General features: G+C 70.6%; 50 protein-coding genes, 2 tRNA genes and 1 pseudogene (2 of these 53 cut by a window edge). 45 read left to right on the top strand and 8 right to left on the bottom strand.

All coding sequences use genetic code 11. From position 1 onward, the window contains the following. Both ACFYO9_RS15865 and ACFYO9_RS15860 read left to right on the top strand, forming a co-directional pair. Positions 1-218: the 3' portion of a hypothetical protein gene (locus ACFYO9_RS15865; protein ID WP_358776008.1), read on the top strand. 1 nt of this gene lie to the left of the window's left edge; 218 of the gene's 219 nt are visible here — the last part of the coding sequence; its start codon straddles the left edge of the window (only 2 of its three bases are visible, at positions 1-2); the stop codon is at positions 216-218. Between the two features lie 91 nt (positions 219-309). After that, positions 310-2,961 (top strand): valine--tRNA ligase, encoded by a 2,652-nt coding sequence (locus tag ACFYO9_RS15860; RefSeq protein ID WP_358776006.1) that lies wholly within the window; start codon positions 310-312, stop codon positions 2,959-2,961. 85 nt (positions 2,962-3,046) lie between these two features. Here ACFYO9_RS15860 and ACFYO9_RS15855 read toward each other — a convergent pair whose 3' ends face one another. Beyond that, positions 3,047-3,673 (bottom strand): hypothetical protein, encoded by a 627-nt coding sequence (locus ACFYO9_RS15855; RefSeq protein WP_355808275.1) that lies wholly within the window; start codon positions 3,671-3,673, stop codon positions 3,047-3,049. Positions 3,674-3,844: 171 nt separating this feature from the next. On the opposite strand from ACFYO9_RS15855, the gene ACFYO9_RS15850 reads away from it, so the two are divergent. Next, positions 3,845-5,011, top strand: a complete 1,167-nt coding sequence (locus ACFYO9_RS15850; RefSeq protein ID WP_358776004.1) for a histidine kinase — start codon at positions 3,845-3,847, stop codon at positions 5,009-5,011. Positions 5,012-5,382: 371 nt separating this feature from the next. Here the strand turns inward: ACFYO9_RS15850 and ACFYO9_RS15845 are convergent, their stop codons facing one another. Continuing rightward, positions 5,383-6,399 carry a rod shape-determining protein gene (locus tag ACFYO9_RS15845; RefSeq protein WP_358776002.1) on the bottom strand — a complete coding sequence of 339 codons (1,017 nt, stop codon included), beginning with the start codon at positions 6,397-6,399 and terminating at the stop codon, positions 5,383-5,385. 144 nt (positions 6,400-6,543) lie between these two features. Between ACFYO9_RS15845 and ACFYO9_RS15840 the strand changes: the two genes are divergently transcribed. The 18 genes from ACFYO9_RS15840 (at position 6,544) to obgE (ending at position 30,284) form a co-directional block, all read left to right on the top strand. Further along, positions 6,544-8,067, top strand: coding sequence for a folylpolyglutamate synthase/dihydrofolate synthase family protein (locus tag ACFYO9_RS15840; RefSeq protein WP_355808283.1), 1,524 nt, complete (start codon positions 6,544-6,546; stop codon positions 8,065-8,067). A gap of 5 nt (positions 8,068-8,072) precedes the next feature. After that, positions 8,073-8,423 carry a DUF4233 domain-containing protein gene (locus tag ACFYO9_RS15835; RefSeq protein ID WP_355808285.1) on the top strand — a complete coding sequence of 117 codons (351 nt, stop codon included), beginning with the start codon at positions 8,073-8,075 and terminating at the stop codon, positions 8,421-8,423. Positions 8,424-8,531: 108 nt separating this feature from the next. After that, positions 8,532-8,945: a nucleoside-diphosphate kinase gene (gene ndk, locus ACFYO9_RS15830; protein ID WP_355808288.1), complete on the top strand. Its 414-nt coding sequence runs from the start codon at positions 8,532-8,534 to the stop codon at positions 8,943-8,945. Positions 8,946-9,293: 348 nt separating this feature from the next. Further along, positions 9,294-10,313 (top strand): rod shape-determining protein, encoded by a 1,020-nt coding sequence (locus ACFYO9_RS15825; protein WP_030362602.1) that lies wholly within the window; start codon positions 9,294-9,296, stop codon positions 10,311-10,313. Positions 10,314-10,457: 144 nt separating this feature from the next. Beyond that, positions 10,458-11,411 (top strand): rod shape-determining protein MreC, encoded by a 954-nt coding sequence (gene mreC / locus ACFYO9_RS15820; RefSeq protein ID WP_355808291.1) that lies wholly within the window; start codon positions 10,458-10,460, stop codon positions 11,409-11,411. Between the two features lie 12 nt (positions 11,412-11,423). Then, on the top strand, positions 11,424-12,098 hold the full coding sequence (mreD, locus tag ACFYO9_RS15815) for a rod shape-determining protein MreD (RefSeq protein ID WP_355808294.1): 675 nt from the start codon (positions 11,424-11,426) through the stop codon (positions 12,096-12,098). A 40-nt stretch (positions 12,099-12,138) separates the two neighbouring features. Next, positions 12,139-14,319, top strand: coding sequence for a penicillin-binding protein 2 (mrdA, locus tag ACFYO9_RS15810; protein WP_355808297.1), 2,181 nt, complete (start codon positions 12,139-12,141; stop codon positions 14,317-14,319). Then, positions 14,319-15,515 carry a rod shape-determining protein RodA gene (rodA, locus tag ACFYO9_RS15805; RefSeq protein WP_358776000.1) on the top strand — a complete coding sequence of 399 codons (1,197 nt, stop codon included), beginning with the start codon at positions 14,319-14,321 and terminating at the stop codon, positions 15,513-15,515. The genes mrdA and rodA overlap by 1 nt, the downstream gene beginning before the upstream one ends. Before the next feature lie 60 nt (positions 15,516-15,575). After that, on the top strand, positions 15,576-17,192 hold the full coding sequence (locus tag ACFYO9_RS15800; protein WP_358775998.1) for a CYTH and CHAD domain-containing protein: 1,617 nt from the start codon (positions 15,576-15,578) through the stop codon (positions 17,190-17,192). Positions 17,193-17,242: 50 nt separating this feature from the next. Further along, positions 17,243-19,168 carry a TIGR03960 family B12-binding radical SAM protein gene (locus ACFYO9_RS15795; RefSeq protein ID WP_358775996.1) on the top strand — a complete coding sequence of 642 codons (1,926 nt, stop codon included), beginning with the start codon at positions 17,243-17,245 and terminating at the stop codon, positions 19,166-19,168. A 17-nt stretch (positions 19,169-19,185) separates the two neighbouring features. Then, positions 19,186-19,746, top strand: a complete 561-nt coding sequence (locus ACFYO9_RS15790) for a GNAT family N-acetyltransferase (RefSeq protein ID WP_355808307.1) — start codon at positions 19,186-19,188, stop codon at positions 19,744-19,746. A gap of 6 nt (positions 19,747-19,752) precedes the next feature. After that, complete coding sequence (locus ACFYO9_RS15785) at positions 19,753-21,129, top strand: hypothetical protein (protein ID WP_358775994.1); 1,377 nt, start codon at positions 19,753-19,755, stop codon at positions 21,127-21,129. Between the two features lie 48 nt (positions 21,130-21,177). Next, the gene (locus ACFYO9_RS15780; RefSeq protein ID WP_355808312.1) at positions 21,178-21,978 is read left to right on the top strand and encodes a TIGR03936 family radical SAM-associated protein; all 801 of its coding nucleotides are present in this window, start codon (positions 21,178-21,180) and stop codon (positions 21,976-21,978) included. Positions 21,979-22,212: 234 nt separating this feature from the next. After that, positions 22,213-26,262 carry an Rne/Rng family ribonuclease gene (locus ACFYO9_RS15775; RefSeq protein ID WP_358775993.1) on the top strand — a complete coding sequence of 1,350 codons (4,050 nt, stop codon included), beginning with the start codon at positions 22,213-22,215 and terminating at the stop codon, positions 26,260-26,262. A 237-nt stretch (positions 26,263-26,499) separates the two neighbouring features. Continuing rightward, positions 26,500-27,852: a phospholipase D-like domain-containing protein gene (locus ACFYO9_RS15770; RefSeq protein WP_355808318.1), complete on the top strand. Its 1,353-nt coding sequence runs from the start codon at positions 26,500-26,502 to the stop codon at positions 27,850-27,852. Positions 27,853-28,075: 223 nt separating this feature from the next. Next, complete coding sequence (gene rplU, locus ACFYO9_RS15765; RefSeq protein WP_055566950.1) at positions 28,076-28,396, top strand: 50S ribosomal protein L21; 321 nt, start codon at positions 28,076-28,078, stop codon at positions 28,394-28,396. 14 nt (positions 28,397-28,410) lie between these two features. After that, positions 28,411-28,665 carry a 50S ribosomal protein L27 gene (gene rpmA, locus ACFYO9_RS15760; RefSeq protein ID WP_030564037.1) on the top strand — a complete coding sequence of 85 codons (255 nt, stop codon included), beginning with the start codon at positions 28,411-28,413 and terminating at the stop codon, positions 28,663-28,665. Between the two features lie 170 nt (positions 28,666-28,835). Then, entirely contained in the window at positions 28,836-30,284 is a 1,449-nt protein-coding gene (gene obgE / locus ACFYO9_RS15755; RefSeq protein WP_355808322.1) for a GTPase ObgE, read from the top strand. Between the two features lie 62 nt (positions 30,285-30,346). Here the strand turns inward: obgE and ACFYO9_RS15750 are convergent, their stop codons facing one another. Further along, on the bottom strand, positions 30,347-32,446 hold the full coding sequence (locus ACFYO9_RS15750) for a hypothetical protein (protein ID WP_358775991.1): 2,100 nt from the start codon (positions 32,444-32,446) through the stop codon (positions 30,347-30,349). Between the two features lie 316 nt (positions 32,447-32,762). On the opposite strand from ACFYO9_RS15750, the gene proB reads away from it, so the two are divergent. From proB to ACFYO9_RS15725, 5 genes are all read left to right on the top strand, one after another. Further along, positions 32,763-33,869, top strand: a complete 1,107-nt coding sequence (proB, locus tag ACFYO9_RS15745; protein ID WP_358775989.1) for a glutamate 5-kinase — start codon at positions 32,763-32,765, stop codon at positions 33,867-33,869. Between the two features lie 222 nt (positions 33,870-34,091). Then, positions 34,092-34,571 (top strand): hypothetical protein, encoded by a 480-nt coding sequence (locus tag ACFYO9_RS15740; RefSeq protein WP_388666354.1) that lies wholly within the window; start codon positions 34,092-34,094, stop codon positions 34,569-34,571. Positions 34,572-34,665: 94 nt separating this feature from the next. Then, on the top strand, positions 34,666-35,958 hold the full coding sequence (locus ACFYO9_RS15735; RefSeq protein WP_358705211.1) for a glutamate-5-semialdehyde dehydrogenase: 1,293 nt from the start codon (positions 34,666-34,668) through the stop codon (positions 35,956-35,958). An 82-nt stretch (positions 35,959-36,040) separates the two neighbouring features. Beyond that, on the top strand, positions 36,041-36,649 hold the full coding sequence (locus ACFYO9_RS15730; RefSeq protein ID WP_355808329.1) for a hypothetical protein: 609 nt from the start codon (positions 36,041-36,043) through the stop codon (positions 36,647-36,649). A 124-nt stretch (positions 36,650-36,773) separates the two neighbouring features. Next, on the top strand, positions 36,774-37,883 hold the full coding sequence (locus ACFYO9_RS15725) for a hypothetical protein (RefSeq protein WP_358705207.1): 1,110 nt from the start codon (positions 36,774-36,776) through the stop codon (positions 37,881-37,883). A gap of 9 nt (positions 37,884-37,892) precedes the next feature. Here the strand turns inward: ACFYO9_RS15725 and ACFYO9_RS15720 are convergent, their stop codons facing one another. Then, a complete protein-coding gene (locus ACFYO9_RS15720) occupies positions 37,893-39,029 on the bottom strand; it encodes a M48 family metallopeptidase (protein ID WP_358775988.1) in 1,137 nt (378 codons plus the stop codon). A 99-nt stretch (positions 39,030-39,128) separates the two neighbouring features. Here ACFYO9_RS15720 and ACFYO9_RS15715 point away from each other — a divergent pair, with 99 nt between their 5' ends. The 7 genes from ACFYO9_RS15715 to ACFYO9_RS15685 all read left to right on the top strand — a co-directional run bounded on the left by ACFYO9_RS15715 (position 39,129) and on the right by ACFYO9_RS15685 (position 43,582). Continuing rightward, on the top strand, positions 39,129-39,482 hold the full coding sequence (locus ACFYO9_RS15715; RefSeq protein WP_358776122.1) for a hypothetical protein: 354 nt from the start codon (positions 39,129-39,131) through the stop codon (positions 39,480-39,482). A gap of 86 nt (positions 39,483-39,568) precedes the next feature. Next, on the top strand, positions 39,569-39,733 hold the full coding sequence (locus tag ACFYO9_RS15710; RefSeq protein ID WP_150184080.1) for a hypothetical protein: 165 nt from the start codon (positions 39,569-39,571) through the stop codon (positions 39,731-39,733). Positions 39,734-39,774: 41 nt separating this feature from the next. Further along, the gene (gene nadD / locus ACFYO9_RS15705) at positions 39,775-40,425 is read left to right on the top strand and encodes a nicotinate-nucleotide adenylyltransferase (RefSeq protein ID WP_355808335.1); all 651 of its coding nucleotides are present in this window, start codon (positions 39,775-39,777) and stop codon (positions 40,423-40,425) included. A 16-nt stretch (positions 40,426-40,441) separates the two neighbouring features. After that, the gene (locus ACFYO9_RS15700; RefSeq protein ID WP_358775986.1) at positions 40,442-42,247 is read left to right on the top strand and encodes an LCP family protein; all 1,806 of its coding nucleotides are present in this window, start codon (positions 40,442-40,444) and stop codon (positions 42,245-42,247) included. A gap of 76 nt (positions 42,248-42,323) precedes the next feature. Further along, the gene (gene rsfS, locus ACFYO9_RS15695) at positions 42,324-42,767 is read left to right on the top strand and encodes a ribosome silencing factor (RefSeq protein ID WP_150167662.1); all 444 of its coding nucleotides are present in this window, start codon (positions 42,324-42,326) and stop codon (positions 42,765-42,767) included. After that, the gene (locus ACFYO9_RS15690; RefSeq protein ID WP_355808341.1) at positions 42,764-43,405 is read left to right on the top strand and encodes a histidine phosphatase family protein; all 642 of its coding nucleotides are present in this window, start codon (positions 42,764-42,766) and stop codon (positions 43,403-43,405) included. The genes rsfS and ACFYO9_RS15690 overlap by 4 nt, the downstream gene beginning before the upstream one ends. Positions 43,406-43,509: 104 nt before the next feature. Beyond that, positions 43,510-43,582: transfer RNA gene (locus ACFYO9_RS15685), tRNA-Ala, on the top strand. A gap of 116 nt (positions 43,583-43,698) precedes the next feature. Here the strand turns inward: ACFYO9_RS15685 and ACFYO9_RS15680 are convergent. Next, a complete protein-coding gene (locus tag ACFYO9_RS15680) occupies positions 43,699-44,388 on the bottom strand; it encodes a transcriptional regulator (protein ID WP_358775984.1) in 690 nt (229 codons plus the stop codon). A gap of 69 nt (positions 44,389-44,457) precedes the next feature. Here ACFYO9_RS15680 and ACFYO9_RS15675 point away from each other — a divergent pair, with 69 nt between their 5' ends. The 8 genes from ACFYO9_RS15675 to ACFYO9_RS15640 all read left to right on the top strand — a co-directional run bounded on the left by ACFYO9_RS15675 (position 44,458) and on the right by ACFYO9_RS15640 (position 52,124). Beyond that, entirely contained in the window at positions 44,458-46,044 is a 1,587-nt protein-coding gene (locus tag ACFYO9_RS15675; RefSeq protein ID WP_358775982.1) for a recombinase family protein, read from the top strand. A gap of 655 nt (positions 46,045-46,699) precedes the next feature. After that, positions 46,700-47,110 (top strand): hypothetical protein, encoded by a 411-nt coding sequence (locus ACFYO9_RS15670; protein ID WP_358775980.1) that lies wholly within the window; start codon positions 46,700-46,702, stop codon positions 47,108-47,110. Positions 47,111-47,207: 97 nt separating this feature from the next. Further along, a complete protein-coding gene (locus ACFYO9_RS15665) occupies positions 47,208-47,699 on the top strand; it encodes a hypothetical protein (RefSeq protein WP_358775978.1) in 492 nt (163 codons plus the stop codon). A 109-nt stretch (positions 47,700-47,808) separates the two neighbouring features. Continuing rightward, positions 47,809-48,978: a phage major capsid protein gene (locus tag ACFYO9_RS15660; protein WP_358775976.1), complete on the top strand. Its 1,170-nt coding sequence runs from the start codon at positions 47,809-47,811 to the stop codon at positions 48,976-48,978. A 15-nt stretch (positions 48,979-48,993) separates the two neighbouring features. Continuing rightward, on the top strand, positions 48,994-49,170 hold the full coding sequence (locus ACFYO9_RS15655; protein WP_358775974.1) for a hypothetical protein: 177 nt from the start codon (positions 48,994-48,996) through the stop codon (positions 49,168-49,170). A 599-nt stretch (positions 49,171-49,769) separates the two neighbouring features. Beyond that, complete coding sequence (locus tag ACFYO9_RS15650) at positions 49,770-50,201, top strand: hypothetical protein (RefSeq protein ID WP_358775972.1); 432 nt, start codon at positions 49,770-49,772, stop codon at positions 50,199-50,201. Between the two features lie 534 nt (positions 50,202-50,735). Then, entirely contained in the window at positions 50,736-51,260 is a 525-nt protein-coding gene (locus ACFYO9_RS15645; protein WP_358776114.1) for a DUF6879 family protein, read from the top strand. Positions 51,261-51,275: 15 nt separating this feature from the next. After that, positions 51,276-52,124: a helix-turn-helix transcriptional regulator gene (locus ACFYO9_RS15640; RefSeq protein WP_358775970.1), complete on the top strand. Its 849-nt coding sequence runs from the start codon at positions 51,276-51,278 to the stop codon at positions 52,122-52,124. A gap of 843 nt (positions 52,125-52,967) precedes the next feature. On the opposite strand, the pseudogene ACFYO9_RS15635 reads toward ACFYO9_RS15640, so the two are convergent. Further along, positions 52,968-53,270, bottom strand: a pseudogene (locus ACFYO9_RS15635) (hypothetical protein); the annotation flags it as partial. A gap of 93 nt (positions 53,271-53,363) precedes the next feature. Between ACFYO9_RS15635 and ACFYO9_RS15630 the strand changes: the two are divergent. The 3 genes from ACFYO9_RS15630 (at position 53,364) to ACFYO9_RS15620 (ending at position 55,323) form a co-directional block, all read left to right on the top strand. Further along, positions 53,364-54,833, top strand: a complete 1,470-nt coding sequence (locus ACFYO9_RS15630) for an MFS transporter (protein WP_358775966.1) — start codon at positions 53,364-53,366, stop codon at positions 54,831-54,833. A gap of 70 nt (positions 54,834-54,903) precedes the next feature. Beyond that, positions 54,904-55,086, top strand: a complete 183-nt coding sequence (locus ACFYO9_RS15625) for a hypothetical protein (protein WP_355808348.1) — start codon at positions 54,904-54,906, stop codon at positions 55,084-55,086. A 3-nt stretch (positions 55,087-55,089) separates the two neighbouring features. Further along, positions 55,090-55,323: a hypothetical protein gene (locus ACFYO9_RS15620; protein WP_355808351.1), complete on the top strand. Its 234-nt coding sequence runs from the start codon at positions 55,090-55,092 to the stop codon at positions 55,321-55,323. Here the strand turns inward: ACFYO9_RS15620 and ACFYO9_RS15615 are convergent. After that, positions 55,292-56,617 carry a glycosyltransferase 87 family protein gene (locus tag ACFYO9_RS15615; protein WP_358775964.1) on the bottom strand — a complete coding sequence of 442 codons (1,326 nt, stop codon included), beginning with the start codon at positions 56,615-56,617 and terminating at the stop codon, positions 55,292-55,294. The genes ACFYO9_RS15620 and ACFYO9_RS15615 overlap by 32 nt on opposite strands. A 111-nt stretch (positions 56,618-56,728) precedes the next feature. Between ACFYO9_RS15615 and ACFYO9_RS15610 the strand changes: the two genes are divergently transcribed. Continuing rightward, a tRNA-Ala gene (locus tag ACFYO9_RS15610) sits at positions 56,729-56,801 on the top strand. A gap of 127 nt (positions 56,802-56,928) precedes the next feature. On the opposite strand, the gene ACFYO9_RS15605 is transcribed toward ACFYO9_RS15610, so the two are convergent. After that, positions 56,929-57,671, bottom strand: partial view of an NADH-ubiquinone oxidoreductase-F iron-sulfur binding region domain-containing protein gene (locus ACFYO9_RS15605; RefSeq protein WP_358775962.1) — the 3' portion only. It continues 850 nt past the right edge of the window; 743 of the gene's 1,593 nt are visible here — the last part of the coding sequence; its start codon lies off the right edge, out of view — the gene reads right to left on this strand; the stop codon is at positions 56,929-56,931.

Raw genomic sequence — 57,671 nt, 5'->3', positions numbered from 1 at the left:
TGGCCGTAGGGCTGCTGCCCGTAGGGGCTCTGCGGGGGCTGCCCGTACGGGCCGGGCTGCCCACTCCCGTAAGGTCCCGGCTGCTGCGGCTGCTGCTGCCCGTAGGGGCCCGGCTGTCCGCCCCCGTACGGGCCCGGCTGCTGTCCGTCGTACGGGCCTGGCTGGTGGCTCATGGCGTGGGTCCCCCTCGGAATGCTGACGTGTCCCGGACATCCTGAACGAAGCCGTGACCCCGTGGGGAGCCCGCCGGCAACCGTTATCGAAGATTCCGGTTTCGGCACCGCTCCCCGGCCCCCCTAAACTGACCGCGTGACCGAGAACGCTCAGCAGCAGCCCCCAGCGACCACTCCCGAACTGCCGACCCAGTACGCGCCGGCCGAGGTAGAGGGGCCGCTGTACGAGCGCTGGGTAGAACGCGGTTACTTCTCCGCAGACGAGAAGAGCGAGAAGCCGCCGTACACCGTCGTCATCCCGCCGCCCAACGTCACCGGCGCGCTCCACCTGGGCCACGCCTTCGAGCACACGCTGATCGACGCCCTCACCCGCCGCAAGCGCATGCAGGGCCACGAGACGCTCTGGCAGCCGGGCATGGACCACGCCGGCATCGCCACGCAGAACGTCGTGGAGCGCGAGCTCGCCAAGGAGGGCAAGTCCCGCCACGACCTCGGGCGCGAGGAGTTCATCGAGCGCGTCTGGAAGTGGAAGGGCGAGTCCGGCGGCCAGATCTCCGGGCAGATGCGCCGCCTCGGCGACGGCGTCGACTGGGAGCGCGAGCGCTTCACCATGGACGAGGGCCTCTCGCAGGCCGTCCAGACCATCTTCAAGAAGCTCTACGACGACGAGCTGATCTACCGCGCCGAGCGCATCATCAACTGGTGCCCGCGCTGTCTGACGGCGATCTCGGACATCGAGGTCGAGTACCAGGACGACGACGGCGAGCTCGTCTCGATGAAGTACGGCGAGGGGGACGACACCATCGTCGTCGCCACCACCCGCGCCGAGACGATGCTCGGTGACACCGCCGTCGCCGTCCACCCCGAGGACGAGCGGTACAAGCACCTGGTCGGCAAGCAGATCAAGCTGCCGCTGACCGACCGCACCATCCCGGTCGTCGCCGACGAGCACGTCGACCCCGAGTTCGGCACCGGCGCCGTCAAGGTGACCCCCGCGCACGACCCGAACGACTTCGAGATCGGCCAGCGCCACAGCCTGCCGAACATCGCCGTCATGGACGAGCACGCGGTCATCACCGTGCCCGGCCCCTTCCAGGGCCTGGACCGCCTCGAAGCCCGCTCCGCCATCGTCGGCGCGCTGCGCGCCGAGGGCCGCATCGTCGCCGAGAAGCGCCCGTACACCCACTCCGTCGGCCACTGCTCGCGCTGCAAGACCACCATCGAGCCGCGCCTGTCCATGCAGTGGTGGGTCAAGGTCGGCCCGCTCGCGCAGGCCGCCGGTGACGCGGTCCGCGACGGCAAGGTCAAGATCCACCCGCAGGAGATGGAGAAGCGGTACTTCGACTGGGTCGACAACCTCCACGACTGGTGCATCTCGCGCCAGCTCTGGTGGGGCCACCGCATCCCCGTCTGGTACGGGCCGAACGGCGAGGTCGTCTGCGTCGGACCGGACGACAAGGCCCCCACCGGCGAGGGCTGGACGCAGGACAACGACGTGCTCGACACGTGGTTCTCGTCGGGCCTGTGGCCCTTCTCCACGCTCGGCTGGCCCGAGGAGACCGAGAGCCTCGCGAAGTTCTACCCGAACTCCGTCCTGGTCACCGGCTACGACATCCTCTTCTTCTGGGTCGCCCGGATGATGATGTTCGGCCTGTACGCGATGGACGGCACCCCGCCGTTCCACACGATCGTGCTGCACGGCATGGTCCGCGACCAGTTCGGCAAGAAGATGTCGAAGTCCTTCGGCAACGCGGTCAACCCGCTGGACTGGATGGACAAGTACGGCTCGGACGCCCTGCGCTTCACCCTCGCCCGCGGCGCCAACCCCGGCACCGACGTGCCGATCGGCGAGGACTGGGTCCAGGGCTCGCGCAACTTCGCCAACAAGATCTGGAACGCCACGCGCTTCGCGATGATGAACGGCGCCACGATCGAGGGCGAGCTGCCCCCGGCCGAGCAGCTGTCCGCCACCGACCGCTGGGTGCTCTCGCGCCTGAACGCGACGGTCGCCGAAGTCGACGCGCTCTACGACGACTTCCAGTTCGCCAAGCTCTCCGACGCCCTCTTCCACTTCGCGTGGGACGAGGTCTTCGACTGGTACGTGGAGCTCTCCAAGACGACGTTCATGGCGGGCGGCGAGGGCGCGAAGGTCTCGGCCCGCGTCCTCGGCGAGGTCCTCGACGTCACGCTGCGCCTGCTCCACCCGATCGTCCCGTTCGTGACGGAGACGCTGTGGACGGCGCTGACCGGCGGCGAGTCGCTCGTCATCGCCGACTGGCCCGCCACTGTGCTGGTTCCAGGGGCTGACGCCCCGGGCGGCTTCCGCGATGCCGGTGCCGAGCGGGAGATCGAGACCCTCCAGCAGGTCATCACCGAGGTCCGCCGCTTCCGCGCCGACCAGGGTCTGCAGCCGGGCCAGAAGGTGCCGGCCCGCCTGACCCTGGACGGTACGGCGCTCGCCCCGCACGAGGCGGCCATCCGCCAGCTCCTGCGCCTCCAGCCGGAGGGTGACGCCTTCACGGCGACGGCGACGCTGCCGGTCTCCGGCGCCACGGTCGCGCTCGACCTGTCCGGCACGATCGACGTCGCGGCCGAGCGCAAGCGCCTCGCCAAGGACCTCGCCGCCGCCGAGAAGGAGAAGGCGCAGGCCGAGGCGAAGCTGGGCAACGAGGCGTTCCTGGCGAAGGCCCCGGACAACGTGGTCGACAAGATCCGCGGCCGCCTCACCAAGGCCGAGGCCGACATCACGCGGCTGCAGGCGCAGTTGGAGGCCCTGCCGGCCGCGTAGCACCGCGTACGCACACGAAGGCCCCGGGACCGGCAGCGGTCCCGGGGCCTTCGCGCGTCGTCTCGGCCTCAGGCCATGAACAAGCTCAGGTGATGGACTCGGCCATCGGTCCCGTCGCCTGCCGGCCGATGGGGCCGAGCTCCTCCGGGGGCTGCGGCACCAGATCGAGGCCGAGCCGTTCGAGCTCCGCCTCGGCCAGCGCGTCCAGGGTCTGCGGATCGCCGTTGCGCCAGCCCTCGGCGAGGCTGCCCGGGGTCGCGCCCGCGATGTTGGCCGCGGTCGCGGCCACCTCGTGGAGCGGTCTGAGCAGGGTGCGCAGGGCGAGCAGCTCACGGCCGTCGTCGGAGGCGGCCAGGTCACGGGCGGCGCCCGCCTGCCGGATCCAGCGCAGCCTGCGCGGCAGCCAGACGGCGAGGACGAGGCCGACGGGCAGGACGAAGAGGGCGACCGCGCCAACGGCCACGGCGGTCCGCACGGCCAGGGGATCCATCGCGTCGACGGCGTCGGCGACGCGCCGCAGGGCGAGGTCCACCCGGCCGCCGACCAGCGGCAACGGCGCACGGTGCTGCTGCAGGGCGCGGGGCAGGGCGAGCAGACAGGCCAGCCGGTACGTGAGCACGGCGGCGGCGGCCCACAGCGCGGTCCACAGGAGGACCCCGGCATCGCCGGCGAGCTGATGGGTGCGCCTGGCGGGATTCTGGGCATACCACATGGTCCGATTTGACCCCTTTGTGGTGCCGGGGTGTGGCAGCCGCGCCGAAAGGACACCCGTTGTGTGCAGGGACCGGCACTATCACCCGTAAACGGCCGGGGTGCGCCAAATCACCAAATCAAGGACCTAAGTCCGGTGGAACGGGCCGAAAGACCTTGGATGATGGAAGGCATGCGCATCCTGCCCGCCGCCCAGGCGATACGCCAGGCGGCGGCCCCGGTCGGCCGTCTCGTCGACCGCTGGTCCCGGGCACCGCGCGCGCTGGACGTGCTCACGGCGCTCAGCGCCTTCGCCCTGATGAGCCTGGACGTCCCCGGTCTCGCCGAGGCGGACAACTCCCTCAACGGCCCGCTCGCCGTCCTGGCCCTGGCGGCCGGCGCCGCCACCCTGCTGGTGCGGCGCAGGCTGCCCTGGCTGACGTACGGGATCGCGCTGCTCTTCCTGGGCTGGCTGCACGAGCTGACGCTGGCCCAGTTCGTGCTGTACTCCCTGGGCCGCTACCGGGGGCGTCTCGCGGGCACGCTCGGAGTGATCGGGTACGTCGGGTTCGCCTTCGTGATGTTCAACCTGCCGGGCTGGCCGGTGCACCGGGGGGCCACGATCGGCTCTTTCCTGAGTCTGGTCGTCCCGATCGGTGTGCTCGCGGCGGGCGTCGGTGTCGCGGCGAACCGCCAGGATCTGGTCCAGGCCCTGGCCGCGCAGCGCGCGGAGACGGACGCGCTGCACGCCGTCCAGCAGGAGCGGGTGCGCATCGCGCGGGACGTGCACGACTTCGTGGGCCGTGAGCTGACCCTGTTGAGCGTGCGGTCCCAGGTGCTGGCGCGGCGGGCCACGGGCGGCGCCTTCGAGAACGAGTTCGAGGAACTCTCGGAGACGGCGCGCAGTGCGCACCAGATGCTGAACGAGATCATCGTGCAGCGCGGCACGGACGGGGCCCCGACGCCCGGGCTCGACGCGCTGCCCGGCCTCGCCGAGCGCAGTGGCCGCGCGGGCAGCCCCGTCGACCTGGTGATCGACGACGCGGCGCACCGCCTCTCGCCGCTGCGACAGGCGGCGGTGCACCGGGTGGTCCAGGAGTGCCTGACGAACGCGGCGAAGCACGCGCCGGGGGAGAAGGTCACGGTGCGGGTGGCGCTGCGGGGCGACCGCTTGCGGATCACGGTCAGCAACCCGCTCCCCACGACGGCCCCCGCCGCCGCGCCGGTCTCCGCGGGCACGGGAACGACGGGGATGGCGGAACGGATCCGCGCGGTGGGCGGCACGTTCGCGGCGGGGCCGCGGGGGGACGTGTACGAGGTCCTGGCCACCCTCTCGCCGGGCGAACTGACGACCACGTGACGGCGCGGCGTTTGCTGCGGGTGGGCGGGGGCTGGCCGCGCAGTTCCCCGCGCCCCTTAAGGGTGCGTTCTTCGTCTGCGGGTTGGTGGGGGTTGCTCGCGCCGTTCCCCGCGCCCCTTAGGTAGGCCTCGCGTCCGTCGTCCTCAGGGGGCTGCCTCAGGGGGCGATGCGGTGGACCACCCAGGGGCGCGGGGAACTGCGCGACCAGCCCCCGCCGGGCCGCAGACAAAAACACCCCCAGGGGCGCGGGGAACGGCGCGACCAGCCCCCACCCACCCGCAGGTGAAGAACCCACCCTTAAGGGGCGCGGGGAACTGCGCGAGCAACCCCCACCCACCCGCAGACAAGTACCGTCACCCCGGCCGGGAGGCCTACGCCGCTGACATCACCCGCTCCAGCCCATCGAAGTCCTCCACGCACTTCCCGCACCCCATGGCCACGCTGTCCAGCGGATCCTCCGCCACGAAGACGGGAATCCCCGTGCCGGAGGCGATCCTCAGGTCGAGTCCGGGGAGCAGCGCGCCGCCACCCGTGAGCACGATCCCGTGCTCCATGATGTCGCCGGACAGCTCCGGCGGGCACTCCTCCAGCGTCGTCTTGACCGCGGCGATGATCTGCTCGACCGGCTCGTCCAGAGCCGCCCGTACCTCACGCGCCGTCAGGTCGACGGTCTTCGGCAGGCCGCCCACCTTCTCCCGCCCCCGCACGGTGAACGTCCGCATCTCCAGGGCGTCCTCGCCCGGCACCGGCCACGCCGAGCCGACGCCGACCTTGATGTCCTCGGCGGTGCGCTCCCCGATGAGCAGGGAGTGCTCCTTGCGCACGTAGTCGGTGATGGCCATGTCGAGCCGGTCGCCGCCCACCCGCAGCGACTGGGCCGTGACGATGCCGCCCAGGGAGATCACCGCGACCTCCGTCGTGCCGCCGCCGATGTCGACCACCATCGAGCCGCGCGGCTCGGCGACCGGCAGGCCCGCCCCGATGGCCGCCGCCATCGGCTCCTCCACGATGTGCACGGCCCGCGCCCCGGCCCGCTGCGACGCGTGCACGATCGCGCGCCGCTCGACGGGTGTGACCCCGCTCGGCACGCACACGACCATCCGGGTACGGGGCCTGCGCCCCGGCACGGCCTTGCGCACGAAGTGCCGGATCATCTCCTCGGCGGCCTCGTAGTCGCTGATCACACCGTCCCGCAGCGGACGGATGGCGGTGATGGACCCGGGCGTGCGCCCGATCGTCTCCTTGGCCTCCGTGCCCACGGCGAGCACGCCGCTCTTGCCGCCCCGGTCCGCCCGGACGGCGACCACGGACGGCTCGTTGAGCACGATCCCCTTGCCGCGCACGTAGAGGAGGGTGTTCGCAGTGCCGAGGTCGATACCTATGTCCATGATCGCCAAGTTTGCCCGGCGGCCCGCGAAAGCGGAGGGACCAAAGTCCCGAATCGGACGGGCCGAAGGTCCCGACGAAGACGGCGGGGGCCGACCCGGAGGTCCTGACGGCACGTGTCGGTGGCGCTCCGTAGACTGACGTACGTGAGTGAGTTCCCCCCGCACGACGACAGCGCCGACCGACCCGCCGACGGCGACCCCTTCGAAGAGATCGTCGGTGCCGAGACGGACCGCGATCCCGACCTCGCGGTGATCGAGGCCGGCAGCCGCACCCTGCGCACCCAGGCGGGCCCGCCGGACGGCGACATCCCCGCCCGCCCCACCGACCCGGAGGTGGACAAGGCCCTGCGCGAGGTGGAGACGGAGCTCGCGGGCCGCTGGGGCGAGACCAAGCTGGAGCCCTCCGTCCGCCGCATCGCCGCGCTGATGGACGTCCTCGGCGAGCCCCAGCGCGCGTACCCCTCGATCCACATCACGGGCACCAACGGCAAGACGTCCACGGCCCGCATGGTCGAGGCGCTGCTGTCCGCCTTCGATCTGCGCACCGGCCGGTACACCTCGCCGCACGTGCAGTCGATCACCGAGCGGATCAGCCTGGACGGCGCCCCGATGGAGGCCGAGCGCTTCGTCGAGACCTACCGGGACATCAAGCCGTACGTGGAGATGGTCGACGCCAGGGAGGAGTACCGCCTCTCCTTCTTCGAGATCCTCACCGGCATGGCGTACGCGGCCTTCGCGGACGCCCCGGTCGATGTGGCCGTCGTCGAGGTCGGCATGGGCGGCAGCTGGGACGCGACGAACGTGATCGACGGCTCGGTCGCCGTCATCACCCCCATCGACCTGGACCACACGGACCGCCTGGGCTCCACGCCCGGCGAGATCGCCAAGGAGAAGGCCGGCATCATCAAGCCGGACTCGACGGTGATCATGGCCCAGCAGCCGGTGGACGCCGCGCAGGTGCTCCTGAAGAAGGCCGTCGACGTGGACGCGACGGTCGCCCGCGAGGGCCTGGAGTTCGGCGTCGTCTCCCGCCGGGTGGCGGTCGGCGGCCAGCTCCTGACGCTGCGCGGCCTGGGCGGGGAGTACGAGGAGATCTTCCTGCCGCTGCACGGCGAGTACCAGGCGCACAACGCCGCGGTGGCGCTCTCCGCCGTCGAGGCGTTCTTCGGCATCGGCTCGCAGCACGCCCGCCCGCTCGACATCGACACGATCCGCAAGGCCTTCGCCTCGGTCGCCTCGCCCGGCCGCCTTGAGGTGGTGCGCCGCTCGCCCACCGTCGTCCTGGACGCCGCGCACAACCCGGCGGGCGCCCGCGCCACCGCCGCCGCGATCAGCGAGGTCTTCGACTTCAGCCGGCTCATCGGCGTGGTCGGCGCGAGCGGCGACAAGGATGTGCGGGGCCTCCTGGAGGCCTTCGAGCCGATCTTCGCCGAGGTCGTCGTCACGCAGAACTCCAGCCACCGCTCGATGGACGCCGACGAGCTCGCCGGTCTCGCCGTCGAGGTCTTCGGCGACGACCGCGTACAGGTCGAGCCGCGTCTCGACGACGCCCTGGAGGCGGCGATCACCCTCGCCGAGGAAGAGGGGGAGTACGCCGGCGGCGGAGTCCTCGTCACCGGTTCCGTCATCACGGTCGGCGAGGCCCGACTGCTCCTGGGGAGGGGCTGATTCCTGTGCGTATGCTCTGTGCTTCGACGCTGATCGGCGAGTTCTTCGTGATCGGCTTCGCGGGTCTGGTCGCCATGAAGGACGAGGACCTGTCCATGGGCACGGTCTGGACGGTCTGCGGTGTCGCGATGCTGCTGAGCCTCCTGCTCTGCGGAATGATCACCCGGCCCGGCGGGGTGCAGCTCGGCTGGGCCCTGCAGATCGCGCTGATCGCGAGCGGCTTCGTGGTGCCGACGATGTTCTTCCTGGGCGCCGTCTTCGCCGCCCTGTGGTGGGCGTCGGTCCACTTCGGCCGCAAGATCGACGAGGCGAAGGCCCGGTTCGCCGCGCAGGCCGCGGAGGCCGAGGCGGCCTGAGCCCGCAGCCCTGCGGCACGCGGGCCCGCGGCGGCTCGGTATCGTGCCGGGCAACCCCCGCGGTCGTACAGAACGCGAAGACCGCGAGAACACCTCTTGGAGCCGCACATGAGCCAGCGCACCCTCGTCCTGCTGAAGCCCGACGCCGTCCGTCGTGGTCTGATCGGAGAGATCATCGGCCGCATCGAGCGCAAGGCGGGCTGGACGATCTCCGCGCTGGAGCTGCGTTCACTGGACCAGGAGACCCTCGAGCAGCACTACGGCGAGCACAAGGGCAAGCCCTTCTACGAGCCGCTGGTCGCCTTCATGTCGTCGGGGCCGGTCGTCGCGCTCGTCGTCGAGGGCGAGCGGGTCATCGAGGGCGTGCGCGCGCTCGCGGGACCGACCGACCCGATCGCCGCCGCCCCCGGTTCCATCCGCGGCGACTTCGGCACCATCGTCCGGGAGAACCTGATCCACGCCTCGGACTCCGAGGAGTCCGCGGAGCGCGAGCTGAAGATCTTCTTCCCGGGTCTCGTCTGACCTGCCGGGAAACCGCCGAGGCGGCGCGCCCCCGGAACGGAAAGACTTCGTCAGGATTTCCTGACGTGGCGTCAGGACGGGGGCGCGGCGGAGCGGGGACGGCCGGTGGATTTCGGCCGTCCTCTGGCATATGCAGCCCCGATCGGGGGAACCCGTGCCACCGATGGCACGTCTGAAAAGGCGAGGCGCCGCATCATCTGCTGACAATGGCGAAGACCCTAGCGCCGTGTTCGCGCAGCCGAGACTACGATGGAAGCCTCCACTGCCACACAGCACCCACCTCGCCTACCTAAAAAGCCATCAAACGCTCCAATAGGGAAGGCCAGACGCATCCTCATGGGGAACAACATGTCGTTCATCGGCCGTGACATGGCTGTCGACCTCGGGACCGCCAACACGCTGGTGTACGTCAGGGGTCGGGGGATCGTACTCAACGAGCCGTCCGTCGTCGCGATCAACACCAACACCGGTGGCATCCTCGCGGTCGGCGCCGAGGCGAAGAAGATGATCGGGCGCACCCCCGGCAACATCGTCGCGGTGCGCCCGCTGAAGGACGGCGTCATCGCCGACTTCGAGATCACCGAGCGGATGCTGCGCTACTTCATCCTGAAGATCCACAAGCGCCGCTACCTCGCCCGCCCGCGCGTCGTCGTCTGCGTGCCCTCGGGCATCACGGGCGTCGAGCGCCGCGCCGTCATCGAGGCCTCCTCGCAGGCCGGCGCGCGCCAGGTGCACATCATCGAGGAGCCCATGGCCGCGGCCATCGGCTCCGGCCTGCCGGTCCACGAGGCCACCGGCAACATGGTGGTGGACATCGGCGGCGGCACCACCGAGGTCGCCGTCATCTCGCTCGGCGGAATCGTCACGGCACAGTCGATCCGCGTCGCCGGCGACGAGCTGGACAACGCGATCATCCAGCACATCAAGAAGGAGTACTCCCTCCTCCTCGGCGAGCGCACCGCCGAACAGATCAAGATCACCATCGGCTCGGCGTACGACATGGACGCCGACGAGCACACCGAGATCCGCGGCCGCGACCTGGTCTCCGGGCTGCCCAAGACCGTCGTCATCTCCGCCGCCGAGGTCCGCAAGGCCATCGAGGAGCCGGTCAACGCGATCGTGGACGCGGTCAAGACCACCCTCGACAAGTGCCCGCCGGAACTGTCGGGTGACGTGATGGACCGCGGCATCGTTCTCACCGGTGGCGGCGCCCTGCTGCGCGGCCTCGACGAGCGGCTTCGCCGGGAGACCGGCATGCCGATCCACATCGCCGAGGACCCGCTCGACAGCGTGGCGCTGGGCTCCGGAAAGTGTGTCGAGGAGTTCGAGGCGTTGCAGCAAGTGCTTGACGCCCAGCCGCGCAGATGATCTGACGCGCCGACATCCGCCGTACGAGTGCCTGCCCTCTCGTGCGGCGGATCGTTGATATAGAGGCACAGCAGAAGAATTCCCCAGAAACCCGTGGATCCCGCAGAGTCCACGGAATCGATTGAGGAAGGCACGCCGCCGCACGTGAGGGACACACGAGAGAGTCGGCTGCTCCTGGTGCTGCTGGTCGCCATCGCGTTCGCATTGATCACGGTGGACATCCGCGGCGGCGAGGACTCACCGGTCGACGGTGCCCGCCGGGGCGCCGCGACGGTGTTCGGTCCGGTCGAGGAGGGCATGTCCTCCGCCGTCGACCCGATCGGCAACGCCATCGGCGCGGTACGCGACTCCGGAGAGCGCCACAACCGCATCGCCGAACTGGAGCGTCAGAACGCCGCCCTGAAGGCGAGACTCGGCAGCGACGACCGCAACCGCAGCCGGGTGCAGCAGCTCGACAGCATGCTGAAGAAGGCGGGCGCCGGGCAGTACGGCATCAAGGGCGCCGAGGTCATCGGGATAGGAGCGGCCCAGGGCTTCTCCTGGACCGTCACCATCGACGCCGGCGCGAACGACGGACTCAAGCGCGACATGACCGTCCTGAACGGCGACGGCCTGGTCGGCCGCATCACCACGGTCGGCCCGGGCACCGCGACCGTCCTGCTCGCCAACGACCCCGACTTCACCGTCGGCACCCGCATGGAGAAGACCGACGAGCTCGGCTTCGCCACCGGCCAGGGCGACCGCAACCTCTCCGTCCAGCTGCTCAACGGCAAGGCCGAGGTCAAGAAGGGCGACCGGCTCGTCACCTTCGGCTCCCGCAAGGACAAGCCGTTCGTGCCCGGCGTGCCCGTCGGCGAGGTCGTCCGCGTCGACCCCTCCGGCGGCGACCTCACCCGCACCGTCTACGTGAAGCCGTACGTCGGGTTCACCAAGCTCGACATCGTCGGTGTCGTCGTCGAGGCGCCGCGCGAGGACCCGCGCGACACCGTCCTGCCGAAGAAGCCCGAGAAGCCCAAGCCGACGCCGACGGTGACCGTCACGGCCACCCCGTCCGGACAGCCCCCGGCCGACGGCGCCGACGACGGCAACGAGCAGTAGGAGACCGGATCCATGCGCCTCAACCGAATCCTGCTGTCCACCGCCCTCGTCGTCGTCGCCCTGGTCATCCAGGTCTGTGTGCTCGCCCGGCTCCAGCTGCCCGGCGCGGTCCCCGACCTGGTGCTGCTCACCGTCCTCGGCCTCGCCCTGGTCTACGGCCACGTCGGCGGCGCCCTCGTCGGCTTCTGCGCCGGGCTCCTCTCCGACTTCGCGCCGCCCGCCGACCACGCCGCCGGGCGGTACGCGCTGGTGCTCTGCGTCGTCGGCTACCTCGCGGGGCTCGCCAAGCCCGACCACGGCAGACTCCGCTCCGCCACCGGACCGCTCGTCGTGGTCGTCAGCGCCGCCATCGGCTCGACGCTGCTGTACGCGGGCGTCGGCTCGCTCGTCGGGGACACCGCGGCCCGCCATGTGGGCCTGGTCGGCCTGCTGTTCACCGCGGCCCTCTACGACCTGCTGCTCGCGCCCTTCACGGTGCCGCTGATCATCGCGCTGGCCCGGCGCGCCGAGAACGACCCGCTCGGGGAGGGCTCGCCCGCCAACAAGGCGGCCGACGTCTCCGCGGGCTGGCTCTCCTCCGGCACCGGACTGCGCATCGGCAACCAGCGCGGCGGCGGCCTCCGGGCCAAGGCCGCCAAGGCCCGGGTCGCTCGCGCCGGGCGCATCAAGGGGGTCAAGCGCCTGTGACGGCGACTGACTTCGACGGCACACCCCGGGGAGGGGAGAAGTGACCAACATTCCGGAGACCGGACGGACCCCACGCGTCCAGATCCGTCTCATCGTCATCCAGATCCTCGTCTTCTCCCTCCTGCTCACCCTCGGCGGCCGCCTCTGGTACCTCCAGGTCCGCAACGGCGACGAATACGCCGAGGAGGCCTCCGGCAACCACGTCCAGCAGGTCGTCCAGCCCGCCGTGCGCGGCTCGATCCTGGACGCCCGCGGCGTGCCGATCGCCGACAACGAGACCCGACTGGTCGTCTCCGCGTCCCGCACCGACCTGATGAAGATGAAGGACGACGGCAAGGCGGTCCTCGCCAAGCTCGCCGACGTCCTCGACCTGAAGCCCGAAGAGGTCGAGGGCAAGGTCCGCCTCTGCGACGCCAAGACGCCGCAGCCCTGCTGGAACGGCTCGCCGTACCAGCCGATCCCGATCACCGACGAGGCCACGCCCAAGCAGGCGCTGCAGATCCGCGAGCGCTCCGAGGACTTCCCCGGCATCACGGCCGAGCCCACCGCCGTCCGCCGCTACGCCGCCCCCGGCAAGTCCAACACCGCACAGGTGCTCGGCTACCTCTCGCCCGTCACCGACGACGAGATCAACAAGGCCAAGGACACCGACTCGCCGTTCCTGCGCTCCGACATGGTCGGCCGCTCCGGTCTGGAGCGCACGTACGACAAGCAGCTGCGCGGCAAGGCAGGCGTCACCCGCTACGAGGTCGACAACCTCGGCCGCGTCATCGGCAAGGCCAAGTCCGACGAGGCCCAGCCCGGGGCCAACGTGGTCACCAGCATCGACGCGCGCGTGCAGGCCGTCTCCGAGTACTGGCTGAACGACGCGATGAAGAAGGCCCGCCAGGAGTTCGACAAGAACACCGGCGAGAACTACAAGGCCGACGCGGGCGCCGTCGTCGTCATGGAGAACAAGACCGGCCGCGTCGTCTCCATGGCGTCCAACCCGACGTACGACCCGAACGCCTGGGTCGGCGGCATCTCCGGCAAGGACTACGCCCAGCTCACCGGCAAGCAGTCCAACTACCCGCTGCTCAACCGCGCCATCCAGGGCCAGGCCGCCCCCGGCTCGATCTTCAAGGTCATCCCGACCACCGCGGCGGTCAACGCGGGCTACGACTTCAACGGGCGCTACCCGTGCCCCAGTTCGTACTCCATCGGCGGCCAGACCTTCCAGAACTACGAGTCCAAGGGCCACGGCAACATCACCCTCGGCCAGGCCCTCGAGGTCTCCTGCGACACCGTCTTCTACAAGCTGTCGCACGACCAGTGGAACAAGGACGGCGGCAACAAGCCGGCCAAGCACCCCAAGGACTGGTTCTACAAGACCGCCCACCAGTTCGGCCTCGGCAAGGAGACCGGCATCGACCTGCCCAACGAGGTCACCGGACGCGTCCCCGACCGCCAGTGGAAGAAGGACTACTGGAAGGCCAACAAGGACGCCTGGTGCAAGCAGGGCAAGAAGACCGGCGGCGACTACGCCGAGCGCATCGCCTACGAGAACTGCCTCGAAGGCATGAAGATGCGCGCCGGTGACTCCGTCAACTACTCCATCGGCCAGGGCGACACCCTCGTCACGCCGATCCAGATGGCCACCATCTACTCCGCCATCGCCAACGGCGGCACCCTGCACGACCCCACCGTCGGCAAGGCGATCGTCAGCGCCGACGGCAGGCGGGTCGAGGAGATCCCGCCCACGTCCCACGGCAGGCTGCCGATGGACGCCGCGCTGCAGAAGGACATAGACGGTGCCCTCGCCGATGTCGCCACGCGCGGCACGGCGGCCTGGCGGTTCCAGGGATGGCCGCAGAAGAAGATCCCGATGCACGCCAAGACCGGTACGGCCGAGGTCTACGGCAAGCAGACCACCTCGTGGTTCGCGACGTACACCAAGGACTACACGATCGTCATGACGATCTCCCAGGGCGGTACGGGTTCCGGTGCCTCGGGACCCGCCGTGCGGCAGATCTACAACGCGATCTACGGCCTGGACGACGAGGGCAAGCAGGACGGCAAGAAGGCGCTGCTGCCCGAGCCGCAGAAGAAGCTGCCGAAGATCGAGACCGACGGCTCCATCAAGTCCCCGAAGATCAAGCCGTACAAGCCGGCGGCGCCCAAGCCGCCCGCCGAGGAGCAGCAGCTGGCCGGGCCCCCGGCCGAGAAGTGGAGGCGGGACTGATGACCGGCAACGGCTTCTCTGTCTCCGGGTACGGACCCCAGCGCTCCGGCGTCTCGCGGCTGCTGGCCCGCGACTCGATAGTGCGCCGGCTCGACTGGCCGATGCTCTTCGCGGCGATCGCGCTCTCCGGGATCGGCACCGCCCTCGTCTACTCCGCGACCCGCAACCGCACCGAGCTCGTCGGCGACGACCCGTACTCCTTCGCGCTCAAGCACCTCCTGAACACCGGCATCGGCTTCGCCCTGATGATCGGCACCGTCTGGCTCGGCCACCGCACGCTGCGCACCGCCGTGCCGATCCTCTACGGCATCTCCGTCTTCCTGGTGCTGCTCGTGCTCACTCCGCTCGGCGCGACGATCAACGGCGCGCACGCGTGGATCGTGCTCGGCGGCGGCTTCTCGCTGCAGCCGTCCGAGTTCGTGAAGATCACGATCATCCTGGGCATGGCGATGCTGCTCGCGGCCCGTGTCGACGCGGGCGACAAGGACATCCCCGGCCACCGCACCGTGTTGCAGGCCCTCGGCCTCGCCGCCGTGCCCGTGGCGATCGTGATGCTCATGCCCGACCTCGGTTCGGTCATGGTGATGGCGATGATCGTGCTCGGCGTGCTGCTCGCCTCGGGCGCCTCCAACCGCTGGGTGTTCGGGCTGCTCGGCACGGGCGTCGCCGGTGGCGTCGCCATATGGCAGCTCGGTGTCCTCGACGACTACCAGATCGCCCGGTTCGCGGCGTTCGCCAACCCCGCGCTCGACCCGGCGGGCGTCGGCTACAACACCAACCAGGCGCGCATCGCGATCGGCTCCGGCGGCCTGACCGGCACCGGCCTGTTCAAGGGCTCCCAGACCACCGGGCAGTTCGTCCCCGAACAGCAGACGGACTTCGTCTTCACGGTCGCGGGCGAGGAGCTCGGCTTCGTCGGCGCGGGCGCGATCCTCCTGCTGCTCGGCGTCGTGCTGTGGCGTGCCTGCCGCATCGCCCGCGAGACGACCGAGCTGTACGGCACGATCGTCGCCGCCGGGATCATCGCCTGGTTCGCCTTCCAGTCCTTCGAGAACATCGGGATGACCCTCGGCATCATGCCGGTCGCGGGCCTCCCGCTGCCCTTCGTCAGTTACGGGGGTTCGTCGATGTTCGCGGTCTGGGTGGCCGTCGGCCTGCTCCAGTCGATCAAGGTGCAACGGCCGCTGTCGGCCTAGAAGAGCCCCTGGTCCGTCCGGGCCATGTTTGCCGTCGTCTTTCGCGTCCAGATTCAATTCATGGCGGAGACGAAGCGCGAGATCGAGCGGAAGTACGACGTCGGGGCGGACGCGACGCTGCCCGACCTGACCGGCGTGGCCGGGGTCGCGGACGTCGTCGACAGAGGCGTCGTGGAACTCGACGCCGTCTACTGGGACACGGCCGACCAGCGCCTGGCCGCCGGATCGGTCACCCTGCGGCGCCGCACCGGCGGCGCCGACGAGGGCTGGCACCTGAAGCTGCCGGTCTCCCTCGCCGACGGCGTGCGCGACGAGATCCACGCGCCGCTCTCCGACGCCGTGCCCCGCGACCTCGCCGGCCTGGTGCGCTCCCGGGTGCGCGGCGCCGACCTGCTCCCCGTCGTCCGGCTGCTGTCCACCCGGACGCTGAGCCACCTCGTGGACGCGGACGGCACCCTGCTCGCCGAGGTCGCCGTCGACCGGGTGCTCGCCGAACGGCTCACCGCCGACACCGGCACCGCCGAGTGGACCGAGGCCGAGGTGGAGCTGGCCGACGGCGCCGACCCCGCGCTCCTCGACAAGGTCGAGAAGAAGCTGAGGAAGGCGGGCGCCCGCCGCTCCGCCTCGCCGTCCAAGCTGGCCAGGGCGCTCGCGGAGACCGCGCCCCCGGACGGCGACGCGGGCCGGGCCCGTACCGAGACCGCCGTGGGCGGCGGCAAGAAGGGCGCCAAGAAGGCCGGCAAGAAGGAGGCCGTCGCCGAAGCCGTGCGGGAGGCCGCGGCCGAGGGCTCCGGGAGCGCGGGGGACCACGTCCTCGGCTACCTCCGCGCCCAGTGCGACGCGATCGTCTCCCTCGACCCCGCCGTCCGCCGCGACCTGCCCGACGCCGTGCACCAGATGCGCGTCGCCACCCGCCGGCTGCGCAGCGCCTTCAAGTCGTACCGGAAGATCCTCGACCGCACCGTCACCGATCCGGTGGGCGACGAGCTCAAGTGGCTGGCGGGTGAGCTGGGCGTCGCCCGCGACCAGGAGGTCCTGGCCGCCCGCCTCACCGACCGCGTCGACGCGCTGCCCGCCACCCTGCTCCTGGGCCCGGTGCGCGGACGGCTGCGCGTCTGGGACGTCGCCCGCCGCACCGGCGCCCGCGGCCGCACCGTCGCCGTCCTGGAGTCCAAGCGCTACCTCGCCCTCCTGGAGACCCTCGACGCGCTGCTCGCCGCGCCCCCGCTGCGCCCCGCCGCCACCAAGAAGCCGGCCAAGGCGCTGCCCAAGGCGGCACGCAAGGACTACGCGCGCCTCGCCGCCCGTATCGAACACGCGCTCGCCCTGCCCCCGGGCCACGAGCGCGACCTCGCCCTGCACGCCGCCCGCAAGGCCGCCAAGCGCGCCCGGTACGCCGGCGAGTCCGCCGTCCCGGCGCTCGGCAAGCCCGCACGCCGGTTCGCCGAACGGATGAAGGCCGTACAGGGCGTCCTCGGCGACCACCAGGACAGCGTGGTAGCCCGCGACGAGCTGCGGGCCCTCGCCATCCAGGCACACATGGCGGGGGAGTCCGCCTTCACCTGGGGGCTTCTGTACGGGCAGGAGGAGGCGGCGGGCGCGGACCGGCAGCGGGAGCTGCCACCGGTGTGGGCCAAGGCCTCCCGGCGGAAGGTGCGGGCGGCGCTGGGCGAGTGAACGCCGGGGTACGCTTGATGGTCACCCCTGCCCGCTCATGAAGGTTCGCGATGTCTGCCGAGTCGGTCTTCCCACAGCTCGAAGCTCTGCTCCCGCATGTGCAGAAGCCCATCCAGTACGTCGGCGGTGAGCTGAACTCCACCGTCAAGCAGTGGGATTCCTGCGACGTCCGCTGGGCGCTCATGTACCCGGACGCGTATGAGGTCGGACTGCCCAACCAGGGCGTCCAGATCCTCTACGAGGTCCTCAACGAGCGTGAGGGCGTGCTCGCCGAGCGCACCTACAGCGTGTGGCCGGACCTGGAGGCCCTGATGCGCGAGCACCGGGTCCCCCAGTTCACGGTCGACTCGCACCGCCCCGTCGGCGCCTTCGACGTCTTCGGCCTCAGCTTCTCCACCGAGCTCGGCTACACCAACATGCTGGCCGCCCTGGAGCTCGCCGGCATCCCGCTGGCGGCCGGGGACCGCACGCTGGACGACCCGATCGTGCTCGCCGGCGGCCACGCGGCCTTCAACCCCGAGCCGATCGCCGAGTTCATCGACGCGGCGATCATCGGCGACGGCGAGCAGGCCGTGCTCGACATGACCGCGATCATCCGGGAGTGGAAGGCCGAGGGCCGCCCCGGCGGCCGCGAGGAGGTCCTCTTCCGCCTCGCACGCACCGGTTCGGTCTACATCCCGGGCTTCTACGACGTCGAGTACCTCCCGGACGGCCGCATCGGCCGCGTCGTGCCCAACCGCAGCGGTGTGCCGTGGCGCGTGTCCAAGCACACCGTCATGGACCTCGACGAGTGGCCCTACCCCAAGCAGCCGCTCGTCCCGCTCGCCGAGACCGTCCACGAGCGGATGTCCGTGGAGATCTTCCGCGGCTGCACCCGCGGCTGCCGCTTCTGCCAGGCCGGCATGATCACGCGCCCCGTGCGGGAGCGAAGCATCACCGGCATCGGCGACATGGTCGAGAAGGGCCTGAAGGCGACCGGTTTCGAGGAGGTCGGCCTGCTCTCGCTCTCCTCCGCCGACCACAGCGAGATCGCCGACGTCGCCAAGGGCCTCGCCGACCGGTACGAGGAGGACAAGATCGGCCTGTCCCTCCCCTCGACCCGCGTCGACGCCTTCAACGTGGACCTCGCCAACGAGCTCACCAGGAACGGCCGCAGGTCGGGCCTGACCTTCGCCCCCGAGGGCGGCTCCGAGCGCATGCGCAAGGTCATCAACAAGATGGTGTCCGAGGAAGACCTCATCCGCACCGTCGCGACGGCCTACGGCAACGGCTGGCGCCAGGTGAAGCTGTACTTCATGTGCGGCCTGCCCACCGAGACCGACGAGGACGTGCTGCAGATCGCCGACATGGCGATGAACGTCATCCAGAAGGGCCGCGAGGTCTCCGGCTCCAACGACATCCGCTGCACGGTCTCCATCGGCGGCTTCGTGCCCAAGCCGCACACCCCCTTCCAGTGGGCCCCGCAGCTCTCCGCCGAGGAGACCGACGCCCGCCTGGAGAAGCTCCGCGACAGGATCCGCGGCGACAAGAAGTACGGCCGCTCGATCGGCTTCCGCTACCACGACGGCAAGCCCGGTATCGTCGAGGGCCTGCTCTCGCGCGGTGACCGCCGCATCGGCGCCGTCATCCGCGCGGTCTACGAGGAGGGCGGCCGCTTCGACGGCTGGCGCGAGCACTTCAGCTACGAGCGCTGGATGCGCTGCGCCGACAAGACGCTGCCCGAGGTGGGCGTCGACGTCGACTGGTACACCACGCGCGAGCGCGGCTACGAGGAGGTCCTGCCCTGGGACCACCTGGACTCCGGCCTCGACAAGGACTGGCTCTGGGAGGACTGGCAGGACTCGCTGGACGAGACCGAGGTCGAGGACTGCCGCTGGACCCCGTGCTTCGACTGCGGCGTGTGCCCGCAGATGGACACCCACATCCAGATCGGCCCGACCGGCAAGAAGCTCCTGCCGCTGACGGTCGTCAAGTAGCGCTCCCGCGCGAACGGATGCCGCATCTCGCCCTGCCCACCGCCCGGGTGCACCGCTCCTACCTCGCCGCGATGCAGGAGCTCCGGGCCGAGGGGCAGGGCGGGCCCGACGACGACACGACGCTCGGCAGCACCCTGCGCCGCTACGGCGACCGCTGGCGCGACCGGGCCGTCTTCGAGTCGTACGTCGCCGAGGTGCGCGCCGCGGCCTACCCCGCGGCGCCGCACTCCGTCCCCGTCACCACCCTCTGGTACGTCGACGGCGCCGACTACTTCGGCCGGCTCACCGTCCGCCACACCATCGGCACCCGCTTCCTGCGCGAGTACGGCGGCCACATCGGCTACGACGTGCGCCCCACCGCCCGCCGCCGCGGCCACGCCACCGACATGCTGCGCGGCTGCCTCCCGTACGCCGCCGAACTCGGCCTGGAATCCGTCCTGGTGACCTGCGACACCGACAACACCGGTTCGCGCAAGGTCATCGAGGCGGCCGGCGGCACGTTCGAGGACGAGCGGGGCGGCAAACTGCGGTACTGGATCAGCACCGCCCGGATCCGAACCGGCGCCCCGCGCGTCTAGGAAACCATGGACCTGGAAAAGCGGCCTCAGCCGCAGCAGCCCGCCGAGCAGGTGGTCGCGCGGCCGCCCGCGGCGCCCCCGCCGCAGGCCGAGGGCTGCCTCGCCGTCGCGATCCGCGTCCCGGTGCGGATCGTGGTGCTCGTACTCGTCGTGCCGGTGCGCCTGGTGTGGGACGCGCTCGCCGTGTGCGGCCGCTTCCTGTGGCTCAAGGCCCTGCGCCCGGCAGGACGCGCCGTCGCCACCGTGCTGACCTGGCTGTTCAAGTCGGTCTTCGTCTGGCCCTGGGTGGGCCTGTGGCGCTATGTGCTCGTCCCGGTCGGCAAGGGCCTCGCCTGGCTGGGCCACGTCCTGCTCGTCGTCCCCCTGACCTGGCTGTACGCGCACGTGCTGACGCCGATCGGGCACGGCATCGCCTGGGTGGCGCGCGGAATCGGCGCCGGGATCAGCTTGCTGGGGCGGGGGACCACGGCTGTGGTGCTCGGCATCGGCGCGGGCATCGCCTGGCTGGGGCGGATGCTGCTCGTGGTCCCCGCGGTGTGGCTGTACGCGCGCGTGCTGACGCCCATGGGGCACGGCATCGCCTGGCTCGCCCGGGGGATCGGCGCCGGGGCCATGGTGGCCGGGCGCGGTGTGGGGCGCGCCCTGGTCTGGCTCTTCAAGGCCGTCTTCGTCTGGCCGTGGGTGGGCCTGTGGCGGTACGTGGTCATGCCGGTCGGGCTCGGACTGGCCTGGCTGGGGCGGGTGTTGCTCGTGATCCCGGCGGTGTGGCTGTACGCGCGCGTGCTGACGCCCATCGGCCACGGCATCGCCTGGGTGGCGCGCGGGATCGGCGCGGGCATCGGCCTGCTGGCGCGCGGCCTGTGGACCGTCGTCACGACACTGTGCCGCTGGATCCTCGTCGTCCCCGTGGTCGCCCTGTGGCGGTGGGTGCTCGCCCCCGTCGGCCGGGCGATCGCCGTCGTCGCCCGCGAGGTCGGCGACGCGCTCGGCCACGCCTGGCGTGTCGCCGGGCACATCTCCCTCGTCGTCGGACGCTTCCTCGGCAGACTCCTTCGGTGGATCTTCGTCGAGCCGGTGCGCTGGGCCTACCGCTCGGTGCTCACGCCCCTCGGGCACGTCGTCCGCGACGCGGTGTGGCGCCCCGCAGCCGAGGCCGCCCGCAGCGTCGGCCGCACCACGCGGCAGGCCCTCGCCACGGCCCGGCAGAGCGTGCGCCAGGCCCGTGCCGACGTACGCCGGATGCTGTTCGGGGCACCGAGGGAACCGGCGCCGGTGGCGGCGTCGCCCGGCGAGCCCGCACCCGTTCCGGTGGCCCGGCGGGAACCTGACACGCCGCAGGCACGTACTCTAGGTAGCAGTACGACCGCACTCACGAAGGACTGAGCGACACTGGGCAAGCGACAGCCCGTAGGCCCGCCGCCCGCACCCGCGGTGCAGCGCATCCGCCTGCGCTACACCAAGCGCGGCCGCCTCCGGTTCACCAGCCACCGTGACTTCCAGCGCGCCTTCGAGCGGGCGCTGCGCCGCGCCGAGGTGCCCATGGCGTACTCGGCGGGGTTCACCCCGCACCCGAAGGTGTCGTACGCCAATGCCGCACCCACCGGCACGGGCAGTGAGGCGGAGTACCTGGAGATCGCGCTCACCGCGCCGCGCGACCCGGACAAGCTCCGTGAGCTCCTCGACGAGTCGATGCCCACCGGGCTCGACATCGTCGACGCCGTCGAGTCCCACACCTCGGGCCTCGCCGACCGGCTGACGGCGTCCGTCTGGGAACTGCGTCTGGACGGGGTGGAACCCGCCGAGGCGGGGCGTGCCGCCGAGCTGTTCACGGCCGCCGAGCAGGTCGAGGTCCAGCGCCGCACCAAGAACGGCATGCGCACCTTCGACGCGCGCGAGGCCGTCGTGAGCCTGGCCCCGGTCACCGACGGAGCGCCGATCACCGCCGACACCGATAGGCCGACCGACAAGCCCTGTGCGATACTGCGGCTGGTTGTTCGGCACGTGACACCTGCCGTACGACCTGACGACGTCCTGTCCGGTCTCCGAGCCGTGGCCGACCTGGCGCCGCCGGTCCCCGCTGCGGTGACCAGGCTGGCGCAGGGGCTTTTCGATGAAGAGACCGGCACGGTGACCGACCCGCTCGCGCCCGACCGCGAGGCAGTCACGGCCGCATCAACCACGGCCGCCGTAACTGCCGCCGCGAAGGTGCCGGCGCCGGAAGGCCCCCGTTAAGGACGTACGTCACCGCGCAGCCCTCGTACTCGGGAGCCACCTGGGTCGGGCAGCGCACTGACCGAGACTTTCGCCAGGCCGTCCGCACTTGGGCGTACGGAACCGGCGAGACAAGACAGAGAGCTCCCGTGCGGCGCCCACGCCCCCGGATGGCGGCCCCGCGCACACAGCGCGAGCCGCGGCCATCACCGGACCAGGCGCGGCGCCCGGGAGCGTGACGGGAGAACCGCCCGCATGCTTGAGCCGAACGACCCCACTGAGGGCTCGCAGAACGACACCCCCAGCGACACCCTGCCGCCGCGCCGCAGGCGCCGCGCCGCGTCGCGTCCCGCGGGCCCGCCGACGGGCGCCGCCGAAGCCGCGGCACCGGCCATAGCGGCCACCCCCGCCCCCCAGAACGCCGCCGACGACGCGGACGAGGTCGAGGAGACCGAAGAGGCGGCCGCGGCCACCGAGGCCCCGGCCCCCGAGCCGGAGGCCGCTCCCGCGCCCCGTGCCCGCCGCCGCGCGACCCGTCGCGCCTCCGCACCCGCCGGTGCGCCGCAGGGCGCCGCCGCGCAGGTGACCGAGCCCGCCGAGACCCCGGCCCCCGCCGCGGCCGAAGCGCCCGCCGAGGCCGAGGCCGAGCCGGAGGCCGCTCCGGCGCCCCGTGCCCGCCGCCGCGCGACCCGTCGCGCCTCCGCACCGGCCGGCGCCCCGCAGGGCACCACCGTCGAGGCGACGGCCGCCGTCGAAGAGGCCGCAGAGGCCAGGACCGAGGTCGAGAACATGACCGCGGCCGAGCCCGAGCCGGTCGCCGACGAGCCCGCCCCGCGCCGCGCCCGCCGCCGCGCCACCCGCGGCGCGTCCGCCCCCGCGGGCGAGCCGAAGGCGGCCGCCGAGGAGCAGGCGCCGAAGGCCACGAAGGCCACGAAGAAGGCCCAGGAGCCGGCCGCCGAGAAGCAGGCGCCCGTCGAGGAGCCCGCAGCCGAGACCGAGGCCCCGGCCCCGCGCCGCCGCCGCGCCACCCGCAAGACCGCCGCCGCCGGATTCTCGGCCCCGTCGGGCCACAAGGCCCGCAAGGCCCAGGCCGCGGGCGACGAGTCCGGTGAGGACGGCCGCAAGCCCGCCCGTCCGGCCGTCGCCGTCTTCCAGGCCCCGGTCTTCGCCGAGCCGATGTTCCAGACCCCGGAGCGCGCCGCCGCCGCGGCCGCCGCCGAGGCCGCCGAGCCGGAGCCCGCCGAGCCCGCCGCCCCCGTGGCGGAGGAGGAGCAGACCCCGCGCCGTCGCCGTCGCCGCCGCGCCGCCGACGAGCAGCCCGCGGCCGCCGAGGAGCGCGAGCCCGTCAAGGCCGCCGAGCAGCGGCGGACCGACGCCGAGCCTGCCGAGCCCGCCGCCGAGGCCGCCGAGCAGGGCGACGACGACTCGGACACCGACGCGGAGGAGGCCGGCGAGCGCCAGGGCCGCCGCCGTCGTCGTGGTGGCCGTCGCCGCCGCCGCGGTGACTCCGCCGACCAGGACGGCGAGCAGCACGACGTCTCGGGCGAGTCCGAGGACACGGCCGCCGACGAGGCGGACCACGCCGACGAGGACGGCTCCTCCGCCGAGCAGGCCGATGACGACTCCGAGGACGACGAGTCGGCGTCGGAGCCGGGCGGTTCCGGCTCCAGCAGCAGCCGTCGCCGGCGCCGCCGCCGTCGTCGCGCCGGTGACTCCGCCGAGGGCGAGCCGGGCGACGGCGACCCGGAGCGTACGGTCGTGAAGGTCCGCGAGCCGCGCAAGAAGGAAGAGCGCGAGCTCGGCACCGGCGTCGACGAGGTCACCTCCATCAAGGGCTCGACCCGCCTGGAGGCCAAGAAGCAGCGCCGCCGCGAGGGCCGCGAGCAGGGCCGCCGCCGCGTGCCGATCATCACGGAGGCCGAGTTCCTGGCCCGCCGTGAGGCCGTCGAGCGCGTCATGGTCGTCCGCCAGAACGGCGAGCGCACCCAGATCGGCGTCCTCGAGGACAACGTGCTCGTCGAGCACTACGTCAACAAGGAGCAGGCCACCTCGTACGTCGGCAACGTCTACCTGGGCAAGGTCCAGAACGTGCTGCCGTCCATGGAGGCCGCCTTCATCGACATCGGCAAGGGCCGCAACGCCGTCCTGTACGCCGGTGAGGTCAACTTCGAGGCGCTCGGGATGGCCAACGGCCCCCGCCGCATCGAGTCCGCCCTGAAGTCGGGCCAGTCGGTCCTCGTACAGGTCACCAAGGACCCGATCGGCCACAAGGGCGCCCGCCTGACCAGCCAGGTCTCGCTGCCCGGCCGCTACCTCGTGTACGTGCCCGAGGGCTCGATGACCGGCATCAGCCGCAAGCTGCCCGACACCGAGCGCGCGCGTCTGAAGACGATCCTCAAGAAGATCGTCCCCGAGGACGCCGGCGTCATCGTGCGCACCGCGGCCGAGGGCGCGAGCGAGGACGAGCTGCGCCGTGACGTCGAGCGGCTCCAGGGGCAGTGGGAGGACATCCAGAAGAAGGCCAAGATGTCCACCACCAGCTCCCCGAGCCTGCTGTACGGGGAGCCGGACATGACCGTCCGGGTGGTCCGCGACATCTTCAACGAGGACTTCTCCAAGGTCATCGTCAGCGGCGACGAGGCGTGGCAGACCATCCACGGCTACGTCTCGCACGTGGCGCCCGACCTGGCCGACCGGCTCTCGCGGTGGACCTCCGAGGTCGACGTCTTCGCGACGTACCGGATCGACGAGCAGCTGGCCAAGGCGCTGGACCGCAAGGTCTGGCTGCCGAGCGGTGGTTCGCTGGTGATCGACAAGACCGAGGCGATGATCGTCGTCGACGTCAACACCGGCAAGTTCACCGGCCAGGGCGGCAACCTCGAAGAGACCGTCACGAGGAACAACCTGGAGGCGGCCGAGGAGATCGTGCGCCAGCTCCGGCTGCGCGACCTCGGCGGCATCGTCGTCATCGACTTCATCGACATGGTCCTGGAGTCCAACAGGGACCTGGTCCTGCGGCGCCTGCTCGAATGCCTCGGGCGGGACCGTACGAAGCACCAGGTCGCCGAGGTCACCTCGCTGGGCCTGGTCCAGATGACCCGCAAGCGGGTCGGCCAGGGCCTCCTGGAGTCCTTCTCCGAGACCTGCGTGCACTGCAACGGCCGCGGCGTCATCGTGCACATGGAGCAGCCGTCCTCCGCCGGTGGCGGCGGCAAGCGCAAGAAGCGCGGGCGCGGCGGTGACCAGCAGGACCACGGTCACGACCACACCCACGAGCACGAGCACGAGACGGCCGACGACACCGAGACCGCGGCCGAGGTCGAGGCCGAGGTCGCCGCTCCGGTGGCGCTGCCCGCGCCCGAGTTCGTCCCGGACGAGGAGCTGTACAGCAGCGCGGCCGAGGCCGAGGCGGCCGCTTCGCGCGGGGGCCGTTCGCGGCGCCGTGCGACCCGGCGCGCGTCGGCTCCGGCGGGCGCTCCCCGCGCGGAGTCCGCTCCCGAGGAGGCCCCGCAGGCGGAGGCCGCACAGCCGGACGCCCCGAAGGCGTCGGCGAAGAAGTCGGGCCGTCGCTCCAGGGCCGCGGAGAAGGCGGCCGAGCGGGCCGAGCGAACCGCCAGGGCCGAGGCCGAGACCGCCGAGGTCCCGGTCGTCGAGTCCGACGTCGCCCGCACCGAGGCCCCGGCCGTCGAGGACCCGATGGTGGGCTCCCCCCAGGCCGTCGAGGCGGCCCAGGAGGCGCACGCCGAGGCCCCCGCTCAGGACGACGCCGCGCCCAAGGGACGTACGCGCCGTCGTGCGGTCCGCAAGGCGACGTCGCCGGCCGGTTCGCCGAAGGCCGCCGAGGGCACCGCGCCCGAGGCAGCCGAGGTGGTCGTGGCGGAGGCGCCCAAGGCGGAGCAGGTCGCCGAGCCGGTGGCCGAGCCCGTGGCCGAGGCGCCCGCCGCCGACGCCGCGCCGCCGCGTCCGCGCCGCCGTGCGGTCCGCAAGGCCACCGCGCCGATCGCCTCCGCGGAGGCGGCCGTCATGGTCGTCCCGTCGGCGGAGAAGCCCGCGGAGCAGCCCGCCGAGCAGACCGGGACGGAGGCCGAGGCCCCCGCCGCGGAGGCCGCCCCGGCGAAGAAGACGGCGCGCAAGGCCGCCAAGAAGGCGCCGGCGAAGAAGACGGCCGCCAAGAAGACCGCGGCCAAGAAGACGGCCGCCAAGAAGACGACGGCCAAGAAGACGTCGAAGGCGACGGCGAAGAAGACCGCGGCGGCGGAGCAGTCGCCGTCCGGTGTCTCCGCCGGAGCGGCCGACGAGGGCTGACCTTCACGGCCCGGTGCCCCCTGTTCCGCATCCGTGCGGGGCAGGGGGCACCGGTCTGTGGGGGCCCGTACGGGGCTTGTCCGGAAAAACGGGTTCCGCTGCACGAAAGCGTGAAGTGGGGCCCCCTCCCTTGGAGTGCCGGGGGATACCTGTAAAACTCATGCGGTCTGATAAGTGAACAGCGACGTGAACGCGCGGTTGGGGAGACCGTGCGCCGCGTCAGGGGAGGGATGACAGATGGCGCACACGCGCCTGCGAGGCACGGGACGACACCGTGCCGTGAAACCGGTCAAGGGCGGCCGCCAGGCCGTGGCGCTGGCCACGGTGCTCTCCGCGGCGGGCATCCAGGCCGCGGGCTCCGTGGGGACCGCGTCGGCGGACACCGGGCCCACCTGGACCGAGGGGCCGATCTTCAACGACCCCAAGGGCTCCGTCGACGAGCAGTACGCGGTCCGCACCCGGCTGGTCGAGCTGACGCACTCCGCGGTGCCCGGCTCGACGATCAAGGTCGCGGTCTACCACGTGTGGGAGGCCACCGTCGTCGACGCGCTGATCGACGCCAAGAACCGCGGCGTGCACGTGCAGATCCTGCTGGACTCCACCAGCAAGACGGACCGGCCGACGAACACCTCGTACAACGAGCTGAGGACGGCGCTCGGCACCAACACGAGCAAGTCGTCGTTCGTCTCGCTCTGCCCGACCGACAAGTCCTGCCTGGGCAACCCGGCGTACGGCAAGTCGATCATGCACAACAAGTTCTGGCTGTTCTCCGAGGTCGAGGGCGCCAGGGACGTGGTCGTGCAGACCACGTCGAACTCGACGCCGTCGGCGCACACGAAGTTCTACAACGACGCGCTGCTGCTGCCGGACAACCCCGCGATGTACGACGCGTACGCGGAGTACTTCACGGACATGGTCGGCAAGCGCTGGCAGGACTGGGACTACCGCACGGTCAGCAGCGGCCGCTACAAGTCGTACTTCTTCCCGCGCAACGGCACGGTCAACGAGACCGACACCATGTACTCGGTCCTGAACAACGTGCAGTGCACGTACAAGGACGCGGCGGGCGCCACGAAGCACACCCAGGTCCGCGCCGCGATCTTCAAGATCACCCGCAAGCAGATCGCCGACAAGCTCGTCTCGCTGAAGAAGGCGGGCTGCTCGGTGAGCATCCTTTACGCGGAGACCGACAGCGCCAAGAGCCAGGGCGGCACCCCGGGCACCTGGGAGCAGCTGCACAAGTCGGGCGGCCCCTCGGTGCGCTGCTTCAACGACGACCGGGACCCGCTGCACCCGGGCACCCCGCTCACGACGCCCTACATCATCCACTCGAAGTACCTGCTCATCGACGGCATGTACGACGGCAGGCGGAACAAGATCTCCTTCACCGGCTCGCAGAACTACACGGCGCCCGCGCTGCGCGAGAACGACGAGGCGATCGTCAAGATCGACGACGACTCGGTGCACGACACGTACCGCTCGCACTTCGACCGGACCCGGGCGGTGGCCTGGCCGGGCAGCGCCGACAAGACGGATCTGTGCAAGGGCGTCAAGCCGCTGCCGCCGGACGGCGAGCCCACCGTCAGGTGACCCCGGCCGTCCTGGGCGGGGGAGGAACGGGGCCGGTTTGACCCTTCCGGGTGGGCCCCGTAACCTTGACCGTCGGCGTGTTCCTATGCACCGCCACCCCCTGTAAACCTTTTTCCTCTCGTGGCCCGGGCCGTGTCGGCCCGTTCCGGGAGAGAGGCCGTTCCGCTCTTCGGGCGGGCGGCTGGACTGCGGGGGCACCGTTCCGAGCGAGAGAGAGATCCGCGTGTACGCCATCGTGCGCAGCGGTGGTCGCCAGCACAAGGTTGCTGTCGACGACATCGTTGAGGTTGACAAGATTTCCACTGCCAAGGTTGGCGACACGGTCGAGCTCTCGACCCTGCTCGTTGTCGACGGCGACGCCGTGACGAGCGACCCGTGGGTGCTGGCCGGCATCAAGGTCCAGGCCGAGGTCGTGGACCACCACAAGGGCGCGAAGATCGACATCCTTCGCTACAAGAACAAGACCGGTTACCGCCGTCGTCAGGGTCACCGTCAGCAGTACACGGCGATCAAGATCACCGGTATCCCCACGGCTGCGAAGTAAGGGACTGAGACAAGATGGCACACAAGAAGGGCGCATCGTCCACTCGGAACGGGCGCGATTCCAATGCTCAGCGGCTCGGCGTGAAGCGCTTCGGCGGTCAGACCGTCAACGCCGGTGAGATCCTGGTCCGCCAGCGCGGCACCCACTTCCACCCGGGCTCGGGCGTCGGCCGCGGCAAGGACGACACCCTGTTCGCGCTGGACGCCGGTGCGGTGGAGTTCGGTACCCACCGCGGCCGCAAGGTCGTGAACATCGTTCCGGTCGCCTGAGTCCGTCTTCACTGACTGACCAGTCGCTCGTCGAGCGAGTTCTGCGAGGGCGGACCTCTCTTCCCGGTGTATCGGGAAGCGGGTCCGCCTTTCGCGTGTTAGACGTAAGACATTTCCGTACGCCCCCTCTGCCGTGAAGGCGTGGGGGGACCCCCAGGAGGCACCGAACCATGACCACCTTCGTGGACCGCGTCGAGCTGCATGCCGCCGCGGGTAACGGGGGCCACGGCTGTGCCTCCGTCCACCGTGAGAAGTTCAAGCCGCTCGGCGGCCCGGACGGCGGCAACGGCGGCCGTGGCGGTGACGTGATCCTGGTCGTCGACCAGGACGTCACCACGCTCCTCGACTACCACCACAGCCCGCACCGCAAGGCCACCAACGGCCAGCCCGGCGCCGGCGACAACCGCTCCGGCAAGGACGGCCAGGACCTCGTGCTGCCCGTCCCGGACGGCACCGTCGTCATGGACCGGGAGGGCAACGTCCTCGCCGACATGGTCGGCCAGGGCACCACCTTCGTGGCGGGCCAGGGCGGCCGCGGCGGCCTCGGCAACGCGGCGCTGGCCTCCGCGCGGCGCAAGGCCCCCGGTTTCGCGCTGCTCGGCGTGCCCGGCGAGGAGCGGGACGTCGTCCTTGAGCTCAAGACCGTCGCCGACGTGGCCCTGGTGGGCTACCCGAGCGCCGGCAAGTCCTCGCTGATCTCCGTGCTGAGCGCCGCGAAGCCGAAGATCGCGGACTACCCGTTCACGACGCTCGTCCCGAACCTCGGCGTGGTGACGGCGGGCTCGACCGTCTACACCGTCGCCGACGTGCCCGGCCTCATCCCCGGCGCCAGCCAGGGCCGCGGCCTGGGCCTGGAGTTCCTGCGCCACGTCGAGCGGTGCAGCGTGCTCGTGCACGTCCTGGACACGGCGACCCTGGAGTCCGACCGCGACCCCGTCTCCGACCTCGACGTCATCGAGGCCGAGCTGCGGGAGTACGGCGCGGGCCTGGAGAAGCGCCCCCGCATCGTCGTGCTCAACAAGATCGACATCCCGGACGGCCAGGACCTCGCCGACCTGGTCAGGCCCGACCTGGAGGAGCGCGGCTACCGCGTCTTCGAGGTCTCCGCCGTCGCGCACAAGGGCCTCAAGGAGCTCTCCTTCGCCCTCGCCGAGCTGGTCGCACAGGCGCGTGCCGCGAAGCCGAAGGAGGAGGCGACCCGCATCGTCATCCGGCCCAAGGCCGTCGACGACAGCGGCTTCACGGTCACCCGCGAGGAGGTCGACGGCGAGCCGCTGTACCGCGTGCGCGGTGAGAAGCCGGAGCGCTGGATCCGCCAGACCGACTTCAACAACGACGAGGCCGTCGGCTACCTCGCGGACCGCCTCAACCGCCTCGGCGTCGAGGACGAGCTGATGAAGGCCGGTGCCCGCAACGGCGACGGCGTCGCCATCGGCCCGGAGGAGAACGCGGTCGTCTTCGACTGGGAGCCGACCATGATGGCCGGCGCCGAGATGCTCGGCCGCCGCGGCGAGGACCACCGCCTGGAGGCGCCCCGGCCCGCCGCGCAGCGCCGCAAGGACCGCGAGGCGGAGCGGGACGATGCGCAGCGCGAGTACGACGACTTCGAGCCGTTCTAGCCCGACATGTGAGAGGGCCCCCGAGCAGCAGCTCGGGGGCCCTCTCACATGTTCACATCAGGTCACGCGGTGACCGAGTCCTCCGCGCCGTTCTGCTCGGCCTGCTCCGACGCGTCCTGCTCGGCCTCCTCGGCCGCCTCCTCCGCGGCGCGCTGGCCGGGGATGTCCGCGTCGACGCGCTGGTCCATGCGGGCGCGGCGGGCGTCCGCCTGGGCGCACAGGGCGAGCGCGGCGGCGTTGAAGCGGACCAGCGAGGGCGGGTCCGAGGGGCCCAGGAGGTGCTCCTTGAGCTCGGCGCGCGCCTCCGCGTGGGAGTCGAGCTCCGGGGCGCGTACGGCCTTCAGGAGGGCCGTCACGCCGTCCGCCTCGGGGGTGAGGATCGTCGCCGCCGACGCCGTCGGGAAGCTCGCGCGGAACTCCGCCTCGGACATGCCGGCCGTGTTGGCGACCGCGTACGGCTTCTCGCTGCTCAGCCAGTCGGAGACGACCGAGGAGACGTCGCTGACCAGGACGTCGGCCTGGTTGAAGCAGGAGAAGATCGCGGGGCGCGCCGCGGTGACGATCTGGTGCTCCCACTCGGGGAAGGACGCCCAGAACGCGGTCTCCCACGCGGCCGTCGCCGCGGCCACCGCGGCCTGCTGGTCGCCGTCCGGGGAGCCCTGGAGCATCATGCGCTCCTGTTCGTCCGCGCTCTTGCGGAAGGAGCGGGCGGTCAGCCGGTCCAGCTCCTCGGTGCGCCGGGCCAGCTCGGCCGCGGCCTCGGCGCCGGGCCGGGCGCCGGAGCGCTTGGTGTTGGCCGCGGCGATCATCGCCTTGATGCGCTCGTTCGCGGCGCCCGCCGCCGGGTTCTGCGAGCCGGTCATCGGGTGCGGCTTGTAGAGGAGGCGCACGCCGGGGTCGGCGAGCAGCTCACGGACGATGTTCTCGCCCGCGAGGACCACCGAGGTGTTGCCCGGGTTGCCGTCCCAGCCCTCCCAGGTGGGGGCGTACAGGACGGTGGTGAACGCGCCGGTGGGCGCGCCGGAGTAGGGGCGGATCGGGGACAGCTGGGGGCGGCCGACCTCGACCACGTCCTTGTCCTCGACGCCGATGTCCGCCAGCTGGTAGCGGTCGCGGGCCGCGGGGCCCGCCACCCACACCTCGTCGTACGCCTTCGCGTACGGGTTGCAGGAGGAGAGCTTGTCGCTCTCGCCGTGGTTGATGAAGGCGTGCTTGATCGTGGGGATGCGAAGGACCTGCGAGGTCTTCGCGGCGTTCGCCGGGTGCAGCATCATCTTCAGCGTCGACGTCTCCAGGGAGAACATCGTCGCGACCTTCGGGAAGCAGATGATCGGGACGTCGGTCGCGTCGATCTTCTGCACCATGAACCGCTCACGCAGCACGATCAGCGGCTTGCCGTCGAGCTGGGCGAGGGTGGAGAGCCACATGTTGGCCTGGTACGCGGATGTGGTGCCGCCGGAGAAGTACATGGCGACGGTCGGCTTGTACCGCGCCAGCCACGCGTCGAGCCACTCCATGACCTTCTCGTCGTTCTTGGCGCGCTTCTTCGGCAGCAGCCAGGTGGCGAGGTAGAGCGCGCCGGCGCCGATCAGCACCAGGGAGACGGCGAGCCCGATGCCGCCCCAGTACGCGTCGGTGGTGCCCGCGGTGACCAGCAGGCCGGCCGTCGCCGGGACCGAGAAGGTCAGCAGCCGGTGGGCCTGGCGGCGGGAGAGGATCCGCGGCGGCGCGGCCGTCAGGTGCAGCTTCGAGGTGTCGATGTTGCGCGTGACGATCGGCAGCGAACGAGTCCGGCGCACCAGGACGGCGACGGCCTGGCAGCCGAAGTGCAGGGCGTAGAAGGCGAGCAGCGCGATGGTCAGCGGGGACTGCTCGGCCAGCGGCTCGATGCCGTCGATGCGCAGCAGCCCCACCAGGATCAGCATGTCGCGGAGCAGCTGGCGCACCGTGACATCGAAGCGGATCTTGCCAAGGAGGGAGAGGAGGCCCGGCTGCTTGTACTGCAGATAGATGTCGAGCGCGAGATTCGCGGCCGCCGCGGCGATGAACACCGGGACGTAGGGGATCAGCGCGGTCGCGAGCTGCGTCGCGAAGAGCGCGAACATCGCGAACAGCGCTGTCAGCTGCACGATGCGTCGGGGGGCGAGTCCGGCAGAGGGCACGGGCTTGGGCTCCTGGCGGGGATGGAGGGGATGAAGGGGGAGTGGGGGGAAGTCGACCACTGACCGTATGACGTGCAGTGGCCTACTAGCAATCTTCCGTGACGTCAATCACCGGATAAAGGGGCAAAGGGACTGAACCTCGAGGCCGTTTTCTGCCTCTGACTCGAATACGCTCATGTGTTTTCCATGGTGCGGTCCGTTCCTCGAAACGGACGGGCGCCCCGCCCATGCGCTCACGTAGATTGCAGGTCCGGAGCACGCAGGTCCGGGGCATCGGGAGCATTTGGGGAAGAGCGTGGCAGCGGCAAGGCAGTCAGTGGCAGAGGCCCGGCGGGTCGTCGTCAAGGTCGGGTCGTCGTCCCTGACGACCGCGTCGGGGGGCCTGGACGCGGACCGCGTCGACGCGCTCGTCGACGTCCTGGCCAAGAGCCGGGGCGGCGGTGAGCGCGAGATCGTGCTCGTCTCCTCCGGCGCCATCGCCACGGGACTCGCCCCGCTGGGCCTGGTGCGGCGCCCCAAGGACCTCGCCCGGCAGCAGGCCGCCGCCAGCGTGGGCCAGGGGCTGCTCGTGGCCCGCTACACCGCCTCCTTCGCGCGGTACGGCGTACGCGTCGGACAGGTGCTCCTCACCTCCGACGACATGGCCCGCAGGGCCCACCACCGCAACGCCTCGCGCACCCTCGACCAGCTGCTCGCCATGGGCGCGCTGCCGGTCGTCAACGAGAACGACACCGTGGCGACCGACGAGATCCGCTTCGGCGACAACGACCGGCTCGCCGCCCTCGTCGCCCACCTCGTCCACGCCGACCTCCTCGTCCTCCTCTCCGACGTGGACGGCCTCTACGACGGGGACCCGGCGCGGCCCGGCACCTCCCGTATCGACGAGGTCACCGGACCCGCCGACATGGCGCACGTGGAGATCGGCAGCGCGGGCAAGGCGGGCGTCGGCACCGGCGGAATGGTCACCAAGGTGGAGGCGGCCCGGATCGCCGCCGCCGCCGGCATCCCGGTCGTCCTGACCTCCGCGAGCCAGGCCGGCGACGCCCTCGCGGGCCGCGCCACGGGCACGTACTTCCACCGCACCGGGCGGCGCTCCGCCGACCGGCTGCTCTGGCTGCAGCACGCCTCCGAGCCGCGGGGCGCCCTGATCCTCGACGAGGGCGCGGTGCGGGCGGTGGTCGAGGGGCGCAAGTCGCTGCTGCCCGCGGGGATCGCCGGGGTCGAGGGCGACTTCGCCGCGGGCGACCCGGTCGAGCTGCGGGACGCCGACGGGCGTGCGGTGGCGCGCGGTCTGGTGAACTTCGACGCCAAGGAGGTGCCGATGCTCATCGGTCGCTCCACCCGCGATCTGGCGCGCGAACTCGGACCTGCGTACGAGCGGGAGGTCGTGCACCGGGACGACCTCGTCCTGCTCCACGGGTAGCCCCGGAAAAGCCCAGGTCGGCTCGGACCGCCCGCCCCACGAGCCCCGTACGCCCCGGCCGAAAACCGTCGCGCACGGCCTTGGGGGACCGGCCCCCGCGAGGTGAAACTCCCCAAAACCGCCCCGCGGCGCCCCTTGGCCTGCTCAACTTTGTTGAAGACAGTTCCGCACGACCATTGCGTATCCGCATCACCATGCGTAAGGGAGGCCGTCGTGAGACGAGTGCGTCCGGGGCCGGCGTCCCGTGGGTCGGCCGAGCGGGCGCTGACGAGCGTCGCCGCAGGTGCGGGGTACGAGAGCGAGGCGCACCGCGCGCGGCAGAGCGACCAGGGCGAGGGCCTGGAGAGCGAGCCGGTGCAGACGCCCCGGCTGTGGCACGTCACCCTGAGCGTCTCCGGGGCGGCGGCCCCGCTGGACGAGCTCAGACGGGGCCTCGAACAGCTCGCCCACGACCACCCCTTTCTGCTCACCAGCAGATACGCGCCGGACCACGCCGAGATCCGCTACTGGGAAGAGGCCCGCGACCTGCACGACGCGGCCGCCGTGGCGCTGCGCCTGTGGGGCGAGCACCGGCAGAGCGCACAGCTGCCGCCGTGGGAGATCGTGGGGCTCGAAGTGATCGGCCGCGACACCTATCACCAGCGGATAGCCGAGGGCTACGGTCCGTTGCCGGCCGCCCCCGTGGGCGTACACCCGTTTTGAGCCGTCGTCCCGAGGGGCGCGAAGTCGCCTTCCGCCGGTCTCGGGGACTGGAACACCGGATGGACGCCGGGCGCGCGGCGATTACCCTGCGGGCATGACGTCGCTCTCTCCCGTCTCGCCCTACGACAACCTCTCGCCGGTCGCCCGCGCCGCCTACCGCGCCCGCGGCGCCGCCGCCACCCTCGCGCCACTGCCGCGCGCCGCCAAGGACGACGCGCTGCTCGCGATCGCCGACGCGCTGGAGGTGCGCACCGCCGAGATCGTCGAGGCCAACGGCAAGGACATCGCGCGGGCCCGCGAGGCCGGGACCGACGAGGGCATCATCGACCGGCTCACCCTCACCCCCGAGCGGGTCCGCGCCATCGCCGCCGACGTGCGCGACGTGGCCGCCCTGCCCGACCCGGTCGGCGAGGTCGTCCGCGGCTCGACGCTGCCCAACGGCATCGACCTGCGCCAGGTCCGCGTCCCGCTCGGCGTCGTCGGGATCATCTACGAGGCCCGTCCGAACGTCACCGTGGACGCCGCGGCCCTCTGTCTGAAGTCCGGCAACGCCGTGCTGCTGCGGGGCTCGTCGTCGGCGTACGCGTCGAACACCGCCCTGGTGCGCGTCCTGCGCGACGCGGTGCACGGCGCGGGCCTGCCCGCGGACGCCGTCCAGCTGGTGCCCGGCGAGAACCGCGACTCCGTCCGCGAGCTGATGCGCGCCCGCGGCCTCGTCGACGTCCTCATCCCGCGCGGCGGCGCCTCGCTGATCAGGACCGTCGTCGAGGAGTCCACCGTCCCGGTCATCGAGACCGGCACCGGCAACTGCCACGTGTACGTCGACGCCGAGGCCGACATCGACATGGCCGTCGACATCCTGGTCAACTCCAAGGCGCAGCGCCCCAGCGTCTGCAACGCCGCCGAGACGCTCCTCGTGCACCGTGACATCGCCGACGCGTTCCTGCCGCGCGCCCTGGACGCCCTCGCCGACGCCGGCGTCACCGTGCACGCCGACGAGCGGGTGCTCACCTACGCGGACGGCACCAAGGCCACCGTCGTGCCCGCGACCACCGAGGACTGGGAGACCGAGTACCTCAGTCACGACATCGCGGCCGCCGTCGTCGACACCCTGGAGCAGGCCGTCGAGCACATCCGGCTGTGGACCTCCGGGCACACCGAGGCCATCGTCACCACCTCGCAGCGGGCCGCGCGCCGCTTCACCCAGCTCGTGGACTCCACCACGGTCGCCGTGAACGCCTCGACGCGCTTCACCGACGGCGGGCAGTTCGGCTTCGGCGCGGAGATCGGCATCTCCACCCAGAAGCTGCACGCGCGCGGTCCGATGGGGCTGCCCGAGCTGACCTCCACGAAGTACATCGTGACGGGCGACGGCCATGTGCGGTGAGCCGTCGGCCGGTTGACGGCGAGCCCGGTCGAATTCCCTTTCCTGCTGCCCAAATTGCCCCGTCCAGGTCTACTCTGGAGGGGTGCCGGAGGACGTGGGGGGCACGCCGTCGTCTCCCGACGGCTGGGAGCCCGACGACGACCGCGACCACGGGGGTGCGGACGATGAGTTCGCCTCCGTGGTCTTCGACGAGGAGTTCGTGCGCGCCGCGGAGGTCCATGAACCCTCCGCCGTGGAGCGGCTGTTGGCCGCCGCGCAGGCGCGCGCCGAGGCCTCCGAGGCCGAGGCCCGGCGGGCCCGAACCCGGGGCCGCGGCGCCGACGCCGCGGACGACGATCTCTACGAGGACGGCTTCGGCCCCGACGACGGCGCCGACATGGGCCGCGACGACCTCGACGACGCCTTCGCGTACGACTCCCTCGACCAGAGGTACGGCCGCCCTGGCCGCCACCCGGGCCGGCTCCGCTGGCACCGGCCCATCGCGTGGATGCTCGCCCTCCTGATGGGCATCGGCATGGTCGCCCTCGCCTTCACCGCCGTCTACCGCGGGGCGTCGTCGGACCGCAGGGACGAGGTGCCGTCGCCCGCCTCGACCGAGGTCGGACAGAGCGCGGAGAAGGAGCCGCCAGGACCCTCCGTCTCGGCCGGGTTCGGCCAGTCCGAGATGCCCGCGGTGCCCCGCAGGCCCTGACCGGGACCCCGCTCGGCCTGCTGCTCCGCCCCCGCACGCCACCCGCACGCCGCCGTGAGCAGTTGTCGGAAGTTGTCGTGTACCAGGGCGTTTACCCGGCGGCCCGGAGACCTACCCTGAAGGTATGGGCGGGCCAACAGAACCACCGGCGGGGACGCCCGAGGGCGGCACTCCCGGAGGTGGCGAGGACGAGTACCGATCCGTTGTGTTCGACGAGTCGTTCGTCCAAGCTGCCCGGCTCCAGGAGTTCTCCGCGCGGGAGCGCCTGGACGATCACACACGCGCCGTGCGCCGCCGCCCCGGACTGCACAAGATGCTGTCCCGGCAGCTGGTGATCCTCGTCGTACTGATCGCGGTCGCCTTCGGCACGGCGATCTACATGGGCGTACGCCAGCCGTACCAGTCCCCGGTGGCCAGGCGCCCCGAGCCGCTGCGCATGACGGTGATCCCGCTCGCGCCCGGGGGGTCCGTGCCCGGCGCGAAGAGCGTCAAGAGCCTGTACGCGCACAGCCCCGCCGCACAGTTCCGGGTGGGCGCGGGCGGCATCAACCTCCCTGCCGTGCACCGCACTTCGCACTTCTCGGACAGTCAGGTGATGGCCGCGCTGATCACCGTCAAGGACTACCTCGTCGAGTCGTCGCTCGACCCCGAGGTGCTCACCGGCGGCTCCGCGCGGTCCGTGCGGATCCTGCTCGACCCGGGTCAGTTCAGCCAGTTCGACCGCAGTTTCGCCCACCCGGCGGCCGACGGGCGGCACGCCGCCACCGGCTGGCTGGTGCGGTTCGACCCGGCGCGGACCGCGCTCGCCGACCGGCGGGTCAGGGCGGACGGCACCCTGCGCCTCACCGAGACCGACCGGGACACCCTTGAGGTGACCTCGGACCACACCTTCGTGTACGCGCTGCGGCCCGCCGCCGGGGCGAGCCGGGCGGGCGGCGCGAGCGGCGCGGACCGGGCCGACGCGTCCCTGTTCACCGTCCGCCGCGAGCTGCACTTCCGCTTCGACCGCGACGACCTGCGGATGCACCGCGCCGAGGTGATCACCTCGGCCACCCAGGCGGGACCGCTCGCCTGCGCGGCCGACACGGCGAACCACCTGCGGCCGCTGCTGGCGGGCGAGCGGGCCAAGGCGGGCGGCCCGTCGGCCGGCACCGATCCGTACGCGACGGGCGACGCGACGGCGCTGTGCGGGACGCTGGCGGCCTCGGCCCAGCCGTCGCTGTCGGCGTCGTGAGGGCCGCGGTTACCTGGGGTCGTCGTCCGGCGCGTCGCCGTTGCCGGGTGCGCCTGCATCCCCGGGTGTGCCGCCGCCCGGCTTGCCGCCCCCCTGCCCCGTGAACTTGCCGCGCAGCTTGCCGCCCAGGTCGCCCGCGCCGCCCGCGATGTCGTTGACCAGCTTCATCAGCGGGTCCTTGCTGTGCCGGACGTCGTCCGCGTACGACGACGCCGACTGGCGGAAGGAGTCGGAGACCGAGGTGTCCCCGTCCTCGTCGCGGCGGGGGTAGTGGCCGTCCATGATCCGCTGGAAGCCGTGAGCCGCCGGGGAATCGGCCCACTTCTTCAGCTCGGCGGCCCGCACCGTGGCGAAGGGGTGCGTGCGCGGCAGCACGTTGAGAATCTTCAGCACGGAGTCGCGCAGGTCGCCCCCGGCCTCGTACTCCTCGGCCTGCTCAAGGAACGCGTCCACGTTCATCTCGTGCAGGTGGTTGCCGCCCGCCAGCTTCATCAGGCCGCGCATCGACGCCCGGAGGTCCTGGCCGACCAGCAGCCCCGCCCGGTCCGCCGACAGCTCGGACTTGCGGAACCACTCGCGCAGCGCCGTCACGATCGCCATGATCGCGACATTGCCGAGCGGGATCCACGCGACCTTCAGCGCGAGGTTGGTGAGGAAGAGCAGGATCGTGCGGTAGACGGAGTGGCCGGAGAGGGCGTGGCCGACCTCGTGGCCGACGACCGCCCGCATCTCCTCCTCGTCGAGCAGCTCGACGAGCCCGGTGGTCACCACGATGATCGGCTCGTCGAGGCCGATGCACATCGCGTTCGGGTTCGGGTCCTGGTTCACGTACATCGGCGGGACCTTCTCCAGGTCCAGGATGTAACAGGCGTCCCGCAGCATGGTGTTGAGGTGCGCGAACTGGGCGTCGGAGACCCGTACCGAGTCCGACAGGAACAGCAGCCTGAGGCTCCGCTCGGGCAGCAGGCCGCTGAGCGCCTTGAAGACCGTGTCGAAGCCGGTGAGCCTGCGCAGGGCCACGAGGGCGGAGCGGTCCGCCGGGTGCTCGTACGCCCGCGACGAGATGCCGGGGAAGCGCCTGCGCTGCCGGCCCGGCACGCGCTCGTGGCCCCCGCCGGCCCCGCCGCGGTGGTTGTCGTCGGTCATGCCGCATCCCCCATGTGTCGTCCTCTCGTGCCCCCGAGGTGGAGTCCAGCCTAGGCGGAGATACCGTGACAGGGCAGCGCACAGAAGGAGTCATCCGTCATGGAGCACAACCCCGGGGCCGTCTGGCTCACCGAGGCGGCCAAGGCCGCGGAGCGGCAGGGTCCGGGCAATCTGCTGCGGATCGTGCTGATCGTCATGGTCGTCGGCTGCGTCCTGGTCGGCTGGTTCCTGCTGCGCGGGTACCGCCAGAGCAGCGACAACGGCTCGGTCCGCGGCGCGGAACACGTGCCGGAGCGGGGCCCGAAGAGCCCAGAGAGCGCGCCCGGCAAGGGCGCGGAGCGCCCGAAGAGTCCGGAGAGCGCGTCCGGCGACGACGTGGAGAGTCCGGCGAGCGGGTCCGGCGAGCGGGCGAAGAGCGCGTCCGACAAGGGCGCCGAGGACCGCAACGGCTGAGTCGGCGTGAGCCGGAACGAACCCCCCGCTTACGATGGGCCAGAAGTCTTTATGTCCATCCCACCTCCGGATAGGTCCTGCCTGAGATGAGCCTCCACAGCAACGCCGCCCAGCTGGTCACTCTCGCCTCCGAGGGCGGCGAGCACGGCGGCAACCACGAAAGCCTCAGCCCTCTCCTCACCGGAGGCGGCGCGTTCGTCGTCCTCCTGCTGCTCCTGTGGATCACCACCCGCTTCAACCGGGACCGCTGAGCGAACAGGGTCCGTCCGCCGGGCCGGTAGGGTCTGCACGCATGGGAGAGCAGGGCATGCCTACCGGTCCGGAGACCGGCCGAGCGACCGGTCCGGTGAGTGACGGCAAGCGCCGCCTGGGCGTCATGGGCGGAACGTTTGATCCGATCCACCACGGACACCTCGTCGCGGCCAGTGAGGTCGCCGCGCAGTTCCACCTCGACGAGGTGGTGTTCGTGCCGACCGGCCAGCCGTGGCAGAAGAGCGACAAGCAGGTGTCGCCCGCGGAGGACCGTTATCTGATGACGGTCATCGCGACCGCCGAGAACCCGCAGTTCTCGGTGAGCCGCATCGACCTCGACCGCGGCGGCGCCACCTACACGACGGACACGCTGCGCGACCTGCGTGCCCTCAACCCCGACACGGACCTCTTCTTCATCACGGGCGCCGACGCCCTCGGCCAGATCCTCACCTGGCGGGACACGGAAGAGCTGTTCTCCCTCGCGCACTTCATCGGGGTGACCCGGCCCGGCCACACCCTGGCCGACCCCGGGCTGCCCAAGGGCGGTGTCTCCCTGGTGGAGGTGCCGGCCCTGGCCATCTCGTCCACGGACTGCCGCGCGCGGGTCGCCAAGGGAGACCCGGTCTGGTATCTGGTGCCCGACGGTGTGGTGCGTTATATCGACAAGCGCGAGCTGTACCGCGGCGAATGAGCCGAGAGGGGCACCGGTGAACGACCGACAGTACGACCCGTATGCGGGCAGCGACCCGTATGCGGGCGAGTACGCGGACGGGTACGCGGAGGGATACGCCGCCGACCAGTACCAGGTCGTGGGGTACGACGAGTACGGGCGGCCGGTGTACCAGCAGGTGCAGCCTCAAGTGCCTCAGCAGCAGACGCCGCAGCAGGCACAGCAGGCACAGCAGGCGCAGCAGGCGCAGCAACATCAGGGGTACGGGTACGACCCCTACGCGAGCGGCCGGCAGCAGGGCTATGAGACCGGGGCCTACGGAGCGGGCGGGGCCGGGGCGTACGACGCGTACGGCAACGCCGGGACCTCGTACGACACCGGCTGGATCCCGCAGCAGCAGCAACCCCAGCAGCAGCAACCCCAGCAGCAGCAACCCCAGCAGCATCAGCACCCCCAGCAGCACCAGCAACCGCAGCAATCCCAGCAACATCAGCAACAGGCCCAGGTGCCGCCGCCCCAGCCCGCCCCGGAACCCGAGCCCACGCCGGAGCGCGCACCCGAGGGTGAGCACAAGGACGCGTACAAGACCGAGCAGTTCTCGTTCATCGAGGAGCCGGACGAGGAATCCGAAGACGTCATCGACTGGCTGAAGTTCACCGAGAGCCGGACCGAGCGGCGCGAGGAGGCCAAGCGGCGTGGCCGCTCCCGGGTCGTCGCGCTGATCGTGGTGCTCGCCCTCGTCGTCGCGGGCGGCGTCGGCTACCTGTGGTTCGCGGGCAAGCTGCCGGGCCAGGCGGACGGTGAGGGCGCCGCGGCCGCGGCCTCCGGAGCGCAGAAGCGCGACGTGATCGTCGTCCACCTGCACAACACCAAGGGCGGCGGCACCTCCACCGCGCTCCTGGTCGACAACGCCACCACCAAGCAGGGCGCCACCGTCCTGCTGCCCAACTCCCTCTCCGTGTCGGACGACGACGGGACGCCGACGACGCTCGGCAAGTCCGTCGACGACGACGGCTCGACCGGCACCCGCGAGTCCATCGACACGGTGCTCGGCACCGAGGTGGAGGGCACCTGGCGGCTCGACACCCCGTACCTGAACAACCTCGTCGAGCTCGTCGGGAACATCGACGTCACCACCGACACCGACGTGCCCGACCCCAAGGCGAAGAAGGGCGAGGCGCCCCTCGTGAAGAAGGGCGAGCAGCAGACCCTCAGCGGCCCGATGGCCGTCGCCTACGCCACCTACCGCGCGCCCGGCGAGACCGCGTCCGCCCAGCTCGACCGCTTCGGCCAGGTCATGCAGGGCGTGCTGCGCAAGCTCTCGTCGGACCCGCAGGCGGCCACGACCACCGTGCAGTCGCTCGCCCAGATCCTCGACCCCTCCCTGGAGGAGAAGGACCTCGGCGCCTTCCTCGCCAAGCTCGCCGACCGTGCCAAGGGCGGCGACTACAAGACGACGCTGCTGCCGGTGCGCCCGGACGGCACGCTGTCCGAGCAGGCCGGCGACACCGTGGTCAAGGACGTCCTCGGCGGCGCGGTGAAGAGCCCGGACGAGGGCGCGGCGGTGCGGGTCGGGGTCAAGAACGCCTCCGGGAAGAAGGCCGCGGGCCAGGAGGCCCGGGTCTCCCTGGTCAACGGCGGCTACACCTTCATCGACGGCGGCGCGGGCTCCACGGCCCAGGCCACCTCACAGGTCGTATACGCCGACCCGGCCAAGAAGTCGCAGGCCACCGAGGTCGCCAAGACCCTCGGCCTGCCGGCGGGCGCGGTCCGCAAGGGCACCCCCCAGGCCAACGCCGACGTCTCCGTGGTCCTCGGTCAGGACTACGGCCGGGGGCGGTGACGTAATCGTCTGGGGCGCTGTCGGCGGTCCGTGAGACCCTGGGGGTTGTATCCACCAGCCGAAGGAAAGCTCACCAGTGACCGCCACGGACCGCTCCACCGAGCTCATCACCGTCGCCGCCCAGGCGGCGGCCGACAAGCTCGCGCACGACATCATCGCGTACGACGTCAGCGACGTGCTGTCGATCACGGACGCCTTCCTGCTCGCGTCCGCCCCCAACGACCGCCAGGTCAAGTCGATCGTCGACGAGATCGAGGAGCAGCTGAACAAGCAGCTCGGCGCCAAGCCGGTCCGCCGCGAGGGCGACCGCGACGCGCGCTGGATCCTCCTCGACTACGTGGACATCGTGGTCCACGTCCAGCACAGCGAGGAGCGCGTCTTCTACGCCCTCGAGCGCCTGTGGAAGGACTGCCCCGAGATCGACCTGCCCGAGGACGCCAAGGCGACCCGCGGCAAGGGCGCCGAGCACGCCGAGCAGCAGGCCGCGGAGGAGGCCGACCTGGACGGTGAGCTGCGGTGACCAACCGCGGCTGCCGGATCATCCTGTGGCGGCACGGCCAGACCGCCTGGAACCTGGAGCGCCGCTTCCAGGGCTCCACGGACATCGAGCTGACCGAGACGGGCGTCGCCCAGGCCAAGCGCGCCGCCCGTCTGCTCGCCTCCCTGAAGCCGGACGCCATCGTCGCGTCGGACCTCCGGCGCGCGGCGGCCACGGCCGGTGAGCTCGCCGCGATCACCGGCCTGCCGGTCGCGTACGAGGAGGGCCTCCAGGAGACGTACGCCGGCGAGTGGCAGGGCCTGACGCACGACGAGATCATCGCCCGCTTCGGCGAGCAGTACACCGCGTGGAAGCGCGGCGAGGCGGTGCGCAGGGGCGGCGGCGAGCTGGAGACCGAGGTCGCCGACCGGGCCGCTCCCGTCGTGCTGCGCCATGCCGAGAAGCTGCCCGCCGACGGCACGCTGGTGGTGGTCAGCCACGGCGGCACCATCCGCACCACGATCGGTCGCCTCCTCGGTCTCGAACCCCACCACTGGGAGGGGCTCGGCGGTCTGACGAACTGCTGCTGGTCGGTCCTCGGCCAGGGCGCGCGGGGCTGGCGCCTCCTTGAGCACAACGCCGGCACCCTGCCGGAACCGGTGCTCGGCGACGACGACTGAGCACCCCTGACCCGCTCCGGCGGGCGGCCGGACCCGGATTTCACATTCCGGCTGGTCGCAGGCTAAAGTTCTTCTTGTTCGCCCGCCGAGCGGGAAGAACACAAGGGGCTATAGCTCAGTTGGTAGAGCGCCTGCATGGCATGCAGGAGGTCAGGAGTTCAATTCTCCTTAGCTCCACAGTCCCGAGAATCCCGTCCCCGTCAGGGGGCGGGATTTTCTTGTGCAGCGGTGGTGGCGGCTGCGGTGACGGTGGCGATGGTGGCGGCTCAGGTGGCTGGGGCCGAGGTCGCCGCCTATGTGGTCCTGAGCCCGCGCAGCCGCGCCGCGCGGACGCCGCTCTCCTCGTCATCCGGCGTGTACACGACGATCCGGCACTCCGGCATGCCGTCGACGCTCAGCGAGACCGACGTCATGCGCAGCTCGCCGACCACGCGGTGCCGGAAGGTCTTCACGCGCCGCCCCGGCGGTATCACGTCGCCGCTGCCCCACAGCTCGGCGAAGTACGGGCTGGCGGCGGACAGCCTGCGCAGGAACCCCTCCCAGACGGGCTCGCCCACATGCCGCCCGTACGCACTGCGCAGGGTGGCCACCATCATCGGCAGCTCCTTGTCGCGGAAGACCAGCGGGCACTCCTCGGCGGGCACGGTGAACAGGGACCACAGCACGTTCGGGACGCCGGTGCCGGGGGCCTGGGGGAGGAGGAACAGGTCGCGGTAGGCGGGGTTGGTGGCGAGGATGTCGTACCGCGCGTTGTACACCACGGCCGGGCGCGGGTCCATGGCGTCGATGATGCCCTGCACCTCCGCGCCGACCGCCCGCGCGGAGGCCTCGCGGCCCTGGGCGTACGGCACCTCGGCCAGGTGGTACAGATGCTCGCGCTCGGGCTGGTCGAGGCGGAGGGTGCGCGCCACGGCGTCCAGGACCTGGGGGGACGCGTTGATCGGACGGCCCTGTTCGAGGGAACTGTTCACTCCCTGGGACATGACCGGCGTCACACCGCCTGAACTGTCCGGGGCAGGTCCCTGGAGAAACCCTTGCGCTCTAGCGTCCGCATGAAGCCGAACACCGCCGCATCTTCGCTGGTCAGCGACGCCAGGCAACCGACTCCCTTGAAGGGAGGTATGAAGACCTTTGCCCTTGCCGGGGCGCTCCCGTCTCGTGCTGGGGACGTGCCGCCCGTCGTGATCAGGAAATCCACCCGCTCACGGGGAAGCGTGACCCCTGAGACCTCCGCCCCTGCCCGCGCTGAGCTTGCGTTCAGCCTCCGTCTGTCGCGCTCGTCTGATGAGTCGTCGTCGCTGGACGTCCAGCTTCGCGCCTGCCGCCTCAAGGCTGAAGCGCTGGGCTTCGATGAGGAGACCACTGCCGCCGCCGTGGCGAACGCCTACGTGGACGACGGCGTATCGGGCGGCTCTGCTCTTGAGGCCCGGAAGAAGGGCATGGTCCGGATCATGGCGGACCGCCCGAAGGTGGTCATCGCGTGGAAGCTGGACCGGTTCGCACGCTCCGTCCGGGAGTTTCAGAAGCTCTTGGACTGGGCTGACGAGAACGGCGTACGGCTGGTCACCTCCGACAGCCTGTTGGACTCCGCCGACAAGTCGGGTACCGGGCGGCTGATCGCAACGATCATCGCTGCCGTGGCGGAATGGGAACTGGGCATCATCACCGACCGCAGCGAAGCCGCCCACGAAGAGCGCCGCACGCAAGGCCGCTGGATCTCCGGGAAGGCCCCGTTCCCGTACAAGGTCGAACGCCGAGACGGCAAGGCGTACTTGGCCGAAGACACGGACGCATTCACTCTCGTGCGTGAGCAAATAGCCAAGCTCCTTGAGGGCGGCAAGGGGGCGACACTGGCCGGGACCGCGCGGGCACTGCCCATTGGCCGTCAGCAGTGGCGCAAGCTCCTTCGCAGCGTGATCCTGCGCGGGTGGCGCGAGCACAACGGGGAGCTTGTCACCGAAGCCGACGGCGTGACCCCGGTGCAGTTCGGCCCGGAGGTCATCGACGCCGCGACGGCCAAGCGCGTCCGGGACCGGTTGAAGGAGCTTGAGGCCGGGGAGCGGGCCGAACGGATGGATGCGCCGTGGCTTGCGGGCATGGTGGTCTGCGCGTGCGGCGCGAAGTGGAACGGCGGGCAGTCCAGCCGCAAGAAGCCGCTCTACAAGGGCTCGTGCGGGCACGGTTCGATCATGGCGCACCTAATAGAGCCGCTGGTCTTTGAGGACTTCCGCAAGCAGCACGGGAACACCCCGCTGTACGAAGTCACCTATTCCGGCGGTACCGATCACAGCGGGGAGCTTGCCGACCTGGACGCGAAGATCCGGCGCGGGAACGCGAACCTCCTCCTCATGGACGCCGACGACGCGGCAGACCTCCGCGCCCTGGTGTCGGACCTCAAGGCCACACACGCCCGCCTGACCGCAGAGCACGACCCGGAAGTAACCGAGACATGGACGCTCACGAACACACTGCTGTGGGAAGCGTGGGACCAGGCCACGGAAGACCAGCGGCGAACGATGCTCACCCACCACCGGTGCAAGGTCACCGTCCACTCTGCCAGGCATCCTGGCGGGCGCGTGGTCATCGACTGGGAGCCCGTGGCACACGAGGGTGAGGCTGAGTACGAGACGGCCGCGTAAGCCCACTCAGCGCCCCGTACGGCCCCGTTTGGTCCCCAGCGACCAGCGGGGCTCTCTCGTGCCCGCAGAAAACCCTTGCGCTCCAGGGTCAGCACGGGCAGGCAATCGACCGACTAGAACCGCTTCGAGACCGGCGAATCACGGCAGAACTCCCCAGCACTGTTCCGGGGTTACTCCGTGATTCGCCGTTTCCATTCTCGACTTACGCCGGATTTCATCGAAGGGAACTCATGGATACGCCGAGATTCGCCGCCCTACTCGCGAAACTCCGGGCGGCCGAAGCCGCCGCCTGGGACCAGATGCGCGGAACCGACGAACGAACCGTAGAACTGCACGCGCTCATAGCGGGGGCGTTGAGGGCCGCTGAGGCGCTGCGAGCGGGTGAGGCGTGCGCGGGCCCGGAATGCGGGCTCAGCGTCGAGTACAGCGGCGTAGGGCGACCGGCCCGGTACTGCTCGAAGCGCTGCCGGGATCGTGCCGCCTACCGGGCTGCCCGTCAGCGGGAGAGAGGGGGATCTTAGTTGGCTTGTTACTTATTTCTGTGACGCATAACAGTAATCCGTCTATCCCATAAGAACTCACAAGAAAAAGCTAGAGCCGTTACTACGTCATCCGTTTCGTCTCACCGACTTACGTCACGCGGAGGTCTGCCCGCATGGGCTACTACGACAGCGACAACCACACCGACGAATGCCAGCACTGCGGGGAGTCGCTGACCGGACGGCAAGAGCGCTACTGCTCCGCCGCTTGCCGACAGGCCGGATTCCGGGACAGCAGGAAGCCCCGCAAGCCGCGCGAGTGGAAGCCGTGTCCGCTGTGCGGCGAGCCGTTCGAGGTAACCCACCCGCTCAAGAAGTTCTGCGACTACGAGGGCGAAGCCGAACGCCACTGCCAGGACGCGCAAGACGACTTGGAGGAAGCGGAAGCGATAGCCGCCGTGGAACGCGAAGAAGCCGTTTGCGCCCATTGCGGGGAGCCTGCCGGGTGGTCGGGGCGTGGCCGTCCGCGCCGCTTCTGTTCGAACCGCTGCAAGACCTCCGACTACCGCAAGCGCAAGGCCGTCTGATCACCGACTCACGCGAGTCACTGCCCCGGCTTCACCGAACCGGGGATTTTTCATGTCTGAAGACCGGAGAGGCCCCGTGTACTACAACCCAACTGGCTTGACTGAGCACGAGATTGGCGCACTGATTGATACTCCTGATGAACTGACGGAGCACGTCACCCCGGAGGTTCGGCGGGCGTGGATGGAGTGGGATACCGCGCGCTTCATGCGGGGCGAGAACGGGGCCGTGGAGGTTCGCGCTGGCTTCGCCCGTGGCGGGTACCGGCTGATAGCCGACCCGTTCCGGCCCCTGTGGGAGTTCCCACCCGCACTGCGTAATGACGTGCTCCGGTCCCGTCAGATCATCCGCCGTCGTGAGGCCCGTCCCATGTCCTGGGTGACGAAGGGCGGCACTATCCGCATGGTGGACGGCGTGAAGGTATTCACGGGCGAATGCCAGGTGTGTGGCTCGACGTATGAGGAGAAGCGCCCGGAGGGGCAGAAGCGCCGTTGGCCGCTGATGTGTTCGGACGAATGCAAGGCGGAGCGGACCCGGCAGCGAAAGCGTGAGTGGGCGGCTAAGAACCGTGCTGCGAGTGATGCCGCGTAGACATTTACTAATACAGGTGAGGGGACGTTTACAAATTTCCCACTAACCCCCAGCCGGCGACCCCATTCAGGGATGGTCGGCTTTCTTGTTCCCGGAGGAAGGAAGCACGTTGTCTCACGCCGAACAGGCACGCGCCCACATGACGAAGCGCGACGAATACACAGACCTTCTCAAAAAGCTGGACCTTGACCCGGCGAAGCGTTCCCTGTCTGTTGCCGAACGCAAGACGGAGGGTGAGCTTCTTGACGGTATCGCTAAGGCTGACGGAGCGATGAAGAGGCACCTTGAGGCGGCTGCCGTTGAAGAGATCGCGATGCGTGCCACGTCTCCGCTCCAGCTCATGGGTACCACCCGCAAGCACGAACCGAAGGAAGAGCGCATGGCTGTTATTCCGGGTGCGCTTCTGGCTCGCTCTGTTGAGATTTCCCGTGGGATCACTACGACGGGCACGGGTAAGGCGTTCAGTCCGGAGGAGATGGCGAAGAAGTTCGTTGACCTTCTCGCCCCTCAGTCGGTGGTCATGGCGTCCGGTGTGAACCGGGTGCAGACGAACGCTGAGACCTACGCATTCCCTGTGATCCGCTCGGACTTCACGGCCGGTTTCGTGGGTGAGCTTGACGACCTACCCACTGGCGGTTTCGGTGCTGAGCCGCTGAAGGTGACGCCGAAGAAGATTGCCGCCGCTGACATGCTCGCCAATGAGCTTGTGGAGGATGGCGGTTCGGCGTTCATGGACCCGGTGGCCAAGTCGCTTATGCGGTCGGTTTCTCTGGGCTTCGACCGTGAGGCGCTGATTGGCACGGGAGTCAACAAGGGGTTCGTGGGAATCGCGAACACGCCGGGTATCCAGACTCTTGAAGCCAAGGGCGGATTCAAGGACCTTGACGCCTTCGTTGCCGCGTTCGGAAAGCTCGAAGCGGTCAACTCGAAGGCCACGGCCGTGGTGATGCACCCGACCACATGGGCGGGACTCATGGCGCTGCGGGAAACCTCCGGTTCGCTGAAGCCGCTTCTGAGCGAGTCGGCAGGTTCGCCTACCGCTGGCATTCAGCGCGCGATTCTGGGTGTTCCCGTGTGGATCTCCTCGTTCATGCCGGGCACGGATGTTCTCACCTATGAGGCGGACCAGATCTTTGCCGTGTGGCGCAAGGACGCGGGCTTTCAGGTTTCGGATCAGTTCGGATTCCTGAAGGACGGTACCGCCGTGCGCGCTATCGCCCGTGCCGCTATCGCTGTTCCGAACGCCGCTGCCGTCTGCAAGATCACCGTTACCGCCTAAGAGGAGTTCTCCACCATGCCTTTCTTCAACACCGATGAGCCGACCGTGACCCTTCGAATGACCGGTTACATGAGCTACGGCCCGACCACGGACGGCATTCCGTCCCACGTGCTCCAGAACGGCGAGACCTACGACGTTCCGCAGAGCGAGGCTGAATGGCTCCTCTCGGCTGAGCTTGCCGAACTGGCCTAACCCGCATGTTCGTTGAACTGCTCTCAGGGGTGCGCCTTGACCGCGTGCCCCTGGGGGCGGGTATGTGTGTTCAGTGCCCGGACGACATAGGGGGGTACCTCACTGCGAAGGGGTGGGCTCGCAAGAGGGCGGGTGCCCACAAGCTCAGCGATGGCCGCACGCTGATCGCATTCAAGGTGCGTGAGATTCCGGGCACGGCTGAGGAGTTGAGCGACTGGCCTTCGTGGATGCGTCCGGCATGGATGCGCCCCGATGGTCGGGCAGTGCCCAGCGGAGACAACAGGCCACGCGTTCCCGTGCGCTGCCGCACCTGCCAGCGAATCGGCTACCGACTCAAGGACCGATTGCCCGCAGACGCGCGGAGAGATGAGCGCTCGGATTGTTGGGTCATCGAATGCAAGCGGTGCACGGCGAGCGACACGAACGCGTGAAGGTGTCGGGTTCCCGAATTTTCCGATGGGTCGCAGCCGGCTGGGGGCGTATGCGGTTTGAAAGTTCCCGATCAATGCCGCTGGCGATCCCAGCCCCAGCACGGAAAACGCGTCCGTAACGAACACGCCCTTCACCGTTGTTCGTCTTCCCCGAAAGGAGGAAATCCCTTGAAGGTCACCACCTGCCAACACAAGCCGTGCGGAAAGTCGTTCGGCAAGAACGCCGACGCAAGACAGCGCTACTGCTCCGCCGCCTGTCGAGTCGCCGCGTCACGCGCCCGCAAGGCAACGGCACCGAACGGCAGGCTTGCCACCGTGACGGCCCTGAGCGCCCCTGAGAACGCCCCGGAACGACTGGACGACGTACGGGCGCTCTGGGAGTCCCTGATTCGCCAGGTTGCCACTGACGGCTTCATGGTCATCGGTGCAAGCGGGCTCCCTGTCGCCCATCCGGCGCTGAGGTACTTCTCCGCGCTGCACTCCGCGATGCGCGACCTTGAGACCGGTACGGAGTCCAGCGGCACGGAAACCCCGCTCGAACAGATGCAGCGCCTTGCCCGGCAAGCCCTGGACGACTACGACGCGGAGCACGCCACGTGACCCTTCAACACCTTGTGAGTCCAGAACTCACCTCACTGGCCTGCCGGTTGGGCGAAGCGGCCGACCCGCCCACGCATCCCCTGTGGGTGCCGTTCACGGGTCTCTTCGCTGCGGAACTGGGCCGTGCCCCACTGCCCACGGACCTCTTCGCCTGCATGATCTGCCCGTGCCACTTCTGACCCCGCCCCCGTGGTTGGCCTCCTCTCGCGGGGGTCGCTGCGGGGGCTTTCGTCTTGGCCGGACAGGCGCTCTTGACGGGTCCGCTCCGGAGAGTGAAGGTCCTAGAACGACGTAGAACCCACAGCTAGCCGGAGGCGGTCATGGCACTACGGTTCATCGCGAAAGACCCCAACACCGACGGGGCGAACTGTCCGACGGTGTGGGTTGATGAGGAGCGTCAGGAACTCTTGTTCCAGGGTTGGGATGCAGACGGCGAAACGCTCGCTGACTGTCTCAAGGCTGGGCCGATTCCTGACGGTGAAGGCGTCGTTCGGCTGCCTATGCGAATGGTGGCCGCTATTCGGGAGGCATGTGATGTGGCGGAGCGCTCCACCGTTCGGTGAGCTGCTGGCGGGATGTCGGAAGTCGGCATTGCACCTTGAGATGCGCGACCACTACGACGACCCGGACGAAGCTCCCCGTGTCGAGGCATGGAAGGCAGGGAAGAGGCCGGACCCGAACAACCGCGATTCCTGGTGGCGTCCATGGCTGGACATGGTTTCGGAAACGGTAGGACGCGGGGTAGAAATCCGGCGAGCACGGATCGTGTCGGAACCCGTCAGTGAGTACACCCGCTATCTCTATGACGGAACCTTCACCAACATCGCTGCTGGCGAACAGATTCGCTGGTTGCCCCGGAAGAAGGCTTCGGGAATCGCCCTGCCGGGCAATGACTTCTGGCTGTTCGACGGCCGGTTGGTAAGGTTCGGCTATTTCTCCGGAGAGGGGGCCTATCTGGGAGACGAAGTAACCGACGACCCTTCGGTTGCCAAGCTCTGCGCCGAAGCCTTCGAGAATGTCTGGAGCAAGGCAACACCGCACGAGGAATACAAGGTCTGACGGATTCAACGACTCATGCCCGCGTCGCCTTCATCGAGCGTCCAAGCTGCCCGCAAGGCGGTCGCTGACCAACTACGGGAGATCCGCCGGGACGCCAACCTCACGGCCAAGGACGTTGCCGACCGAACCGGCTGGTACAAGTCCAAGGTGTCTCGCCTTGAGAACGCCGTTACGCCTCCGTCAGATGGCGATATCCGGGCATGGTGTCGCGCCTGCGAAGCCGACGGGATGGCCGCTGATTTGATAGCGGCCTCCCGGTCGGCCGACAGTGCATACGTCGAGTGGCGTAGGTTGCAACGCACGGGATTGCGACGGCTGCAAGAGTCCTATGTTCCACTCTTCGAGCGAACAGAGACGTTCAGGATCTATTGCTCAAACGTGATTCCTGGACTGCTTCAAACGGACGGGTATGCCACAGCGCTGCTCGGCTCCATCGCCGCATTTCGTGGAACGCCGGATGACGTAACGGATGCGGTCGCTGCACGGATGGAGCGCTCCCGGGTAATCCGTGAAGGAAATCACCGGTTCGCGTTGCTCGTTGAAGAGGCGGTTCTGCGGCATAGAGTCGGCGGAGCGGAAGTGATGGCGGGCCAACTCGGCTGCCTCCTTTCCGTGATGGCTTTTCCTTCCGTGTCGCTAGGCGTCATCCCCTTCTCCGCCGATCGGCGTATGTGGATGATCGAGACGTTCAGCGTTTACGACAAGAAGCGCGCGCAGGTGGAGACGCTGACCGCGCAAGTGAACGTGACCGCCCCGTCAGAGGTGGACCAGTACCTCAAAGCCTTCGGGGAGTTCTCGAAGCTGGCCGTCTTCGGATCGGATGCCCGATCCTTGATCACCTCCGCCATTGACGCGCTGGGGTGATGCTCGTGGAACTCCGTAGAACTGACTGTGAGTTGGGCTCTCTTCGTTCCTAGCGTGGTGTCCAGACGGACGACGCGAAGGGGTCGGCATGAGCGAGCCGAGAACGTACCCGAGTGCACCAGTGACCTTGCCGCTGAGGCTGGACCCTGATCCTGCCCCTGTCGATGGGTGCGCCGGGTGCACGGAGCTTGCCAAGGTCCGGGCCTGGGCCCGCGCGGGGAACGATCAGACCACCGTGACGGACTGCAACGTACTCATGGCGCGGCATCCGGACGGGCACTGATGACCACAGCGCCGGAACGTCCCCGCACAGCGCCACGTCGGACACCTCGACTCCGCAGGTCACTGCAAGGAGAAGCCCCGTTCCACCCGAAGCCCCGCGCGGGCCGGACAGGCGGGGAACCGCGTTGGTCCCTCTGGAACTTCGGTGACCTCTGCGGGACTTGTTCCGGGCACCGTGCCATCTGGTGTGACGGATGCTGCGGTTTCGCCGGATGCGACCTGTGCAGCTTCACGTTCAAGCGCCCCTGCCCCTCGTGCGTGGGAGGCGACGCGGAACCAATCCGCTGGTGAGACTCCGGTCCGTTGGACGACGGCGAGCAAGACAGTCCAGCGGTTCGGACGGCGACGTTCCCGACCGGATCAGCCTTCGTGCAGGGACAGGACGTGTCCCGTCTGAGCTGACGTGCTCAGGCACTCGCCCCGGTCCGCCCCTTAGCTGGGGTGCCGCACCTAGAAACCCGTGCGGTGAGGGCTTAGCCAACGGCCCCGTCGTGCATCACCCCCGTGGTGTGCGGCGGGGCTCTTCGCTGCTCAGGCGAACGCCACCCGGCACGTATCCCAAGGGGTGTACCTTTCGAGCCAGGTGTACCAGGTGACGCCGACCCCGGAGAGCTGGGCGACCTCCTCGCGGCGCAGCCCCGGAGTGCGGCGGCGCAGCCCTGGGGCCATGCCCACGTCGGCGGGCGTCACCCGGGCCCTGCGGCCCCGCAGGAAGGCGGCGAGCTCGGGTCGCCGCCGCGGGGGCGGGGTGGGGCGCCCTTCGGCGTGCGGTGCCGTTTCCGGCGCCGTTTCTGGCTCGGACATCCCTGCGGCGTGTGCCCCTGTCACTCCACGTGCGGTCGTCATCGTCGTCACGTCCCCCATCGTCCGTCGCCGCCGCGGCCGCTGACAGGTGCTGTCAGTACCAGCATCGGCGGGCTCTCGTTACCCGTACCGGATCGCCCGCACGCTCATGGCATGACGACGACCACCCCTCCCGCCCCCGCGGGTTCGACTCCCGCATCCAGTAAAGCGCCCGGCACCGACAAACGGCCCGGACGGCTGCTCGCGATCGTGCTGGCCGCCCAGTTCATGGCGCCGCTCGACGTGTTCATCGTCAATGTGGCGGCGCCCACCATCCGCGACGAACTGCACGCGTCCGGCGCCGGGTTGCAGCTGGTCATCGCCGGTTACACCATCACGTACGCGGTGCTCCTGATCACCGGTGCGCGGCTCGGCGACCGCCTCGGCCACCGCCGGGTCTTCCTCGCCGGGCTCGCTGTCTTCACCGCGGCCTCGCTGGCCTGCGGACTCGCCCAGAACACCGGGGAGTTGACCGGCTTCCGGCTGGTGCAGGGCGCGGGCGCCGCGGTCTTCGTCCCGCAGGTGCTCAGCCTGATCCAGCGCAACTTCGCCGGCGAGGCGCGGACGAAGGCGCTCGGGGCGTACGCGGCGGTCCTCGCGACCGGCGCCGCCGCGGGGCAGGTGCTCGGCGGTGTCCTCGTCAGCGCCGACCTCCTCGGCGCCGGCTGGCGTCCGGTCTTCCTGGTCAACGTCCCGGTCGGGATCGTGCTGCTGGTCCTCGCGGGGCGCGTACTGCCGCGCGACGCCGCCGCCATGGAGCGGGCGGCGGAGCGGACGCGGCCGCTCGATCTGCCCGGCCTGCTGCTGCTCGGCGCCGCCGTCTCGCTCTTCACCGTCCCGCTGGTGCTCGGACAGCAGCAGGACTGGCCGCTGTGGTCATGGCTCTCGCTGGCCGCCGCCGCGCTCTGCCTCGCGCTCTTCTGGACGTACGAGTCCCGGCTGTCCCGGCGCGGCGGGGCACCGCTGATCGCACCCCGGGTGCTGAGGTCGCCGGGCATGGGCCTCGCCGTCTTCCGGATCATCGCCGTGATGGCCGCGAACGCGGGCTTCCTGTTCGTCATCACCCTGCACATGCAGGGCGGTCTCGGCTACGGCGCGCTGCGGGCCGGCCTCACCTTCGCGCCGACCGCCGTGGTCTTCGGCCTGGTCGGGCTGACGTGGCGGCGCTGGCCGCAGCCCCTCCAACGGGCGCTGATCCCCGGCGGTTTCGTGCTGACCGCGCTGTCGACCGGCGCTGTGGGACTGTTGCTGCGGGACGGGGGTGACGGCGGCCCCCTGTTCTTCGTGGCCCTCGTCGGCGTGGGCGCGGGCCTCTCGCTCGGCTTCAGCCCGACCCTGACCCGGGCGCTCGCCACGGTCCGCGCCGAGGACGCGGCGGACGCCAGCGGTCTGCTCGCGACGGTCACCCAGCTCGGTCAGTTGACGGGAGTCGCCGTCTTCGGTGCGCTTTTCCTGAACCGGCTTGAGTCGGGAGGGGCTCCCGGGGCGTATACATCCGGTGACGCGCTCTGGGCGTGCGCCTGCGCACTGGCTGCCGCGGCCGCGCTGGGTGCCGTGTCCGGACTGGTACGAATGCGTCGCTGACCGGGTCGCTCAGAGCGTGGCAGAATCGGACGGCCGGAAGGAGACGCAGCCCGACGGGAGGGAGAGCGCGATGCCTGCGAGCATCCTCGGAGAGGTCGACCACCTCTCCGGAGCGGCGGCCGTACGAGAACGGGCCGCGCTGCGCACGCTCCTCAACTGCCCTTCCTGCGGCTCGACCCACGTCGCCCAGGTACTCGGTGACAACGGCGGGGTCTCGTACGTGTGTACCGCCTGCGGCCACAGCTGGAGCTGATCGATGGGTGCACACAGGCGGAAATGCGACTGGTGCGGCAGTGGCACACCGATCGTCCGCGACATGGAACCGGTCCATCAGGACTACCAGTACTGGTGCGAGGAGTGCGCACGGGCGCTGATCATAAAGGGCGACCCCATCGAGACGTACCGCGAACTCGAAGGGGAGCCGATCTACGGACGGCTGCTGGACGAGCACTGCACCCTCAAGCGGTTCTACTCGTTCGCGACGGCCTGACCGGCGCCCGCGACCGCGGGATCGTCGGCCCCGGCGGGGTCCTCGGTTCCGGCGGCGTGACCGGCGCCCGCGACCGCCTCGCCGCGGTGATCAGGAACCCCGAACCGAGCACTACGTAGAGGGCCGACAGCACCATCTGGCCATAATTCTGGCCGAGTTCGAGCCGCCCCACTCCATGCGGCACCCACCACAGGGCGTACGAACAGAAGGCCAGGTACGCGCCCCCGGCGGCCGCCCACCGCGCCCGGCCGCCCCGGCGCGCCGCCTCCGCCCCCAGAAGGAGCACCATCGGCACGCACCAGACCCAGTGGTGCGACCACGACACCGGGCTCACCAAGAGCGCCGTCACCGCGCAGGCCAGCGCGGCCCAGGCCCGCTCCCCGCGCAGGGCGGCGACGACCGCGACCGCGAGGCCGAGCGCCCCGATGACGGCGGCGGCCACGGCCCAGCGCGCCCCGGGTTCCCCGGTGTGCAGGAGCCGGGCGAGGACACCGCGCAAGGACTGGTTCGCGGTGTCCTCGGCCAGCCCGACCCGGCCCGCCTCGAACACCATCCGGGTCCAGAACCGGCGCGAGTCGTACGGCAGGACGACGGCCGCGAGGAGGGTGGCACCGGCGAACGAGACGGCGGCCACGCACGCGTGCCGCACGGGCGGCCGCCACGGGCCGCGCCGCACGGCCTCGGCGGCCCCGGTGAGGAGCAGGAACGCCACGAAGAGCGCCGGCGTCAGCTTGATCGCCGCGGCGACGCCGATGCCCACGCCCGCCCAGCGGTGGCCGGGACGCCGGGACAGGTCCCACAGGACGAGGACACCGAGCAGCAGATTGATCTGCCCGTAGCGCAGGGTCGTCCACACCGGCTCGCACCAGACGACGGCGGCCGACGCCCACAGAGCACCCTCCACGCGCGCGTGCCGCTCGCCGCGGAACAGGTCGCCGCGGGTCGGGTCGTTCTGGATCAGGCGCAGCGAGAGATGGGCGCAGCCGACCAGGAGGAGCAGGTTGCCCAGGGTCGCGAGGGTGCGCATGGCTGCCGTCGTCAGCAGGGTCAGCGGCGTGAACAGGAGGGCGGCGAACGGGGGGTAGGTGGTGGGCAGATGGGCCTCGGTGGTGCGCAGCGCGTAGAGGTCGCCGCCGCCGCGCACGGTCTCGCCCTCCGCGCGGTAGACCATCAGGTCGATCATCGAGACGTCGGCGGCGCGCTGTGCGAGCCAGAAGGCCGTGAAGGAGAGCAGGCAGGCCCCGGCGGCCAGAGCCACACGGCGGCGGGCGGCGGCGGGCGCGATCACGGTCACGAAGGCTGACAGTACCGGCCGTATCCACCCAGACCGGGAACGATTTGGTGGAGCACGGGTCCGACCGTGTAATGTTGGCGGAGCCGCCGGGGAAACCGGGCGGACAGGCAAGGGGCTATAGCTCAGTTGGTAGAGCGCCTGCATGGCATGCAGGAGGTCAGGAGTTCAATTCTCCTTAGCTCCACAGAATATGAGCGGGCCACCCGAATCGGGTGGCCCGCTTTTTCATGCCCCTCGTCTTCCTCGTCTCCTTCGCGTCCTGCGCGGCCGGGTGTCCCCGCCCTTGCCGGAGAGCACTGCCGTCACTGCCGTCACTGCCTTCCGCTGCCGAGCGCCCTGCGGCGTCGCCCTGGAGGCAGCGCCGCCGGCAGCGCGGGACCGGTCCGCGGTGTCGTCCGCTGCGGCTCCTCGACGCGCAGTGCGAGGGCGGGACAGCGGCGTACGGCACGCGCGGCACGCGCTTCGGAGTACCGCGGTACGGACGCTTCCGCCACCGAGGGGAAGCCGTCGGGGCCGAGCTGGATGAGCTCCGGGACGATGTCGGCGCACAGTCCGTGGCCCTGGCAGAGGGTCCAGTCGACGGCCAGCTTGCGGCCCGTGGGCGCCTCGGCCTGCGCCACGTCCGCCTGGAGGGGGAGGACCCCCGCGACCGGACGGCCGCAGCCGCCGCCCAGGACGTGGGCCGCGAGGTCGTCCGTGAACGTCGAGATCGTCGACTCCAGGAAGGCCGCCGAGCCGTCCGGGTGCTTGCACGCCCCGCGCCGCTTCACGGCCCGCGTCACCTCGCGCAGCGCTTCGAGAGCGGTCGGCCCGCCGCCCTGCAGCACGTCCGCGAGGCCACGGGCCGCGGCGGGCAGGCCGAGGTAGCAGGGGCCGCACTGGCCCGAGCTCTCGGCGGCCAGCCAGTGCGCGACGCGCAGCGACTCCCCGAGCGGGCAGGTGTCCTCGCCCAGCGGCAGGACGGCGCCCGCGCCGAGCGCGCCGCCGCAGGCGTCCAGGGAGGCGCGTGAGACGACCGCGTCGTGCGCCGTGACGCCGTCGAGCCATCTGCCGT

It is taken from the genome of Streptomyces sp. NPDC005863 (assembly GCF_042871345.1).
Taxonomy (GTDB): domain Bacteria; phylum Actinomycetota; class Actinomycetes; order Streptomycetales; family Streptomycetaceae; genus Streptomyces.
This window is presented reverse-complemented; position numbering and strand designations above follow the sequence as displayed.

Bases quoted from the DNA above. Each gene is read 5' to 3' on its own strand.
- rodA (WP_358776000.1), top strand. From the start codon at position 14,319: ATGACCGGCAACGGCTTCTCTGTCTCCGGGTACGGACCCCAGCGCTCC.
- nadD (WP_355808335.1), top strand. From the start codon at position 39,775: ATGGGAGAGCAGGGCATGCCTACCGGTCCGGAGACCGGCCGAGCGACC.
- ACFYO9_RS15735 (WP_358705211.1), top strand. From the start codon at position 34,666: ATGACGTCGCTCTCTCCCGTCTCGCCCTACGACAACCTCTCGCCGGTC.
- ACFYO9_RS15675 (WP_358775982.1), top strand. From the start codon at position 44,458: ATGAAGCCGAACACCGCCGCATCTTCGCTGGTCAGCGACGCCAGGCAA.
- ACFYO9_RS15670 (WP_358775980.1), top strand. From the start codon at position 46,700: ATGGGCTACTACGACAGCGACAACCACACCGACGAATGCCAGCACTGC.
- ACFYO9_RS15725 (WP_358705207.1), top strand. From the start codon at position 36,774: ATGGGCGGGCCAACAGAACCACCGGCGGGGACGCCCGAGGGCGGCACT.
- ACFYO9_RS15680 (WP_358775984.1), bottom strand. From the start codon at position 44,388: ATGTCCCAGGGAGTGAACAGTTCCCTCGAACAGGGCCGTCCGATCAAC.
- ACFYO9_RS15710 (WP_150184080.1), top strand. From the start codon at position 39,569: ATGAGCCTCCACAGCAACGCCGCCCAGCTGGTCACTCTCGCCTCCGAG.
- ACFYO9_RS15775 (WP_358775993.1), top strand. From the start codon at position 22,213: ATGCTTGAGCCGAACGACCCCACTGAGGGCTCGCAGAACGACACCCCC.
- mreD (WP_355808294.1), top strand. From the start codon at position 11,424: ATGCGCCTCAACCGAATCCTGCTGTCCACCGCCCTCGTCGTCGTCGCC.
- ACFYO9_RS15825 (WP_030362602.1), top strand. From the start codon at position 9,294: ATGTCGTTCATCGGCCGTGACATGGCTGTCGACCTCGGGACCGCCAAC.
- ACFYO9_RS15800 (WP_358775998.1), top strand. From the start codon at position 15,576: ATGGCGGAGACGAAGCGCGAGATCGAGCGGAAGTACGACGTCGGGGCG.
- ACFYO9_RS15850 (WP_358776004.1), top strand. From the start codon at position 3,845: ATGCGCATCCTGCCCGCCGCCCAGGCGATACGCCAGGCGGCGGCCCCG.
- ACFYO9_RS15785 (WP_358775994.1), top strand. From the start codon at position 19,753: ATGGACCTGGAAAAGCGGCCTCAGCCGCAGCAGCCCGCCGAGCAGGTG.
- ACFYO9_RS15640 (WP_358775970.1), top strand. From the start codon at position 51,276: ATGCCCGCGTCGCCTTCATCGAGCGTCCAAGCTGCCCGCAAGGCGGTC.
- ACFYO9_RS15720 (WP_358775988.1), bottom strand. From the start codon at position 39,029: ATGACCGACGACAACCACCGCGGCGGGGCCGGCGGGGGCCACGAGCGC.
- rpmA (WP_030564037.1), top strand. From the start codon at position 28,411: ATGGCACACAAGAAGGGCGCATCGTCCACTCGGAACGGGCGCGATTCC.
- ACFYO9_RS15630 (WP_358775966.1), top strand. From the start codon at position 53,364: ATGACGACGACCACCCCTCCCGCCCCCGCGGGTTCGACTCCCGCATCC.
- ACFYO9_RS15645 (WP_358776114.1), top strand. From the start codon at position 50,736: ATGTGGCGGAGCGCTCCACCGTTCGGTGAGCTGCTGGCGGGATGTCGG.
- ACFYO9_RS15770 (WP_355808318.1), top strand. From the start codon at position 26,500: ATGGCGCACACGCGCCTGCGAGGCACGGGACGACACCGTGCCGTGAAA.
- ACFYO9_RS15715 (WP_358776122.1), top strand. From the start codon at position 39,129: ATGGAGCACAACCCCGGGGCCGTCTGGCTCACCGAGGCGGCCAAGGCC.
- ACFYO9_RS15625 (WP_355808348.1), top strand. From the start codon at position 54,904: ATGCCTGCGAGCATCCTCGGAGAGGTCGACCACCTCTCCGGAGCGGCG.
- ACFYO9_RS15795 (WP_358775996.1), top strand. From the start codon at position 17,243: ATGTCTGCCGAGTCGGTCTTCCCACAGCTCGAAGCTCTGCTCCCGCAT.
- ACFYO9_RS15655 (WP_358775974.1), top strand. From the start codon at position 48,994: ATGCCTTTCTTCAACACCGATGAGCCGACCGTGACCCTTCGAATGACC.
- ndk (WP_355808288.1), top strand. From the start codon at position 8,532: ATGAGCCAGCGCACCCTCGTCCTGCTGAAGCCCGACGCCGTCCGTCGT.
- obgE (WP_355808322.1), top strand. From the start codon at position 28,836: ATGACCACCTTCGTGGACCGCGTCGAGCTGCATGCCGCCGCGGGTAAC.
- ACFYO9_RS15845 (WP_358776002.1), bottom strand. From the start codon at position 6,399: ATGGACATAGGTATCGACCTCGGCACTGCGAACACCCTCCTCTACGTG.
- ACFYO9_RS15855 (WP_355808275.1), bottom strand. From the start codon at position 3,673: ATGTGGTATGCCCAGAATCCCGCCAGGCGCACCCATCAGCTCGCCGGC.
- ACFYO9_RS15620 (WP_355808351.1), top strand. From the start codon at position 55,090: ATGGGTGCACACAGGCGGAAATGCGACTGGTGCGGCAGTGGCACACCG.
- ACFYO9_RS15790 (WP_355808307.1), top strand. From the start codon at position 19,186: ATGCCGCATCTCGCCCTGCCCACCGCCCGGGTGCACCGCTCCTACCTC.